Below are 56,772 nucleotides of genomic sequence, written 5' to 3' on the forward strand. Positions count from 1 at the left end.
GGGGGGGGGGGGGGGGGGGGGGGGGGGGGGGTGGCCCGGGGGCCCCCCCGGGGGGGGGGGCCGGCGCCCCCGCGGGCGCCCCGGGGGGGGGGGCGGGGGGGGGCCCCGCCCACGCCAGGGTAGGACCCGGCCGAATCACCGCGCAACGGATTTTCCGCCCACCGCCCGCCGCCCGGCGCCCGGCACGGCGAGGGCCGCTGACCCTGCCTCAGCCCCGGTACGCCTCCAGCAGCCGCAGCCAGACCTCGCTGACGGTGGGGTAGGCGGGGACGGCGTGCCAGAGCCGGGCGATCGGCACCTCCCCGACCACGGCGACGGTCGCGGAGTGCAGCAGTTCGGCGACGTCGGGCCCGACGAAGGTGACGCCGACCAGCACCTCCCGGTCGAGGTCGACGACGGCGCGGGCCCGGCCGCGGTAGCCGTCGGCGTGCAGGGCGGCGCCGGAGACGTCGCCGAGCTCGTAGTCGACGGCGCGCACCCGCAGCCCGGCGTCCTCGGCCTCGCGCAGGGTGCGGCCGACGGCGGCGACCTCGGGGTCGGCGAAGACGACCTGCGGGACGGCGGCGTGGTCGGCGGTGGCGACGGAGCGGCCCCAGGGGGCGAGGTCGAGGGGGCGGCCGGCGGCGCGGTCGGCGATGACGGCGCCGAAGACCCGGCCCTGGTACTTACCCTGGTGGGTGAGCAGGGCGCGGTGGTTGACGTCGCCCGCGGCGTACAGCCAGCCGCCGGGGACGGCGGTGGCGCGGCCGGTGTCGTCGGTGTCGATCCAGCCGCCGGGTTCGAGTCCGACGGTCTCCAGGCCGAGGTCGGCGGTGGCGGGGCGGCGGCCGGTGGCGAACAGGACCTCGTCGGCGGGCAGCCGGGTGCCGTCGCCCAGGTCGAGCAGGACGGTGCCGTCCGGTTCGCGCCGCAGCGCGGTCACCGACACCCCGAACCGGACGTCGACCCCGGCGGCGCGCAGGCCGTCCGAGACAAGCTGTCCGGCGAACTCCTCGGTGCGCTCCAGCAGTCGGCCGCCGCGCACCAGCAGGGTGACCTCGCTGCCCAGGGAGCGCCAGGCGGTGGCCAGTTCGACCGCGACGACGCCGCCGCCGACCACGGCGAGCCGCCCGGGGACGGACTTCGCGGAGGTCGCCTCGCGGCTGGTCCACACCCGGGCCCCGGCCAGGCCGGGCAGGTCGGGGAGGGCGGCGCGGGTGCCGGTGCAGACGGCGACGGCGTGCCGGGCGGTGAGGGTGCGCCGCCCGCCGCCGGGGGTGTCGACGGTGACCCTCCGCTCGCCGTCCAGCCGCCCGTGCCCGCGGACCAGGTCGATGCCGGCCGAGGCCAGCCACCGCTCCTGCCCGTCGTCGTGCCAGTGCGAGGCGAAGGCGTCCCGGCGCGCCAGCACGGCGGCCGCGTCCAGCTCCCCGGTGACGGCCTCCCGGCCGCCCGCCACCCGCCGGGCCCCGGCGAGCGCGGCGCCCGGGCGCAGCAGCGCCTTGCTGGGCATGCACGCCCAGTACGAGCACTCGCCGCCGACGAGTTCGCCCTCCACCAGGGCCACGCTCAGCCCACCGGCGTGCGCCCGGTCGGCGAGGTTCTCCCCGGTGGGGCCGCCGCCGATCACCACCAGGTCGTAGTCGTAGCTGCCGTCCTCGGCGCCCATCCGCGTCCACCGTCCTCTCCGTTCGCCCCGCCGCCCGGTGACGGCCCGTCACCCCCATCCTGCCGCACGGCCGCCACCGGCCCGGGGTCCCCGGCCGGGCGGGGTGTCACGTAGCGTCGGGGCCGATGCGTTACCAGGGCATGGATCACTCATCGAAGCGGGCCGGGCCGGAGAGCCAGGGGCCGCCGCGGGCAACGGAGTTCGAGGAGTTCGTCGCCTTCCGGGCGCGGCACCTGCTGCGGACGGCGTTCCTGCTGACCGGCGGGGACCCGCACCTCGCGGAGGACCTGGTGCAGGAGGCGCTGGGCCGGGTCTTCCTGAAGTGGCGGAAGATCTCCCGGCTGGAGAACCCGAGCGGGTACGCGCAGACCGTCCTGGTCAACACCTTCCTGTCCCACCGGCGGCGGCGCTCCACCACCGAGCGGGTCACCGACGTGCTGCCGGAGACCGGGGTCGACGACCCGGACCCGGCGCTGCGGCTGACGCTGCTGCGGGCGCTGTCGGCGCTGGCCCCGGCGGACCGGGCGGTGCTGGTGCTGCGGTCTGGGAGGACCGCAGCGTCGAGGAGAGCGCCGGGGTGCTGCGGATCAGCGACGGCGCGGTGCGCACCCGCACCAAGCGGGCGCTGGCCCGGCTGCGGGCGGTCCTCGGCACCGACCTGGACACCCTGACCGGCCGTTCCGCCCCCCTCCCGTCCACCCACGACTCCGACAAGGCGGTACTGCACCATGCCCACTGACGACGAACTGACCGCGGCCCTGGCCCTGGCCTTGGACGACGCGGCCGCGCTCGCCCCCACCACCACGGACGGCCGCCTCGCCGCCGCCGCCCGCCGTTCCGGCCGCCGCCACCGGCGCCACCGCCTCGCGCTGACCGGCGCGCTGACGGTGCTGGCGCTGGGCGCGACGGGCGCGGTCGTCGGGCACCTGCCGGACGGCCGCACGGCCGCCGCGGCCGGACCGGCCGCCGCCCCGACCGGGAACACCGCGGACGACTCCGTCCGGAAGGTCGCCGCCGAACTGGCCGTGAAGCTGCCGACCGGCTCCCAGCCGGAGCCTCCCCACCCTGGTGAATCGCACCTCCCGGGGACGAAGGTCAAGGTCCGCACCAACGAGTTCGTCCTGGACGACGGCCGGGTGGCCGACGGCCCTGACCCGACGGCCTGCTACACGCGCGACGGCCGGGCGGCGACCAATTGCGTGCGGGTGAAGCGGCCCGACGGTTCGGTGATCCTCGTCAGCGACTTCGTGGACTCGTCCGTCAGTCCGGCGGACCGGTGGTACGTCCTCTGGGCCGACTCGGACGGCCGGGTCCGGGAGTTCGGGGGCTTGTTGATCGAGGAGATGAACCGGCAGCTGACGGAGGTCGAGCGCGCCGACCTGATCGCCGAGGCGATGACGTCGTCGCTGCGGCACTGACGCGTGGAGGTCGCCCCCGACCGGACGCGGTCGGGGGCGACCTCCGTGCGTGCGCTCAGCTCTGCTTGATCGCCGAGACGTCGAACTCGAGCACCACCTTGTCGCCGACCAGCACGCCGCCGCCCTCCAGGGCGGCGTTCCAGGTGACGCCGAACTCCTTGCGGCTGATGGTGACGGAACCCTCCAGGCCGACCCGCAGGTTGCCGTAGGGGTCGACGGCGTTGCCGGTGTACTCGAAGTCGATGCTGACGGGCTTGGTGGTGTCCTTGATGGTGAGGTCGCCGGTGACCCGGTAGTCGGTGTCGGACTTCTGCTCGACCCCGGTGGTGCGGAAGGTGATGTCGGGGAAGTTCGGCGCGTCCAGGAAGTCGTTGGTGCGCAGGTGCTGGTCGCGCTGCTCGACGCCGGTGTCGATGCTCTGGGTCTTGATGACGACCTGGCCGCTGGACTTCGCCGGGTCGGCACCGTCCAGGTGGGCGGTGCCCTCGAACTGGTGGAAGGCGCCGCGCACCTTGGTGACCATGGCGTGGCGGGCGACGAACCCGATCCGGGTGTGGGTCGGGTCGAGGACGTAGTCCCCGGTGAGCTCGGGCAGGCTGACGGTCATGGTCTGCGCTCTCTCCTCGTGGCGGTACGGGTGCGGGGGCCGGGGCGGCCGGTCCCCCGCCCACGCTAGGCGCTGCGCCGCCGCGCGCCCGGCGTGACACGCGGTCAGCGGGCTCAGCCGAAGCGGCCGTTGACGTAGTCGGCGGTGCGCGGGTCGGCGGGGTCGGTGAAGAGGCGTTCGGTGGGGCCGGATTCGACGATCCGGCCGGGGGTGTCGTGGGTGGCGAGGAAGAACGCGCAGGACTGGGAGACGCGTTGGGCCTGCTGCATGTTGTGGGTGACGATGACGATGGTGACCCGGTGGCGCAGTTCGGCGATGGTCTCCTCGATGCGGCGGGTGGAGGTGGGGTCGAGGGCGGAGCAGGGTTCGTCCATCAGCAGGATCTCCGGGGAGACCGCGAGCGAACGGGCGATGCACAGGCGCTGCTGCTGGCCGCCGGAGAGGGCGCCGCCGGGGGTGCCGAGCCGGTTGCTGACCTCGTCCCACAGCCCGGCCCGGCGCAGGCTGGACTCGACCAGGTGGTCGCGTTCCTCGCGGCTCGCCCTGATGCCGGAGAGCTTGAGCCCGCTGACCACGTTGTCGTACAGCGACATGGCGGGGAACGGGTTGGGGCGTTGGAAGACCATGCCGATCCGGCGGCGCACCTCGGCGGGGCGGCGGCCGGGGGCGTACACGTCCTCTCCCTCCAGCAGGACCTCTCCGGCGAGGGCGGCGCCGCGGACCATCTCGTGCATCCGGTTGAGGATCCGCAGGTAGGTGGACTTGCCGCAGCCGGACGGGCCGATCAGGGCGGTGATCTCCCCGGCCCGCATGGTGAAGGAGACCCGTTCGAGCACCTTGCGCTGCCCGAACCAGGCGGTCACCTCGCGGGTCTCCAGCCCGGACAGGGCGCGCGGTGCGGGGTCGGCCGGGTCGGCCGGGACGGGCGGCAGCGGCACCGTGGGCGGGTCGTCCTGTGCTCCGGACTTCTGGGCGGGGAAGGGGGGGTGGGCGGTCTCGGTCATCGGCGGGCGGTCCTTTCCCGGGGTGCCGGAGGGTGTCAGTAGACGTTGGGGAGCAGGGCGGCGGCGTTCTCGTACACCGACCAGAGCAGCGCGGCGACCACCGGCGCGAAGCACAGGTAGGTGGCGGTGCGCTGCCAGCGGCGGGCGGTGACGGCGGCCGCGGCGACGGCCAGCAGCAGGGCCAGCGACCAGAGTTGGAGCGCGGGCAGGGCGCCCTTGTCGGCGGCCAGCACCTTGTCGGTGGCGGTGCCGGCGGGCCGCTTCGCGCCGGCCGGTTCGGGGTCGCCGTCGAGCCGGGCGCCGACCAGGACGGTGCTGGTGGGGATCCAGTCGGAGTCGCCGGTGACCAGGACCAGCCGGTTGGGGGCGGGGTCCTTGATCGGGTGGTCGCCGTCGCCGCGGGTGTTGACGGTGTAGTGGAAGGTTCCCTGGCCGGTGGTGACCTCGATCCGGTCACCGACCGCGAGCCTGCCGAGGTCGGCGAACGGGGCGCCGAACGCGGTGGAGCGGCCGAACAGGACGGCCACGCCGGGCTGTCCGGGCAGGACGGTGTCGCGCCGGTGACCGGGGCCGCGCATCAGGTCGCGTCCGCTGGTGCCCTCGACCACGACGGCCCGGTGCAGGCCGATCGCCGGGACGTCCAGGACCGCCAGCGGCGCGCCGTCCTCGGTCGGGCCGGTCGGGGCGGTGGCGGTGGCGAGCCGGTCGCGGAGGGTGGCGTACGCGGTGGACTGGTGGTGGGCCTCCTGCAGGTCGGACAGGCCGAGCAGGTACCCGGCGAAGCCGAGCAGCAGCCCGGCGGCCAGGGTCGCCGCCCGGGCGGCGACCAGCAGCGGGCTCCGGCGCGGCCCGGCGGCGGCCGGGCCCGCTCCGGCGGCCACCGGGGCGGACGGCGCGGGCGCGGCGGACGGATCGGCGGACGGGTCGGCGGGGGGCCGCTCCAGGGCGGGCGCGGTCATCTGCTGCTCTCCTCGGGTGCGGCGCCTGCGGTCGTCGGGGTGGTCGGGACGCTCGGGACGGGGTTCACCGGCTGCCCGCCGTCCGGTCGCGGCGGCGCCACCAGGCGGCCAGCAGCGGGGGGACGGTGACCACGCCGAGCAGTTCGAGCGCGGTGAGCGAGGACAGCACCCAGTCCTGCGGCCGTCCGCCGAGCGCGACCACCTGGGCGGGGGCGGCGCCGGAGCCCGAACCGCCGCCACCGGCACCGGAGTCCACCAGCTCACCGGTCTGCGGGTCGATCACCGCGGCGCCCCCGTCCCCGGAGCCGGAGACGGCGCCTCCCGAACCACCGCCTTCGGAACCGGAGTTGGCACCGGAGCCCGAACCACCGCCGACGGAGCCGGAGTTGGCACCAGAGCCCGAACCACCGCTGCCGGAGCCGGAGCCGGAACCGGCCTTGACCGCCTGGCCGTTCTGCACGGTGCAGTTCAGCGGGCTGCCCGCCTTGTCGCAGGGGGAGGGCTGCGGCGCGTTCTTCAGCACGGTCAGCTCACCGGCCGAATTGAAGGTCGGATTGGGGCAGTTGGCGAGCGTGTTGGGATCGACCGGGCTGGCGTTGCCGGGGATGTGCTGGGTCTGCAGCAGACCGCCGCGCACCAGGTTGCGCGGGATCGGCGAGTAGCCGAGGTCGTCGGCCTCGCCCTGCCCCGCGCACAGCACGTAGGCGAGGTAGCGACTGAGCGCGTTGCCCTTGGCCTCGTTGAAGCGCGGCGTCACGGGCAGTTCGGCCCCGGAGCGCGGCACGATCAGGTAGCTGTAGGAGGAGATCGGGTAGGAGCGGGCGTCGTTGTTGGTGTAGACGCCGTCGAGGTTCTGCTGCAGGTAGTCCGGGTCGTTCGGGGAGGTGCTGTCGTCGACGCCGCGGATCCTCGCGGCGGTGAGCGCCACCGCGACGTTGGAGGCGGTCGGCAGGGTGTAGTACCCGGCCGGGTTGAGCACCTTGACCACGGGCCAGTTGCTGCGCTTGGCGAAGGCGTACTCGTCGTAGCCGATCGCGCCGATGCCGGTGGGCGACTGGATGTAGCCCGCGACCACGTCGGAGCCGTTCTGCGCGGTCATCCGGCCGGAGGGCGGGAAGAACTCGGTGTAGTCGCCGCAGGTGACGCCGTTGACCTTGGTGCAGTACGCCTCCCACTCGCTCTTGTGGGTGTGCTGCATCCAGCGGGTGAACTGGGCGGTGGCGCCGGAGCCGTCGGAGCGCACCACCGGGGTGATCGGGACCTTCGGCAGCGCCTTGCCGTAGTCGGCGGTGATCTTCGGGTCGTCCCAGGAGGTGATCCTGTTGGTGAAGATGCCGACGATGGTGTCCGGGGACAGCCGCAGGTCGGTGACCTTCTTGCCGCCGAGCTCCAGGTGGTACATCAGCGCGGTGCCGCCCGCCGTGATCGGCACGTACGAGTAGCCGTACCGCGGGTTCTCCGCCTGGCCCAGGTAGCTGCCCGCCTGCTTCGGGTCGACGCCGCTGTCGGCCTTGCTGCGGAACGGCACGTCGGAGGCGGTGAAGTCGTCCTGGCCGTTGGCCCACTGGACGCGGCCGGCCGCCGAGCCGACCGGGTTGAAGTCGATCTCGATGCCCATCGGGCCGACGTCGCGCCGCCACTGGTCGATCGCCGGACCGGCCCAGCTGGAGCCGTCCGCGCTCAGCGAGGTCGCGGCGCGGGCGGGGGCCGCGCCGAGCAGCACGGTGGGCAGGGCCAGCGCGGCGGCCAGCAGCGCCGAGGCCAGGTGGCGGAGTCGCACGGGACGGGTCTTCCTTCTCTGCTGACGGCCGGGACGGCTGTGACGGCTCTGTCGGCTCTGTCGGCTCTGTCGGCCGGGGCTGTGACGGTTCATCGGCTCTCCACCGCCAGGACGGGCGCGGGTACGGGGGCGGGTACGGGGGCGGCCGCGGTGGTGCGGGCCCGGCGCAGCGGGCGGCGGGCCCGCCGCTCGGTGGGTGCGCGGTGGCGGCCCAGGACGCGGGCGGTGACGAACAGCACCAGCACCACGGCCATCAGGGTCAGCGCCCCGGCGAACGCCCGGGCCACCATGTCGGGGTAGGGCTGCTTGACGTAGTTCCAGACGTACAGCGGCAGGCTGGCCTGGTTGCCGTGCAGCGGGTCGAGGTTCATCCGGGCGGTGAAGCCCGCGGTGAGCAGCACCGGGGAGGTCTCGCCGACGCCGCGGGCCATGCCGAGCACCACGGCGGTGGTCAGGCCGGGCCGGGCGGTGGGCAGCACCACGTGCCGGACGGTGCGCCACTGGCCGGCGCCGAGCGCGTAGGAGGCCTCCTTGAGCGTGCCGGGGACGAGGCGGACGACCACCTCGGCGGCGCGGGTGACGATCGGCGTCATCATCACGGTCAGGGCGAGCGAGGCGGCCAGGCCGCTCTTCTCCGCGCCCAGGGTGAGGATGACCACGCCGAGCACGAACAGGCCCGCCACGATGGACGGCAGGGCGGTCATCGCCTCGACCAGCACCCGGACGGGCGTGACGAAGCGGGCGCTGCGCCGACTGGTGCCCGTCTCGACCAGGAAGACCGCGGTGACCACGCCCAGCGGCACCGAGAACAGCGTGGCCAGGCCGAGCTGTTCGAGCGAGCCGACCACGGCGTGCAGGCAGCCGCCGGAGGTGATCGGCGACAGCGGGGCGGTGGTGCGCATGGTCTCGGTGAAGAAGTTCCAGTGCCGGGCGGCGTCCAGGCCGCGGACCGCGACGTAGCCGATCTGCTCGACGATGACGGCGAGCACCAGCAGGCCGGAGCTCCAGGCGAGCGCGGTGGCGAGGCGTTCGCGGACGGTCAGGGCGTCCCACTGGAGCCGTCCGACCAGGGTGTACAGCGCCAGGAACAGCAGGTACCAGCAGAGCAGGAAGCCGAACGCGCCGCTGAGCGGCAGCACCCGCTCGTACAGCAGCCAGTCCAGGGCGAGCGAGCCGGCGCCCGCGCCGAGCATGGTGAGGACCTCCTCGCGGGTGGTGCCGCCGAGCTTGATCCGCCGCTGCTCGGGCAGGTCGGGGGTCTGCGCGGTGTGCGCGGTGTGCGCGGTCTGCGCGGTGTGCGCGGTGTGCGGGGGTGTGGGGTGCATCGGTGTCCTCCGGTCAGTCCGAGGTCGAGGCGCCGGACCGGGACCGGCTGATGACGAACCCGGCGGCCACGTTGACCAGCAGGGTGAGGGAGAAGAGCACCAGGCCGGCGGCCATCAGCGCGGACAGCGACAGGCCGTCGGACTCGCTGAAGCGCAGCGCGATCAGCGAGGAGATCGATCCGCCGCCGTTCTCCAGCACGTGCCAGGAGATCCGGAACACCGGGGAGATGATCAGCGCGACGGCGATGGTCTCGCCCATCGCGCGGCCGAAGCCGAGCATCACGGCGCCGATCACGCCGCCGCGCCCGAACGGCAGCACCACGGTGCGCACCATGCCCCAGCGGGTGGAGCCGAGCGCGTAGGCGCCCTCCCGCTCGCCCGCCGGGGCCTGCGAGAACACCTCGCGGCTGAGCGAGGTGATGATCGGGATGATCATCAGCGAGACCACGGTGCCCGCGATGAACGTCGAGGAGGTGTACGAGGTCGGGGTGTCGCCGCCGCGCACCCGCAGGAAGGGCAGCGGCCCGCCGAGGTGGTTGGCCAGCCAGCGGCACAGCCCGACGAAGCGCGGCTGCAGGAAGAACAGGCCCCACAGCCCGTACACGATGCTCGGGATCGCGGCCATCAGGTCGACCAGCGAGATCAGCGCCGGGCGCAGCCGGACGGGCGCGTACTCGGAGATGAACAGCGCGGCGGTGAGCGAGACCGGGACGGCGATGCACAGCGCGATCAGCGCGATCAGGATGCCGTTGGGCAGGACGGCGGCGATGCCGAAGGTGTGGGCGGCGGTGCGCCAGTTCTGCTCGGTGAGGAAGGACCAGCCGACGGCGCGCAGCGCCTCGGTGCCGCGCAGCAGCAGGAAGAAGGCGATCAGCCCCATCAGCACGAACACCGACAGCCCGGCGGCGCGCAGCACACCGCGGAAGGCCCGGTCGGCGGGCGAGGCGGGGGCGCTGATCCGGCGGGGCCGGTCGGGGTCGGACGTCGGCGGCGGGACGCGGGTGTCCGTCGGCTGGACGGCGGCTGTCATGGGCTCAACTCTCCGCGCGGTGAGGGTTCTCGGGTGTCCGGGACGGACCGGTGGCGGCCGGTGGCGGCCGGACGGGCGCGCGGGGCGCCCGTCCGGCACGTCGGGCCGGGTCTGGTCGGGGCGGGGCGGGGTGGAGCGGGGCGGGGCGTCAGCCGCGGCGGAGCAGCCGGGACCAGGCCCGTCCGGCGCCGCGGCGGAGGTTCGCCCCGGCGGGGGTGCCGCCGAGGAACAGTGCGGCGGGGCCGCCGACCAGCAGGACGGCGCCGGTGGCGAGGATCACCGGCAGCAGCAGCCGGGCCATCCCGGCCCGGTCGGCCGCCGCCTCCCCGACCGGGGCGGCGGCGAGGCCGGGCGAGGCGCTGCCGCTGGGCTTGCCGGAGGCCGCGGCCCCGGCCTGGACGGCGTTGCCGCCTCCGGCCGTCCCGGCGCCGCCGTCGACGCCACCGCCCGTACCGCCGTCCGTACCGCCGACGGAGCCCCCAATGCCGCCGGAACTCCCGCCGCTGCCGGCGCCGTTGGCGCCGGAGGCCGATCCGTCGCCGTCACCGCCGGTGTCGGCGGGCTTGCTGGGGGTACCGCCGTCCTGTGCGGCGACGTGGTCGGCGGCGGCCTTCGCCTGGGCGCTCTGGGCCTTGGTCAAGGCCGCGTAGCCGACCGCGAGTTGACCCGGCGCCCGGCCGTAGACCTGCCCCTTGCCGGGGTCGGTGACGGTGCGCACGAACCTGCTGACCGCGGCGGCCTTGGCCTGGCCGAGGCCCTCGGTCGGCAGCATGGCGTACTGCACCATGGTCAGCGGGTAGGCCTTCGGGTCCTTCGCGTAGGCGGAGTTGTCGTCGTCGTACGGCAGTTGCTGGGTGCCGGTGGCCTCGTCGAAGGGCATGTCCTTCGCGGCGGCCTGCATCGAGGTGATCGTCGGTGTGGTGAACGCGCCTGCCGGGTTGGGGAGTTCGGCCTCGGGCAGGCTCATCGCCTGGGCGTCGCCGCTGTCCATGACGGCGAACAGCGAGCGCTTGCCGGGCACCATGGCGAGGCACTTGTCGTGCTGGCCCGCGCTGTTGGTGTAGGGGAACTGGCAGGACAGCTGGTTCTGCAGCGTCATCCGCAGCACCTGGCCGAGGCCGCCCAGCACGGGGTTCCACTCGTACTGCTTGTGGTTGTTGAGGCCGGAGTAGTCCAGCGTCCGGAACACGTCGGTCGGGTAACCGCCGTAAGCCGACGGCAGGAACTTGGTGTTGACGTGGGTGCCCCACGGGTCGGGGGCGCCCTGGAGGAACTGGGCGGCGTCCGGGTCGGCGGCGATCCACTCGGTCAGCCGGTACACCAGGTCGGTGGTGCCGCCGACGACCACCGGCGCGGTGTTCGCGGTGTTGCCGCAGCCGGGCCAGGTCACGCCGGTCGCGACGTCGGCGTTGAGCCGGCGGAACTCCGGGTCGTCGAACAGGCAGAGCGGGTTGCCCCGGACGGTGTCGGTGTCGTCCGCGTTGTAGTAGCGGTACGTCTGGGTGAGCATCTTCGCCAGCAGTCGCTGGTTGAGCCGCAGCCGGTGCACCTGTCGGCGGGTGGCGCCGTCGTCGACGACGAAGACCACCGAGACCGCGCCGTTGGCGAGCGGCGCGTACACGTAGGGCCGGGTCGGCGTGTTGCGGTCCGGGACGGAGGTCAGGGCGACGTCCGCACCGGAGCGGCGCAGGAAGGCGGAGCGGGCCTGCGGCTCGCCGTTGCCGACGGAGTACTGCACCCGCAGCGGCTCGCTCTCCAGGCAACTGCCGGTGCGCCACTGCTGGACGGCCCGGTCGGCCATCTCCAGGCCGATCGCGGAGAAGTCGGTGCTCCCGGCGGCGCAGGAGTTGGGGGTCTGGGCGAAGTTCAGCGGGATGGTGACGTGCCGCTTCCAGGCGCACGACTCACCGGAGGTCCAGTTGGTCTCGCTCGGGCTGAGCAGGAACGAGCCGTCGGTGGCGGTGTGGAAGAAGTCGTCCAGGTCCAGCGAGTGGTCGTCGCAGTTGATCACGACGTCCGGGTAGCTGTTGGCACCGAGCGAGTCCCCGCCGTAGTTCGGCTCCACCACCAGGGAGCACTTGTGGGTCGGGTCGCAGTTGAGGCCCTGGCTCTGCTGCGCGGTCCACAGCTCGATGTCCGCCTCGCCCGTGCCGTCGGGGCGGGTGGCCGCGATGACCATGTTCGACGGGAACTCCGGGGACGTCCCGGCTGCCGGCGTGGGCTGCAGGAAGCCCTTGGAGACCTCCCCGCCGTACAGGGAGGAGCCGTAGCAGTCGGTGACGTCGGGGTTCTCGCCGCGGCACTGGTAGATCCGCACCGCGTAGTTGGCGGCGCCGTCGTGCACCTCGACCACGTCGACGGGCTTGCCCATGACGTCGACGGTCGGCGTGAAGCCCGTCCAACTGACGTGCACCACCTGGTTCCTGAGGTCGTTGACCTGCGAGACCGTGACGGTGCCCTTCGGCCCGTCCGTCCAGGTGTCGGGATCGAACCGGGCCGGACCCTCCACCGTCGTCCCGGAGGCCGCCGAGGCGGGCTGGACGCCCGGGCCGCCGAGCGGCAGGAACACGACGGCGGCGGCCACCGTCCAGGCCAGCACGGCCGCCGAGTAGGCCTTCAACGGACGCGATCCGGTTCTCGGCCCCCACGGGCGGGTTCTCATCGGTGCAGCACCTCCGGGCGACGGCGCGCCGGACCGGGCACGCACGGATGACAGGGAGCGGAGCGACCGGTCGGCGGCTCCGACGATATTCGGCCAGTCGCGTCTGGCCGCCCACTGACCTCCAGGTGTACGAGGCCCCAATTAGTGCTCGAATCAAGGGAACTGGCGGTCCGTCAGGAAACGGCACCGCCCGGAGTCGGGGCCTGCGGGCAAGGTCGTTGCAGCAGTCGCCCGAGAGCCGGTTCATCGGCCCGGCGGGGGTGCCGGCTCCCGCCCCGCGATGTCCTGCGCGGCCGGAACCACCCCCGGCGGCGGGTCCGCCACCGCGGACGCCCCCGCGTACGCGTACCGCCCGACCGGTGGCCGGTCGGGCGGTCGGGCGGTACGGGGGCCCCGCGTTCCGGGGCGGTTGCGGGTGCGGTCAGGCGGCGGGCGTGTAGGAGAGCGCGAAGGAGCCGATGCTCTGGCCCGCGGTGAAGAAGGTGGTGTGCAGCTTGCCGTCCAGGTACTGGGCGCCCTCGGCGTCCAGGACCAGTGCGTCGGCGGTCAGGTTCTGGGTGCTGCCGCTGCTGGTGATCGAGTTGTTGCCCGCCGGGTCGAACAGCGCGACCGGGGTGCTGGAGCCGTCCGGGACGGCGGTGACGGCCCAGGTGTCGAAGGCGAAGCCCAGCTTGTGGAAGGAGACCGCGCTGCCGGTCCGCGCGTCGACGAACAGCAGGCCGCCACCGAGGCTGACCCCGCCGAAGAAGTTGTTCATCCGACCGTCGCCGTCGGTCACCGGGAAGCTCGCCGACAGTCCGCTGGCCGGGTCGTAGCCCGCGGTGGCGGTGGGCAGCGGGACGGCCACGATGCCGGCCTGGGCGGCCTGCTGGAAGAAGTCGTTGCTCTCGTGGATCACCGCGCTGCCGGTCGCCGGGGCGGCGGAGGCGGAGGTGGCGGACGCGGCGGTGGCGGCGAGGGCGAGACCGGCGACCGCGGCGGCGATCCGGACGGCGTGACGGGACATCGTGGCTCCTTCGGACGGGGTGCCCGGCGGCACCCGGCGCGTGGTGCGTGGCGGCGCGTGGGGTGTGCTGCTTGCTCGTGCTGCTTTCTGCGTGCTCGTGCTGTTCGGTGGGTGCTCGTGCAGTTCTCTGCGCACCCGCGCTGATCCGGCTGCGGGTGGTGGCGTCACGGGCCGCCGCCCGTCCCGGCCGGGGGGCTCGGGACGGGCGGCGGGTGCTGGGCGGTGCCGCGGGACGGGACCGTCAGATGTGGGTGGTGGAACCGCAGGCGGCGGCCGCCAGGGTCAGGTAGCCGTAGCTGGTGGTGGACGCCTTGCCGGCGGTGGAGCAGAGGTAGCCGCTGGGGCCGAAGATCGCGCGCAGCGCGGTGCTCTTGGTGGTGGCCGGGCTGGCGTTCCAGTCACTGTCCCGGACCACGTTGTAGAGCACCCGGCCGTAGGTCGGGTTGGCGAAGGTCGGGTTGAGGGTGCCGGAGGCGGTCAGCGGGGCGACGCCGTTGATGTTGCGCAGGGTCAGGTTGCCCTTGTCGTCGGTGGCGGTGGTGTGGCCGTTGGCCTGGCCGACCCAGTGACCCACCGAGTACGGGAAAATCACGTCGTTGTCGTTGAGCGCCAGGTCGGTGCCCTCGTTCTCCTCCGGGCCGGTGACCACGCAGGAGCCCAGGGTCGGGTTGCCGATCGCCTTCAGGAAGAAGGAGCGGGTGCCGGAGCTGATCTGCGGCAGGTAGGGCTTGATGGTGCCCGCGGTGCCGCCGAAGTTCGACCAGTCGGTCTTGCCCGCGGTGCAGGAGTAGATGTCGAACAGGTCCTGGGTGGTCAGGTTGGCCGGGGCGTGGCCGCCGGACTTCGCCGACCAGGTCACCGCGTCCTTGGCGAACGCGACGAACAGGTCGGAGACCGGGTCGCCGGTCTGCGGGCCCCGGGAGGAGCGCGCGAAGTCCAGGGAGCTGCCGGGCGCGTTCAGCGCGGTGATGCCGGCGCCGGAGCCGTTCGGGCGGGTGATCGAGGTCGCGCCACTCTTCGGGGTGATGGTGGCCGAGCCGGTCGCGTCCCAGCTGTACAGCTTCGGGGTGCCGGACACGGTGGCGTTGTAGTCGGTGGAGAACTGGTTGAGCAGAGCCTGCGTGGTGTCCGATCCCGCACCGACGATGTCCGTGCTCGCCGGGACGGTGCCGGTGGCCGGGTCCGCCATCGCGGGGACGGTGACGGCGGTGAGGGCGGCGGTCATCGCGACGGCGGCGAACGCCTTGGCGGCGGTGTGACGCATGGTCCTGTTCCTCCATAGGGGAAAGTCCTAGCTGGACCGGAGCCTGGCGGGGCCCGGTGCCGGAGAGCTCCGCGGCTTTCCGGCGGTGCGATCCTCGCCGCGCCCACCTGTTCCCCGGAAGCACCGGCCGTCTCCCCCGCCTCGGTCGCACCGGACCGTCCGACCCTCCGAATCCCCTGGTCAGTACGGGAGTTGACCGCTCACCGTCCGGCCCTCCCGCCCCGGGCGCGTTCTTCTCCAGGTGGGCCCACGGGGTCACCCCGGCCATCTCTGCTTCACTCCCGCTGCACCGTTCCCGCACGCCCCGCACACCACCCCGCACTCCCCCGCCACCTGCAACCCGCCACCCGCCACCCGCCACCCGCCCGGCCGCAACGCCGGAGCACCCCGGCCGCAACGCCGAAGCGCCCCGCCGCAACGACTCGGCAAGGCGCGCACGGGGCCCACAGGCGCAGGCTGGCCGAGGGGCTACCAGGTGGACGGCAGGGCCGGGCCGCCGCCCAGGCGGCGCAGTCGCTGGACGTGGTCGGCGCCCTGCAGGAAGGCGGTGACGCTCTGGCGGCACTGGTCTCGGCGCAGGTAGCCGCGGGCGCTACGAGCAACCGCCTCGCCGCCACGCGCCCCGGCCCGGGTGGTGCGGGCGGGGAGGTGCGCCGTCCAGACCCAGAGGCGGTCCTCGCGCTGGCTGAGGACGAACCGCAGGACGGCCCGTTCGGCCAGCAACTCCCCTATTCCCGCCGCCAGTTCACGGTCGCTGCGGTAGGCGCGGACGGCCGAGGCGAGCCGCCTGCCGTTCGCGGCCACCAGCGACCAGCCGACCCGCCCGTCCGACCCGCGCACCGGCACCAGCCGGGGACCGCGACCGGTCCCCACCGTGCTCACGACCCGGCCCCGGCCCTGCCGCCGCCACCCGCGCCCCCGGCCGCCGCAGCCTCCTCCACCGTCTCCGCCGCCTCCACCGACCCGGCCGCCCCCTTCGCCTCGGACATCCGGGCCAGCAGCGCCATGAACCGCCGGAACGCGTTCTGACAGGTCGCGTAACGCTCGTACGCCCGGCTCGACTTGACCAGCGGATTGCCCCGCGGCCCGGGCACCACCCAGGTCCAGCCCAGTCCGTCCCGGACGTGGGTGATCCGCGCCACCAGCGCAGGCCCCAGGGCGACCAGCTCGGCGAACGCCCGCTCGGCGTCACCGGACGACTCGTGGACGGAGGAGGACACCGCCACCACCCGCCCGTTCATCGCTTTGAGCTGCCACTGGAACCGCCCGTTCGGCGCCCGCTCCGTGAACAGGCCCTCCCCGCGCACCGCCCCTACCCCCGGATTGTCCGCCGACGGCACGCCCGTTACCCGGCCGCGCCCCCGGACACCTGCCGACCCGCGCGGACCGCGAACCGGACGCACATCGTCACGCGGCGAACGCTATGTGTGCACGGAGCAAGCACGGAAGCGGATTCCCCTTCACGGCGCCGCTGTTCGCCGCGAAGTTCTCCCTTGTTAATGCGGACCGCTCTCCCGGCCGGGACGGCTCCCGATTCCGCGGAGCCCGGAGTTCGCCCGGGCTTTGCCGGTGCTTTGCCGTTCCCCCGGACCCACCCGGCGCCGGGCCCACCCGCTTCCGGGCCTACCCCGTCTCCGGGGTGATCCGGGCCCGGGCGCGGAAGCCGGTCGGGGTCTCGCCGGTGCGGTGGCGGAAGAAGCGGGTGAAGACGGTGGTGGACGGGAAACCGAGGCGGTCGCCGATGGCGGCGGTGGTCGAATCGCTGTGCAGGAGCAGGCGTTTGGCCTCCAGGACGAGGCGTTCGTCGATGAAGGTCTTCGCGCCGTGACCGGTGGCCGCGCGGGTGGCGCGGGTGAGGGTGCGGACGCTGTAGCCGAGGCGGGTGGCGTAGTCCTCGACGCGGTGGGTGCGGGGGTGGTCGGTCTCGACGGCCTGCTGGAAGCGCCGGAAGGTCTCGTCGCCGACGGTCCGTCGGCGTTCGCCGCCGGGGAGGTGGGAGAGCCGCAGGACCAGGACGGCGAGCAGGTGCCGGACCACTTCCACGTGCACTTCCAGGGGGAGGTCGCGGAGTTGGCGGTACTCGTCCACCAACAGCTCCAACGTCCGTTCGACCGCGGGGCGGGCCGAGGGGGCGGGCAGCAGCGGCAGGCGCCAGGCGCGGCGGTCGAGGCGGGCGGCGGCGACCGTCGCCGGGTCGAGGAAGCTCGCCTGGAACAGTACGAACACCGCCCCGGAGCAGGGCCCGTCCAGGATGCGCAGGACCTGGCCGGGACGGACCCAGAGCCAGTGGCCGGGGTCGATCCGGCACTCCGTGAGGTCGACGACGCAGCGGAGGGCGCCGCTGTCCCGGACGGTGATCAGCAGGTGGAAGGACGGGCGGACGGGGGTGTCGGCGGACGGGACGCCGAGCCGGGCCAGGCGGGCGGCCCAGCCGGGCGGGTCGGTGACCTCGACGCCGGGCGGGCCGCCGGGGGTGGTGGGGAACGGGAAGTCGGTGACCAGGGGCGCCCGTCCGCCAAGCTGTCCGTTTCTGCTCATCTCCTGCCCGAGTCTAGCCGCCCCGGCCGGTCTTCCGGCACCTAGCGTGGTCGCCACCGGCCGCCGACTCCCGGCGTCGGTGCTGACCGATACTGCACAGCGAGAGGCTGCCCCCATGCGATTGATCGTCGGGATGACCGGCGCGACCGGTGCCGTCCTCGGGGTGCGGCTGCTGGAGCACCTGGCGGCGAACCCGGAGGTGGAGACCCACCTGGTGCTGAGCCGCTGGGCCCGGGCCACCGTCGAACTGGAGACCGGCCGGACGGTGCGCGAACTGTCCGCGCTGGCCGAGGTGGTGCACGGGCCGGACGACCAGGGGGCGGCGATCTCCTCCGGGTCGTTCCGGACGGACGGCATGGTGGTGGTGCCGTGCAGCATGAAGACGCTGGCGGGCATCCGGGCGGGCTGGGCGGAGGGCCTGGTCGGACGGGCGGCGGACGTGGTGCTGAAGGAGCGGCGTCCGCTGGTGCTGGTGCCGCGGGAGACGCCGCTCAGCGAGATCCACCTGGAGAACATGCTGGCGCTGGCCCGGATGGGCGTCCGGATCGTCCCTCCGATGCCCGCGTTCTACCACCGCCCTTCCACCGTCGCGGAGTTGGTCGACCACCTGGTGGCCCGGATCCTCGACCAGCTCGACCTGCCCACCCCGGACGCCCGCCGCTGGGCGGGCATGCGCGCGGCCCGCACCCCGCAGCAGCAGTAGCAGTAGCAGTACCGGCGCCTTCGACCCCCTTCCCGTCCCTTGGAGACCTCATGTCCGAACCCGCCCACTCCCCCGCCCTCGACTTCCGGGCCTTCGTCGCCCGCCTGCTCGCCGACGGCGACGCGATCGTCGTCGACCGCCCGGTCGACCCGCACCTGGAGGTCGGCGCCGTCACCCGCCGGGCGTACGAAACCGCCGCGCCCGCACCGCTGTTCACCTCGCTGACCTCCGGCGCGCCGGGCTGCCGGATCCTCGGCGCGCCCGCGGGCCTGAACCGCGACGCCGAGGGCCGCTACGGGCGGCTCGCCGCGCACCTCGGCCTGGACCGCCGGGCGGGGGCGCGGGAGATCGTGGAGCGGCTGGTGACGGCGATGCACGCGGAGCCGGTACCGCCGCGGGTGGTGGCGACGGGGCCGTGCAAGCAGAACGTGCTGACGGGTGCGCGGGTCGACCTGGAGCGCTTCCCGGTGCCGCTGCTGCACCAGGAGGACGGCGGCCGCTACTTCGGCACCTACGGCTTCCACGTCGTCCGCACCCCGGACGGCAGTTGGACCAGCTGGTCGGTGGCCCGGACGATGCTGCGGGACGCCACCAGCCTGGTCGGCCCGGCCATGCCGCAGCAACACCTCGGCGTGGTGCGTGAGCAGTGGCTGCGGCGCGGGGAGCGGATGCCGTGGGCGATGGTGCTGGGCGCGCCGCCCGCCGCACTGGCCGCGGCGGGGATGCCGCTGCCGGAGGGGGTGAGCGAGGACGGGTACGTGGGGGCGCTGACGGGGGTGCCGGTGGAGGTGGTGCGGGCGGAGACCAACGACCTGCTGGTGCCCGCCAACGCGGAGATCGTGCTGGAGGGTTGGGTGGAGGCGGGGGAGCTCGCCCTGGAGGGCCCGATGGGCGAGTACCACGGGTACGCCTTCCCGGAGGGCAAGCTGCAGCCGGTCTTCCACGTCGAGGCGGTGACCTTCCGGGACGAGCCGATCCTCCCGGTGTGCGCGGCCGGTCTGCCCCCGGAGGAGAACCACACGATCTGGGGGACGATGATCTCGGCGGCGGCGCTGGACGTGCTGCGCCGGGCGGGCCTGCCGGTGGACTTCGCCTGGTGCTCGTACGAGGCGGCGACCTGCTGGATCGTGGTGTCGGTGGAACGCGCCCGACGGAGCGAATTCGCAATGTCGGACAACAAACTGACGGAGCTGATCGCCGAGACGCTGTTCGCCTCGCACGCGGGGTGGCTGGTGCCGAAGGTGATCGTGGTGGACGACGACATCGACATCACGGACGTCTCCCAGGTGGTCTGGGCGCTGGCCACCCGCCACCACCCGCAGACCGGCACCCGGCTCCACCCGGACACCCCGGGCATCCCGATGGTCCCGTACCTGACCGCCGCCGAGGCGGAGGCGGGCCGCGGCGGCAAGTCGGTCACCAACTGCCTGCTGCCGCAGGGCTTCCGGGGCCGCACGGCGTCCTTCGCGGGCTCGTTCCCGGCGGAGCTGCAACAGCGGGTGCTGGCCGACTGGACAGCGTACGGCTTCCCGGCCGCCTGACCGCCCGACGGCCGCCCGACGATCGTCCGCCGGACAACCCCCGACGATCCCGACGGCCGTCCGACAGCCGCCCGGCGGCCGTCCGACGACCGTCCGGCCGCTCCGCCAACTTGCCACCCGGGCCGAACATTTCGCATGATCGACGAATGTTTCTGCCACGCTAAGATCACCATCCGCGCGGAACAAGGCCGTCCACCGGCCCACCTGCGGCGGCCGGGGGGCGCTACTATCCGAGCCATGAGCGCTGCAGAACTCGAACCCGACCCCGCACCGACCCTGTCGGAGATCGCCCGGGCGGCCGGCGTCTCGGCGCCGACAGTTTCGAAGGTGCTGAACGGCCGGGCCGACGTCGCGCCCGCGACCCGCGCCAAGGTCGAGGAGATCCTGCGCCGCACCGGCTACCAGCGCCGCCGCACCGCCGCACCGCCGTCCCGGCTGCTCGACCTGGTGTTCCACCAGCTCGACAGCGCCTGGGCGATGGAGGTGATCCGCGGGGTGGAGAACGTCGCCCGGGCCGAGGACCTGAGCGTGGTGCTCTCCGAGTCCGCCGGGCGGCTCACCCCGGGACAGACCTGGGTGGACGGGGTGCTGGCCCGCCGCCCGGCCGGCGTGGTCCTGGTGCTGTCCCAGCTGGACGCCGCCCAGCGCGACCAACTCACCAGCCGCGACATCCCGTTCGTGGTGCTCGACCCGGCGGGCGACCCAGCCGAGGGGGTCCCGGCCGTCGGCACCGGCAACTGGCAGGGCGGCCTGGCCGCCACCCGCCACCTGCTCGACCTCGGCCACCGCCGGATCGGGATGATCTCCGGCCCGTCCGGGATGATGTGCAGCCGCGCCCGGGTGGACGGCTACCGCACCGCGCTGGGCACGGCCCGGCTGCCGGTCGACCCGAACCTGATCGTCGAGGGCAACTTCCACCACGAGGTCGGGTATGCGGCCGCCCGCACCCTGCTCACCCGCCCCGACCGGCCGACCGCGATCTTCGCGGGCAACGACCTGCAGGCCCTGGGCGTGTACGAGGCCGCCCGCGAACTCGGCCTGCGGGTGCCGGAGGACCTCTCGGTGGTCGGCTTCGACGACCTGCCGCTGGCCCGCTGGGTCGGTCCGCCGCTCACCACCGTCCGCCAGCCGCTGGTGGAGATGGCCGAGACGGCGGCCCGGCTGGCCATCGGGCTCGGCCGCGGCGAGCAGCCCACCGCGACCAGGGTCGACCTCGCCACCAGCCTGGTCGTCCGGTCCAGCACCGCCCCGCCGCCGGCCGACAGCTGAACCACAACCGCACAGCACCCGCCAACTCTCCTGCGCGGTCCGGACGTTCCGGGCCGCGCAGAGTGGTTGACGGCCCCGTCGGGCTCCCTTACCGTCGTCCGGGTCACGCCGTAACATTCGGACGGGATTCGAAACTTTCGTACCGCTCGTCCCGGCCGCCCCCACCGCCCGGACCGACCCGGTCGATCACGGAGGAAGCACCCGCACCATGGCCGCTCACGAGCCCGCCCCCGCGCCCGCCACCGTCGCCCTGACCTTCGACGACGGCCCCCACCCCGACTCCACGCCCGAGCTGCTCGACGCCCTCACCGCCGCCGGCCACCGCGCGACCTTCTTCCTCTGCGGCGCCCAGGCCGAATGCCACCCCGAGCTGGTCCGCGCCCTGGACCGGGCCGGCATGGCGATCGCCAACCACAGCTGGTCGCACCCGTCGCTGCCGGGCATGCCGCTCCCCGCCGTGCACGACGAGATCCACCGCACCAACCGCATCCTGACCGAACTCACCGGCCGCCCGCCGCTGCTGTTCCGCCCGCCGTACGGCGCCACCGACCCGACCGTCGCCCGGGTCGCCGCGGAGGCCGGCCTGACCGAGACGCTCTGGGACGTCGACCCCCGGGACTGGGACGGCACCGAACCCGCCGAGATCGTCGCCGTCCTCGCGACCGCACGCCCGGGCGACACCGTCCTGCTGCACGACCACGGGAACCGCAACACCGTCACCGCGCTGCCCGCCGTCCTCGCCGCGCTCACCGCCCGCGGACTGCGCTCGGCCGCCCTCCCCCACTGATCCGCCCGCGCCTCCCCTCCCCCCAGACCCCGGTGGCCGGACGCACCCGCCCAGCACCACGCGTCCGGCCACCGGTGGCACCACGCCGCACCGCTTACCACCTGCGCCACCAGCGGACTTGACCGATCCATTACCTTACGGGGAGAGTTTGGGCGCCCGGGCCCCGCGGCTCGTTCCGATCCCGGCGTCACAGCCCGGTCTCCTTCCGTCACCACCCCCGTCAGGGGCTTGACCAGGGCCTCGCCCGCTGGGGAGATTTGAGCCGCCCGGGTTCCCCCGTGGCTGAAAACATCCCAGCATCGAAGAGTGGACAGGTAGCACATGCACCGATCCATAGCCCTCCGCGCGACCACCGTCGTGGTCGCCGCCGGGCTGATGTCCGCGCCGGTCGTCGGCTCGGCGTTCGCCAGCAGCAGCACGTACACCTCGCAACTGCGGCAGTCCGTCCCGATCACCGCCGCCGCGTACGGGGAGCAGGAGAAGACCTGCACCGGCGTCCCGGCCTCCCAGGACGGCTGGCACTTCGTCCTCCCGGGCAACGACGCCGACTTCGTCAAGCTCACCGTGACCTTCCAGCCGGGCGGTGAGCAGGTCGTCACCAGCTTCCCCGGCAACCCGGCCGGCAAGCACGCCTACGTGGCGTCGGAGAAGGGGGCCACGCTCGTCTCGGCCGTCGCCGAGGTCCAGGGCGGCAACCAGACCAAGTTCAACCTGTCGCACACCTGCCCGGCCGGCGCGACGGGGACCAGCCCGTCGCCGAAGCCCTCGGAGTCTCCGCTGGAGAGCCCCAAGCCCTCCGCCTCGGCCTCCACTTCGGCCTCCGCGTCCCCGTCCGGCAGCCCGTCCGGCAGCCCGCAGAGCTCCGGGTCGCCGAGCCCGTCGGCGGGCACCTCCGGGTCGCCGTCGCCGAGCGCCTCGACCAGCACCTCGGGTGCGGCGGTCTCGCCGAGCGCCTCGGCCTCGACCGGCCCGGCGGGCGACAGCCTGGCCTTCACCGGTGCCAGCGTGATCGGCACCACCGTGGCGGGCCTCGCCCTGCTCGGCGTGGGTGGCGTGCTGGTGGCGCGCCGCCGCAAGGGCGCCCACCGCTGAACCGGACGGACCGCCGACTCCCCTGAATGACGGGCGAGTTGACGGCCCTCGACAGCGCCGAACCAGGACGGCGGGGCCCCGTACGGGACCCCGCCGTTGCGCGTCGGCGCCCACCCCCGTCGTCCGCGTCGGTCGTCCGTGCGCGGGCGAGCGGTCAGGCGGCCTCGGGCAGCCAGAGGCCGGCCGGGTCGGTGTGCAGGTTGCGGACGGTGACCAGGGCCGCGCCGAGGACGGGACCGCGGCGGCCCAACATCGAGGCGCGCAGGGCCTCTTCGGGCCAGGGGCGGAGCCGGACCAGCGCGGTCAGCTCGGTCCGCATCGCGGGCAACAGCCACTGCGCGAGCTCGGCGTAGGCGCCGCCGAGGACGAGCGTGGCGGGGTCGACCAGGTTGACCGCGGCGGCCAGTGCGGTGCCGAGCGCGGTGCCCGCGTGCTGCAGCGCGCGTCGGGTCCCGGCGTGCCCGGCCTCCGCCCGTCGCACCAACTCCGCGATGGGGTCGACCTCTTGACGGTCCGTCAGGTGCGCCGCCCCGTTCTCCCGGCCGAGTTCGTCCAGTTCCTCGGCGAGCCCGGCGGAGCGCAGCACGGCGGCCAGGGCCGCGTACGGTTCGAGGCAGCCGCGGGCGCCGCAGGAGCAGGTGCGTCCGTCGGGGCGGACGGTGAGGTGGCCGAGTTCGCCGGAGAAGCCCTGGACGCCGCGGAACAGGCGGCCGTCCAGGACGAGCGCGGCGCCGATGCCCTCACCGGCCGAGACGTGCACGAAGGTGCCGCTGGCGGTGCCCTGCCAGAGTTCGGCGAGGGCGCCGAGGTTGGCCTCGTTGTCGACGGCGGGGGCGGTGCCGGGGCCGGGCCAGCAGGCGGCGACGTCGACCTGGTGCCAGCCGAGGTTGGGGGCGTGCTCGATCCGGCCGCCGGGGCTGCCCAGCGGGACGCTGCCGGGGACGGCGAGCACCCGGCCGACCACCCGCAGGCCGAGCGCGACGGCCTCCTGCTCGGCCCGGTCGGCGAGTTCGGCGAGTTCGGCGAGGGTCTGCTCGGCGGGGCGGCCCGCGTTGGCGGCGGGGCGGTGCAGTTCGACCCGGACCTCGCCGCGCAGGTCGAGGACGCAGGCGCTGAGGTGTTCGACGCCGATCTCCAGGCCCAGCCCGGCGGGCCCGTTGCCGTTCAGGACGAGGGCCCGGCCGGGGCGGCCGACCCGGCCGCTGCGTTCGAGTTCGCCCTCCAGCAGGAGGCCGCCGCCGATGAGTTCGTCGACCAGGCTGGAGACGGCGGTGCGGGTCAGCCCGGTGCGGCCGGCCACGTCGGCGCGGGAGAGCGGGTGGGCGGCGGCGACGGTGCGCATCACCAGGGCGAGGTTCTGCCGCCGCATGTCCTGCTGGGAGGCGGGGCCGCGCCTGGTGGCGAGGTCGCCGTCGGGCGGCTGCTGCCCGTCCTCTGTCACGTCTGCCCCGTCCCTCCGTGCCGCTGTCCGGCTGTCCGTCACTCTGGTCCGTCCGTCCGGCCCGGCCCGGACGGTCCGCGTGATCCGTGTGGTCCGCGGGGTCCGCCCGGCCGGTCCGTCTGCCGCTGAGTGCCCGTCCGGGCCGCCCCTGGGTGCGGGGCGGCCCGGCGCGGTGTCAGTGCGTGCCGTCCCCCTGCAGGGCGGCCGTCTGCGAAATGGTAGTCGCGATCCGTTCGAGTGCGGCGTCGTCCCGGGTGAGGGCGGGCAGCACCGGGCCGTCGGCGGTGCCCCAGCGGCGGGCGACGGCGTCGGCGCGCTCGCCGGTGAGCAGCGCGGCGGCCTGGGCGGCGGCGCCGAGGGCGACCAGTTCGCGGGCGGCGGGCAGTTGGACGGGGCGGCCGGAGAGGCGGCGGACGGTGTCCTGCCAGGCCCGGCCCTGGGCGCCGCCGCCGATCAGCAGGATCGGCTGCGCGGGGTCGGCGGCGCCGGGGCCGTCGACGGCGAGGACGTCGTCGAGGGCGGCGAGCAGCGAGTACGCGGCGCCGTCGTAGGCGGCCTGGAGGAGCTGGCCGGGGGTGGTGTCGTGGCGCAGGCCGTGCAGCAGGCCGCTGGCGTGCGGGAGGGCGGGGGTGCGCTCGCCGTCGAGGTAGGGCAGCAGGACGGCGCTGCCGCCGGGTTCGACGTCCTGGCGGTCGCGGCCGAGCAGGGTGGCGATCCGGTCGACGGCGAGGGTGCAGTTGAGGGTGCAGGCGAGCGGGAGCCAGCCGTCGAGGGCGTCGGCGAAGCCCGCGACGGTGCCGGTGGGGTCGGCGGGGCGGTTGCGGGTGACGGTGTAGACGGTGCCGGAGGTGCCGAGGCTGAGCACGGGGGTGCCGGGGGTGAGGCCGAGGCCGAGGGCGGCGGCCATGTTGTCGCCGGTGCCGGTGGCGATCGGGGTGCCGGGGCGCAGCAGGCCGCCGGGGAGGGCGTGTCCGGCGGCGGTTCCGGCGGGGGTGACGGCGGGGAGCAGGGCGGGGTCGAGCCCGATGTGGTCGAGGACGGTGGCGTGGTAGCCCTCGGGGGTCCACCAGCCGGTGCCGGAGGCGTCGCCGCGGTCGGTGGTGGCGGTGCCGGTGAGGCGTCCGGTGAGGTAGTCGTGCGGGAGGCGGACGGCGGCGGTGCGGTCGGCGTTGCCGGGTTCGGTGGCGCGCAGCCAGGCCCACTTGGCGGCGGTGAAGGAGGCGCCGGGGACGCTGCCGAGTTCGGCGGCCCACCAGTCGGCGCCGAACTTCCGCACCAGGTCGGCGGCTTGGGGCGCGGAGCGGACGTCGTTCCAGAGCAGGGCGGGGCGGACGGGGGCGCCGTCGGCGTCGAGGGTGACGAGTCCGTGCTGCTGGCCGCCGATGGCGAGGGCCTGGGCGCGGTCGGCCCAGCCGGTGGCGGCGACGGCGGTGGTGAGGGCGTCCCACCACTGCTCGGGGTCGCTCTCCTGGCCGTGCCGGGAGTCGACCCGGTGGGGGGCGCGGCCCTCGCCGAGGATGCGGCCGGTGTCGGCGTCGACGGCCAGTGCCTTGGTGGACTGGGTCGAGCTGTCGACGCCGATCACCACCTGCGGGTGTGCCATGGGGGAGCTCCTGTCTGCGGTCGTCCGGGCCCTGCGGGAAGCGCTCTCCGGACGGGTGGACGCGGTCTGTTCCGCGCGGGGGCTTCCCTCGCGGGCTCGCTCATATTAATTTGTCTTCCGGCCTGACGAATAGCCCCCGGTTTGGGTTACCGTCGGTTGCGACCCCGACCCGTGCCGGACCACCGGTCGATCCCTCGGTCGATCCACCCGGTCGATCACCAGCCTTTGGAGTACCTGATGAGCCAGCTCAGCCCCACCCCTGCCGACAAGTTCACCTTCGGCCTGTGGACGGTCGGCTGGCAGGGCCGCGACCCGTTCGGCGACGCCACCCGCCCGGCCCTGGACCCGGTCGAGACGGTGGAGAAGCTCGCCGCCCTCGGCGCGTACGGCGTGACCTTCCACGACGACGACCTCGTCCCGTTCGGCTCCTCGGACGCGGAGCGGGACGCGATCGTCAAGCGCTTCCGCGGGGCGCTGGAGTCCACCGGCCTGAAGGTGCCGATGGCCACCACCAACCTCTTCACCCACCCGGTCTTCAAGGACGGCGCGTTCACCGCCAACGACCGCGACGTGCGCCGCTACGCGCTGCGCAAGACCATCCGCAACATCGACCTGGCGGTCGAGCTGGGCGCGAGCGTGTACGTGGCCTGGGGCGGCCGCGAGGGCGCGGAGCACGGCGCCTCCAAGGACGTCCGGGTCGCCCTCGACCGCCTGAAGGAGGCCTTCGACCTGCTCGGCGACTACGTCACGGAGCAGGGCTACGACCTGCGCTTCGCGATCGAGCCGAAGCCGAACGAGCCCCGCGGCGACATCCTGCTGCCGACCATCGGCCACGCGCTGGCGTTCATCGACCGCCTGGAGCGCCCGGAGCTGGTCGGCCTCAACCCGGAGGTCGGCCACGAGCAGATGGCGGGCCTGAACTTCCCGCACGGCATCGCCCAGGCGCTGTGGTCGGGCAAGCTGTTCCACATCGACCTGAACGGCCAGTCCGGCATCAAGTACGACCAGGACTTCCGCTTCGGCGCGGGCGACCTGCGGCAGGCGTTCTGGCTGGTGGACCTGCTGGAGTCCTCCGACTACCAGGGCCCGCGCCACTTCGACTTCAAGCCGCCGCGCACCGAGGACTTCGACGGCGTCTGGGAGTCCGCGGCCGGGAACATGCGCAACTACCTGCTGCTCAAGGAGCGCGCGCTGGCCTTCCGCGCCGACGCCGAGGTCCAGGACGCGCTGCGCGCCGCCCGCCTCGACCAGCTCGCCCAGCCGACCGCCGCCGACGGCCTGGCCGCGCTGCTCGCCGACCGCTCCGCGTTCGAGGACTTCGACGTCACCGCCGCCGCCGAGCGCGGCATGGCCTTCGAGCGCCTCGACCAGCTGGCCATCGAGCACCTGCTCGGCGCCCGCTGACCCGCACCCGCCCCGCCGCACCGGCCGGTCCCGTTCCCGGGGGCCGGCCGGTGCGGCGTCCGCGTCCGTCCCGTCCCACACGTCCGCGCTGTCGCCGGTTCGCGCGGCCGCGCGCCGAGCCTCAGGCCGTGACGTCCACCAGGACCTTGCCGACCGCCCGGCCCTCGACCGCGCGGTGCGCGTCGGCGGTGCGGTCGAGCGGGAAGCGGTGCAGCAGCAGGCCGTGCTCCTCGCCGACCGGCAGCGCGCCGTCGCGCACCGCGGCGGCGACGTCGTGGACGGCCGCGGCGCGCGCCTCCGGACCGGCCAGGTAGAGGACCAGGAACTGGAAGCGCGCGTTGAGCACCATGCTGCGCAGCACGTCCAGTTCGACCGGCGCGCCGCCGTCGTTGGCGTAGGTCGAGATGGTGCCGCGGGTGCGCAGGACGGCGAGGTCCAGGGCGAGGTTCGCGCCGAGCGCGACCTCGGCGACGAGGTCCACCCCGTCCGGGGCCAGCGCGCGGATCGCGGCGGCCGGGTCGCCGCGGCGGTAGTCGACCACGTGGTGGGCCCCGGCGGCGGTGGCCAGCCGGGCCTTCTCCGGGCCGCTGACCGTGCCGACCACGGTGGCACCCGCCCAGCGGGCGAGCTGGATCACCGCGTGCCCGACGGCTCCGGCCCCGCCCGCGGCGAGCACCGTCCTCCCGTCGAGCGCGCCGGGGTGCAGTCGGCGCGGCCCGTCCTCGGCGACGGTGAGCGCCCGGTGCGCGGTCAGCGCGGGGACGCCGAGCGAGGCACCGAGGTCGAACCCGGCCGCGTCGGGCAGCGGCACGGCCTGGTCGGCGGGCACCACGGTGTACTCGGCGGCGGTGCCGGTGGGCCGCCCGGCGGCGGCCATGAACACCCAGACCCGCTCGCCGACCCGGCCCCGCCCGACGCCCTCCCCGACGGCGTCGACCGTACCGGCGCCGTCGTGGTGCGGCACCACCTCGGGGAACGGCCGGGGGTGGCCCGCACCGGAACGCGCCTGCCAGTCCGTCGGGTTGACGCCGGACACCGCGATCCGGACCCGCACCTCGCCCGGCCCGGGCTCGGGCGGCTCGCGGTCGACGAGCCGGAGGACGTCGGGGGTGCCGTGGTCATGGTGGACGATGGCTTTCATGATCCTCCTCGGTACGGGGGCGGGGGCTTCCCGGCGGAACGGGGCCTCGCGGTGGCGCAGGATCCCCTCGCGCGACGGGCGTCCCTCGGGCGGAACCTCCCGCCGGGGCAGAGCCTCCCGGCGCCGCCCGGTCAGCCGATCGCGACGTCGTTGGAGCGGGACCGGACGGCGTCGAGGGCGGCGAGGGTCGCGGGGGCGAGGGCGATCCCGCCGACCGCGACGTTGGCCTCCAGGTGGGCGGGGTCGGCGGTGCCGGGGATGAGCAGCACGTTCGGGGCGCGGTGCAGCAGCCAGGCCAGGCCGATCTGGGCGGGCGTGACGCCCAGGGCGTCGGCCGCGGTGCGCACCGTCGGTTCGTCGGTCGCCTTGGGCAGGCCGGGGAAGGCGCCGCCGAGCGGGAAGAACGGCACCCAGGCGATGCCCTCGGCCTCGCACAGCCGCAGCATCTCCTCGTCCGCCCGGGAGACCAGGCTGTAGGCGTTCTGGACGCAGACGACGCCGGCCGGCAGGGCGCGCCGCAGGACGTCGTGGCTGACACTGCTCAGGCCGATCGCGCCGATGCTGCCCTCGTCGCGCAGGGCGGTCAGCACCGCGAGCTGGTCGTCGAGGTCGACCACCTGGTCGCCCTCGGCGCGCAGCCCGGGCCCGGTGTCCAGGCGGCGCAGGTTGACGACGTCGAGCCGGTCGGTGCCCAGGCTGCGCAGGTTGTCCTCGACGCTGGCGCGCAGTTGTTCGGGGCGCTGCGCCAGCCGCAGCGGCGGGTGTCCGCCGGGGGCGGGGTCGGCGCCGACCTTGGTGACGACCAGGACGCCGTCCTCGGGGCGCAGCGCCTCGCGGATCACGTCGTTGGCGAATCCGTCGCCGTAGAACCGGGCGGTGTCCACGTGGTCGACGCCCAGTTCGACGGCGCGGCGCAGCAGGGCGAGGGCCTCGTCGCGGCGGCCGTGCAGGCGTTCGAGCTGCAGGGCGCCGTAGCCGGTGCGGCGGACGGTGCGGACTCCCAACGGGGCGGTCGGCGCGGGCGGCAGGGCGGTCACGGCGCGGTGGTCTCCTCGGTCGGGGTCCGCAGGGCGGTGTAGAGCAGTTCGGCCTGGTAGCGCGCCATGAGGTGGTGGGCGATCGGGGCGGCGAGCTCCCGGGCCGGGGCCGGTTCGTGGTGCTCGACCTTCACCAGCCAGGCCGTGACGCAGTCGTGCAGCATCGCGCGCATCCGGTCGGTCGCGTCGACGACGACGGCGCGGACGGCCGGGTCGGTGGTCGCCTCGCTCCAGGTCTGCACGCCGACCCGGGCGTGCACGGGGTCGATCGCGGCGGTCAGCCGGGCGAGCAGTTCCTCGGGGTCGGGCGGGGTCTCGGCGGCGGCGTACTCGCCGATGGTGTCGCCGCGGCGGTGGAGCATCTCGCGGGCGGCGCCCCGGACCAGGTCGGCCTTGTTCCGGTAGTGCGCGTAGATCGAGCCGGTCGAGAGGCCCGATTCGGCGCTGATGTCGGCGATCGAGGTCCGTTCCAGTCCGTTGCGGCTGAAGCAGCGGACGGCCGCCTCGGCGATCTGCGTGCGCCGCAGTTCCTTGCGTGTGTCGGTGAGCCGGGGCACCGCACCCTCCCTCAAAAAGAACGGCGGTTCTGCTTGTCCAGGACGCTAGCAGAACCGCCGTTCTTTTTGTGACCCGCAGGCCGTCTCACTGCGGGAGCGCGCCCGGCCGGTAGTCGTACAGCCAGTCCGTGGTCCGGGCGTACGTGCGGGCGAACACCAGCGGCATCACCGCGTCCCGCACCCGGGCGGCGAGCGGGCCCGCGGTCTTGGCGCCCCGGTTGGCGGCGGCGGAGCGGGCCAGCCTCCCGGCGCGGTCCGCCCGTCCGCGGTCGAAGGCGGCCAGTGCGGCGGCCCGGTCGGGCTCGGCGTGCAGCGCCCGGGCCAGGGCCACCGCGTCCTCCAGCGCCATGGAGGCGCCCTGCCCCGCGCCGACCGGGTGCGCCGCGTCGCCGACCAGCACGCACCGCCCGTCCTGGCGGCGCGGCACCGGCGGCAGGGTGTGGAACAGGGTGGTCGCCTCGATCCGCGCCCCCGCGCCGAGGATCCGCCGGGGCACCTGCTCGGCCGCGAACAGGTCGGCCAACTCCTCGACGCCGAGCCCGATCGCGGCCGGTGCGACCGGGTCGGCGATCTGGGCGGACCACCAGACGGTGCCGTCCGGCGCGGGCAGGTGCGCGAACGCGCCGCGCCGCCCGAAGGTCATGTTGAACGTCCGCCCCGGGCCCGCCTCCGGCACGTGCGACGCGGTGCCCGCGAGCCCGTACAGGCCGGCGTACGCGGGCTCCGGCCCGTCCGGGGCGAGCATCCGGCGGACGGTGGAGCGCAGCCCGTCCGCGCCGACCACCAGGTCGGCCCGGGCCGCCGCCTCGTCCGCCGCCGCGCCCGCCCCCTCCCCCGCGCCCGCGCCCGTCAGCCGTTCGCCGACCACGATCCGCGCGCCCAGCCGCACCGCCTCGGCGCGCAGGGCGGCCACCAGGTCGGCCCGCATCAGCGTCACGCTGCGCAGCGGGTCGTCCGCCGCCCGGCCGCGCGGGACGTCGGCCAGCCGCCTGCCGCGCCCGGACCACATCAGCTGCCGGTCGACCTCGAACCCCGCCGCCCGGACGGCCTCCAGGCAGCCGAGCGACTCCAGCGCGCGCAGGCCGTTGACGGCCAGGCCCAGGAACGCGCCGACCTTGCCCGCCGGGTCCGGGTACGCCTCGTACGCCGTCACCTCGGCGCCGATCCGGCGCAGCGCGATCGCGCTCGCCGCACCGGCCACCCCTGCACCGATCACTACGGCCCTCATGTGCCACCCCTCACTGAATCAACGTTCAATGAATCCGTATTCACTGAACCGGCCGTCAGTATGATGTCCGCACGAGCAGCGGGTCAAGGCCCGCCCCGGACGGGCCGGGGCGGGGCGAGAGACGAGGAGGCCGGACGCGATGAGCGTGCGCAAGGCGCAGGCGGCGGAGACCAGGGCGGCACTGCTGGAGGCCGCCCGGCGGCAGTTCGTCGAGCGGGGCTACCTCAACACGAAGATCACCGACATCACCGCGGCGGCCGGGCGGGCCACCGGCTCGTTCTACGCGCACTTCACCGACAAGGACGAACTGCTGCGCGCCCTGCTCGACGAGGTCCGCACCCAGGCCCGCGGCCAGGTCGTCGCCGAGGTCCACCCGCGCGACCACGACCTCAGCGACCGGGCCCAACTGCACGCGCACGTCGGCGCGTCCTGGCGGGCGATGCGCGACCACCTGCCGGTCACCGTCGCCGTCTTCGAGTCGATGGTCGCCGAGGGCCCGCGCTCCGGCCGCGCCTGGCAGCGCCTCACCGCGGACACCGACGTCCTGCGCGACCACCTCGACCACCTGCGCGAACAGGGCCACCCGCTGCCCGGCGACCCCGCCCTGCTCGCCCCCGCGATGGGCGCGATGCTCTCCCTGCTCTCCTACGCCCTGCTCACCGCCGACCGCCCCGCCCACGACGACGCCGAGGTCGTCGACACCCTCACCGACCTCCTCCTGCACGGCCTCGCCGGCCGTCCCCCGCAGACCTCCTGACCACTCCGAGGCCCCCTGGGGGGTGGTGCTGGGTTCACCACGAAGTCGGGTGCGGGCTTCATGGTGCGCCCGCGCGGCGGTGTCCTACCGTCGAGGCGTGATGATTCGACCCGGACTGAGGCGCCCGGCACTCCGAGCCCGGCGGTTGCGGCGCGACGCCGGTTTCCTGGCCGTCGGCGTCCCGCTGCACCTGGCCCTGGTGCCGGTGTGGAGCTGGGCCGCGACGTTCACCGCCAAGACGGGGCACTGGATACCCGCCCTCCAGGTGGCGGCCGTCCTGGTCCTGTTCGGTGCCCCGCTGCTGACGGCCGTCCAGCGGGTCCGCCACCGCGCCCTCCTCGGGGTGGACGTGGCGCCCGCGGAGGCCGACCCCGCGCCGTGGTCGTGGGCGGTGGCGGCCCGGCAGGTGTCCCGCCGGCTGTCCTCGGCGCAGACCTGGCGCCGGGTCGGCTACCACCTGCTGCTGGGCCCGCTGCTGGCCGTCGCGGAGCTGCTGGTGCTGGCCGCCGCCGTCGCGGGCCTGGCCGCCGCCACCGCCTACGGCTGGGCCTGGGCGGTGCCCGCGCCCGCCCGCCGGGGCTGGCTCGGGTACGCGACGCAGGTGCCGTGCTACACGCTGGCCGGGCTGCTCCTGCTGGCCGCCCTGCCCTGGCTGGCGGGCGCGACCGCCCGGGGCGAGTCGCGCGCGGCCGCGGCCCTGCTCGGCCCCAGCCGCTCCCAGCGGCTCCAGCGGCGGGTCGAGCACCTGGCCGAGAGCCGCACCGGCCTGATCGAGGCGGTCGACGCCGAACGCCGCCGAATAGAACGGGACTTGCACGACGGCACCCAGCAACGGCTGGTCTCGCTCGCCGTCAACCTCGGCCTGGTCCTGGCCACCACCCCCGACCTGCCCGCCGGAGCCCGCACGGCCCTCACCGAAGCACACCTGGAGGCCAAGCACGCCATCACCGAACTCAACGACCTGGTACGGGGGCTGCACCCCGCCGTGCTGGAGGACCGCGGGCTGGACGCGGCGCTCTCCGGCCTGGCCGCCCGGCTTCCCCTGCCGGTGCGCCTGCGGGTCGACCTCGACGAACGGGTGCCGCCCCGCGTGGAGTCGGTGGCCTACTTCGTGGTCTCCGAGGCCCTGGCCAACGTGACCAAGCACTCCGAGGCGACCCGCACCGAGGTGACGGTGGAGCAGGTCGGCTCGGTGCTGCGGGTGAACGTCACGGACGACGGGCTCGGCGGCGCCGACCCCTCCGCCGGGACGGGGCTGAGCGGGCTGGCCGGGCGGGTCGGCTCGGTCGACGGCTCCTTCCACGTCAGCAGTCCCGTGGGCGGGCCCACCACCGTGACCGCGGAGCTGCCGTGCGCGCGGTGATCGCCGAGGACTCGGTGCTGCTCCGGGTCGGCCTGGTCAAGGTGCTGGAGATGGGCGGCTTCCAGGTCGTCGCCGAAGCCGGCGACGCCCCGTCCCTGCTGGCGGCGGTCGAGCGGCACCGGCCCGAACTCGCCCTGGTCGACGTCCGGATGCCGCCCGCCTTCACCGACGAGGGGGTGCGCGCCGCCCTGGAGATCCGCCGCAGCCGGCCGGGGACGGCGGTGGTCCTGCTCTCCCAGTACGTCGAGGAGCGCTACGCGGCCGACCTGCTGTCCGCCGACACCAGCGGCGTCGGCTACCTGCTCAAACAACGCGTCGCCGACGTCACGGAGTTCGTCGAGACGGTCCGCCGGGTCGCCGGGGGCGGCACCGCGCTGGATCCGCAGGTCGTCTCCCAACTGCTGCTGCGCCGCAGCAGCGACCCGCTGGAACGGCTGACCCCGCGCGAGCGGGACGTCCTGGCCCTGATGGCCGAGGGGCACTCCAACGCCGGCATCGCGGAGACCCTGACGATCGGCGAGAGCGCGGTCGCCAAGCACATCAACAACATCTTCGCCAAACTCGACCTCCCGGTCGCCGACACCGGCCACCGCCGCGTCCTGGCCGTGCTGCGCTTCCTCGGCACGTCCCGGGCCTGAACGGACCGGATCCGGCCGAAACCCGCGCCCGCGCCCGGCGGGTGGTGCTAGCCTCGGCGCACCGCCCGCCGCGCCGCGCCCGCCTGTCCGCGCCCGCCCGGCCGGCCGTTTCCCGCTGCCGACGCCCCGGTCCGCCGTCCTGCCGACCGCCGGGCCGGCACCGCGCACCGCGCTGCGCCTCGCCGCGTCACGCCACACCGCGTCACGCCTCGCCGCGTCACACCTCGCCGCGCACCGGCCGACGTCCTCCCGCCCGGCCGAACGCCCCTGCCCCGCTCACTCCGACCGGAGGTCCACCCCGTCATGCGTCCCACCCTGTTCACCATCGACCGGCCGGGCCCCGGCCGGCTCAGCACCATGGCCCGGCCGCGCGGCGGCGACTGGCTGGCGGAGGAGACGGCGGCGCTGGCCGCCCTCGGGGTGAGCGAGCTGGTCAGCGCGCTCACCCCGGCGGAGTCGGCCGAACTCGGGCTGGAGGCGGAAGCCGCCCTCGCCCGGGCCGCCGGGCTGCGCTTCACCGCCGTGCCGATCCCGGACCGCACCGTCCCCGCCCTGCCCGAAGTCCTGCCGGTGCTGGACGAGTTGGCGCAGCGACTGGCCGCGGGCGACCACCTGGCGGTGCACTGCCGGGCCGGGATCGGCCGCTCCTCGCTCCTGGCGGCCGCCGTCCTGGTCCGCTCCGGCGCCGACCCGGACGACACCTGGGAACGGATCGCCCGGGCCCGCGGCCTGGCCGTCCCGGACACCCCCGAACAACGCGCCTGGACCGGCCTGCTGCCCCGGCGGCGATGACGGCACACCCGCAACGGCACCCGCTACGGGACACCGGCGGGCGGGGAGCCGGACGTCAGTGGCGCCCCGCCTCGGCGTCGCCGTCCGTCCGTCCGGGCAGGACCGCGCTCGCGACCACGGTGAAGAGGTGGTCGGCGCGCGGGGCGAAGGAGCCCTGGTCGCCGAGCCAGGCGAGGGCCGCGACGAGGGCGAACAGTTCCGCGCCGTCGAGGTCGGCCCGTGCCGCGCCCGCGGCCTGGGCGCGGGCGAGGAGCCGGGTGCCCGCCGCGCGCATGGTGACGCAGGAGGCGTGCAGCGCGGAGTCGGCGTCCCCGATGGCGGCCGCCATCAGCTCGGTGACGCCCCGGTACTCGCGCGCGACCGCGACGCACTCGCGCAGCCAGGTGCCCAGGGCCTCCGCGGGCGAGCCGGAGGCTTCGAGCTCGACCGCCCGTTCCGCCAGCGCGTCGAAGTTCTCCCGGAGCAGGGTGTCCAGCAGCGCCTCCCGGGTCGGGAAGTGGCGGTAGAGCGTGGGGAGGGCGACGTCGGCCCGCCGGGCGATGTCGCGCAGGGACGCGTCGGCCCCCTGCTCGGTGACGACGACGCGCGCGACGGCGAGCAGGTGGTCGCGGTTCTTCCTGGCGTCGGCTCGCATGGGCTCTCCCTCGACAAACGTAGCACCGCTACGTATATTCGTAGCAGTGCTACAGATATACGTAGCGCTGCTACGCATAGCCTATCCCGCCTGCCGGGAAGAGGGAGGACCATGTCCGCGCCCACGATGAAGGCGATCCGGCTGCACGAGTTCGGCGGCCCCGAGGTACTGCGCTGCGACGAGGTGCCGGTCCCCGAGCCGGGGCCGGGCGAGGTGCTCGTCCGCGTCCACGCCGTCGGCCTCAACCCCCCGGACTGGTACCTGCGCGACGGGATGCCGGGCGTCCCTCCCGAGCTGAGGCCGCCCGTGCGCCTCCCCGTCGTCCCGGGGTCGGACGTGTCGGGCGTCGTCGCCGCCGTCGCCGCGGACGTGGCGGGCCTCTCCGTCGGCGACGAGGTCTTCGGCATGCTCCGCTTCCCGAGCTTCGACGGCCGCGCGTACGCCGAGTACGTGACGGCCCCCGCCGCCGACCTCGCCCGCAAACCGGCCGGCGTCGACCACGTGCACGCCGCGGGGGCGGCCATGTCGGGGCTCACCGCGTGGCAGTACCTGATCGACCTCGGGCACGACCACCCGAACCCGCTCCAGGCGGCGCAGCACCGCCCGGTACCGCTGGAGGCCGGGATGACGGTGCTGGTCAACGGCGCGGCGGGCGGCGTGGGGCACCTGGGGGTGCAGCTCGCCAAGTGGAAGGGGGCGCGCGTCGTCGCGGTCGCCTCGGGCGGGCACGAGCGGTTCCTGCGCGACCTCGGCGCCGACGAGTTCGTCGACTACACCAGGACCCGCCCCGAGGAGGCCGTCCGCGGCGTCGACCTGGTGCTCGACACCGTCGGCGGCCCCGGGAGCGGCCGCTTCCTGCGGACGCTCAGGCGCGGCGGCACGCTGTACTACGTCTTCTTCGCCGCGTACGACGCGGCGGAGGTCGCGCGGCTGGGCGTCACGACCTCCGGCACCCAGGTCCGCTCGAACGGCCGGCAACTCGCCGAGCTCGGGCGCCTGCTCGACACGGGCACGCTCCGCGTCGCCGTCGACAGCACCTTCCCGCTCGCCGAGGCCCGGGCGGCGCACGAGCGGGCCGCGCGCGGACACCTCCGGGGCAAGATCGTGCTCACCACCGACGCCCGGTAGCCGGGGCGCGGCCGTCCGCACCGCCCGGGCCCCGGACCCGGACCCGGGCCCCGCCTGCCGCGAACCGCAGGCCCCTCGCCCCTCGTCGCCCCCACCCCTCCCTCCTCTCCCCTCCCCCTTCGCCCAGGAGTCCTTCATGCCCGCTGCCCTCGTCACCGGCGGCACCAGCGGCACCGGCCGAGCCACCGCCGAGCTGCTGCACGAGCGCGGGCATCCCGTTCCGGCGGTTCGCGACGGGCGCGGAGGTGGCCGAGGTCGTCGCCTTCCTCGCCTCGGACGCCGCCGGGTACGTCACCGGCCAGGAGATCGCCGTCGCGGGCGGCCTCGGGCTCGGCCTCGGCGCCTGACCGCGCGCCTGACCGCGCGCCGGGGCGCGCCCGGACGACCGCGGCGCCGGGCCGTCAGTGGTGGAACAGCCGCAGTCCGGTGTGCACCAGCGCGATGCCGCGTTCGGCGCAGGCGGCCTCGACCTCGGCGGAGCGCACCGAGCCGCCGGGTTCGGCGATCGCGCGGACCCCGTGGCGGCGGGCGTGGTCCACGTTGTCGCGGAACGGCAGGTAGCCGTCGGAGACGAACGCGACGCCGTCCAGCCGGGCCGTCCACGCGGCCCGCTCGGCCGGGCCGAGTTCGTCCGGCACGTCGCCGCCGCGCAGGGCGGCGGCGAACCGGACGCGCTCGTCGGGCGTCAGGTCGCCCTCCAGGTAGCGGATCTGCCAGTTGACCCGGTCCTGCCGGCGCACCTCGGGCCGGAAGTCCAGGGCCCGGACGGCGGGGTGGCGGCGCAGCCACCAGGTGTCGGTCTTGGCGCCCGCCAGCCGGGTGCAGTCGACCCGGGACTGCTGTCCCGCGCCGATGCCGAGGGCGGCGCCGTCGCGCAGGTAGCAGACCGAGTTGGACTGGGTGCGGCGCAGCACCGCCAGGCCGAGCAGCAGGTCCTCGGCGGCGCCGGGGGCGAGGGTGCCGACCCGGACGTCGGTGAGCAGGTCGGCGCCGAGCGGGACGGTGTCGGTGTCCTGGACCAGGCGCAGGCCGTGCACCTCGCGGCGTTCGACGGCGGGCGGGACGTGTCCGGGGCGGGCCTCCAGGACGAGGTAGCGGCCGTTCTTCTTGCGGGCCAGCACGTCGAGCACGCCGGGCGCGTAGCCGGGGGCGACGATGCCGTCGGAGACCACCCGGGCCAGCAGGTCGGCGAGTTCGAGGTCGACCTCGTGCGAGACGGCGACGAAGTCGCCGTAGGAGGACTTCGGATCGGCGTCACGGGCCCGCAGGTAGGCGGAGGTGAGCGGGCCGACGGCGGCCGGGTCCACGGCGTACAGCTCGGCGGTGACCGGGTCGACCGGCCCGGCAAGGGCGGCACCGGCCGGGGAGACGTGCTTGAACGAGGCGGCGGCGGGTCGACCGAGGAGCGCGGCGGCCTCGCTGACGAGCTGCCAGGCGTTGAGCGCGTCCAGCAGGTTGACGTACGAGGGCTGCCCCTGCAGCAGTTCCAGCGGCGGTTCCGCCCCGGGCAGCGCCTCGACGCGGGCGTTGGTGTTCTGCGGGTTGATCCCGTACCGAAGGTCCATGGTGGTGGCCCCCTCCGTGAAGTCGACGTGACGGCTTCGGAGGACACCCAGGCGGACGGTGCCGGTCCCGTGCTGTGCTGCGCCGCTCCCCGGTGGTGCTCCACCTCTCGCCAGTCGCGACGCGCCGATGCTAGCAGCGCCCGGGACGGGCGCCGGGGTCCGGCCGGGCAGTGGCGTACGGGTGGGTTCGACCGTGTCGCGGGGTGGGTGGGCGGGCGGGTGGCGGGGGCGTGCCTACCGTCGGAGTCCCGTCACCGTGCGCGGGTGGCGCTGTGCCCCTGGGAGGGTCGATGTCCTCGTCCGACGCCGCGTCAGTGTCCGGAGTGCCGCCGCGCCGCGGGTGGTTGTGGCGGTTGGGCGGGTGGTGCGCCCGGCACCCGGTGGTGGTGGTCGTCGGCTGGCTGGTGGTGCTGGTGGGGGTGCAGGTCGCGGACCGGGCCGTCGGCGGCGCGTACTCGGACGACTTCTCGCTGCCGGGCACGCAGGCCCAGGACGGCGCGGACGTGCTGGCCGCGCACGAGCCCGCGGTCGGCGGGACGAGCGCGCAGGTGGTGCTGCACGACGGGCAGCCGCTGACGCAGTTCCAGGCGCAGGTCGACCAGGCGGTGACCTCCCTGCAGCACCTGCCGCACGTGCTGTCGGCGCAGGACCCGCTGCCGCCGCCGGGCCAGGCCCCGCAGCCGGGCGGCCCGCTGTCCGCGGACGGGCTGACGGCCTACGTCACGGTGCGTTTCGACGGGGCGCCGGCCACCTTCGGCGACGACTACCTGGACCAGGTGGACGCGGCGGTGGCGCCGCTGCGGCAGGCGGGCGTGCAGGTCGAGTACGGCGGCCCGCTGGGCGAGTTGGCGCGGCCGGCGCCGAGCGACCGGGTGAGCGAGCTGATCGGCTTCGGGGTCGCGGTCGTGGTGCTGCTGGTCGGGTTCGGCAGCGTGATCGCGGCGGGGCTGCCGCTGGTGAGCGCGCTGCTGGCGGTGGTGGTGGGCCTGGGACTGCTGGGCCTGCTGGCGGCGCTGACCACCTTCGCGACGGTCGCGCCGACGCTGGCGACGATGATCGGGCTGGGCGTCGGCATCGACTACGCGCTGTTCCTGCTGACCCGGCACCGGCAGGACCTGATGGACGGCCGGGACCCGCGGACGGCGGCCGGGCACGCGGTGGCCACCAGCGGCCGTGCGGTGCTGATCTCCGGCACCACGGTGGTGATCGCGCTGGCGGGCCTGTCGGTGTCGGGCATCTCGTTCATGGCGAAGCTGGGCCTGGCGGCGGGCGTCACGGTGGTGACGGCGGTGTGCGGCGCGCTGACGCTGCTGCCCGCGCTGATGGGCCTGATCGGCCGCCGGATGGACCGCTACGCCGTCCGCACGCCGGTCGCCGAGGGGAGCGCCGGGGCGGACGGGGCGCCGTCGAGCGGCGTGTGGCACCGGTACGCGCGGCGGGTCGAGCGCCGCCCGTGGTGGTACCTGACGGCGGGGCTGGTGACGGTGCTGGTGCTGGCGGTGCCGCTGCCGTCGATCCGGCTCGGGCACATCGGGGATGGCGCGGACCCGACCTCGTTCACCGACCGTCGGGCGTTCGACCTGATGTCGGCGGCGTTCGGTCCGGGCTCCAACGGCCCGCTGACGGTGGTGGTCGACCAGAGCGCGGTCGCCGCGGCCGACCGTCCGGCCCTGGCCTCCGCCGTCCAGCAGGCGCTGACCGGCGTGCCGGACACCACCGGCACCGTGCCGCCGCTGCAGACCAGTGCGGACGGCGACGTGCTGTTCACCACCGTCACGCCCGCCCAGGCCCCGCAGGACGAGGCGACCACCGACCTGGTCGGCCACCTCGCCGACACCGTGCTGCCGGAGGCGGTGAAGGGCACGCCCGCCACCACGTACGTCACCGGCACCACCGCCGCCCAGGTCGACTTCCTGGACCTGGTCGCCGGCCGCCTGCTGCCGATCATCGCGGTGGTGGTGGCGCTGGCGTTCCTGATCATCCTGCTGGTGTTCCGGGCGCCGCTGGTCGCGCTGAAGGCGGCCGTGCTCAACCTGGTCTCGATCGCCGCCTCGTACGGGGTGCTGGTCGCGGTGTTCCAGTGGGGCTGGGGCGGGCCCGCGCTCGGGGTGTCGGGCAAGGTCCCGATCGAGAGCTACGTCCCGATGATGATGTTCGCGATCGTCTTCGGCCTCAGCATGGACTACGAGGTGTTCCTGCTCTCCCGCGTCCACGAGCGCTGGCGCCTGACCGGCGACAGCCGCGGCGCGGTCGCGCACGCGCTGGAGACCACCGCGCGGGTGATCGGCTGCGCGGCCCTGATCATGGTCAGCGTGTTCGCGGCGTTCGTCGTCAGCGACAACGTGGTGATCAAGATGATGGGGCTGGGCCTGGCCGTCAGCGTCCTGATCGACGCCACCGTGGTGCGCCTGCTGATGGTCCCCGCCGCGATGACCCTGCTCGGCGGCGCCGCCTGGTGGACCCCGCGCTGGATGGACCGCCTGCTGCCCGACCTCGACGCGGAGGGCCTCCGGAACGGCTGACCCGGGCAACCGCCCCGCGGCGGGCGGGCCTCACCCGGCCGCGGGCGCGGAAGCCATCAGCCGCAGCAGGTGGGTGACGTCCCGTTCGAAGGTGAGCTCCTGCAGCAGGGTGTCCCACCGGCCGTCCACCCGGCGCCAGACGAAGGCGTAGCGGGCGGGGACGCCGTGCTCGCAGCGGTGCATGACGACGGTGCCCTGGTCGCCGTGCCGGGTGGTGGCCAGGAAGCGGACGTCGTCGGTGCTGCCGCCGACCGCCTGCCCCTGCGCGGCCAGGGCCCGGAACCGGGCCATGAAGTGCGCCTTGGTCAGCCGCACCACCTGGCCCGCCTCGTCGATCCGCAGGTTCTCGAACTCCTCGTCGTAGAGCGCGTCCAGCGCCTCCACGTCCATCGCCGCGCCCGCGGCCAGGTACTCCCGCATCCGTGCGACCAGCGTCTCGTCCATGGTTCCCGTCCTCTCCCACCGGTGGTGTTCCGTCGACCACCACGGTGCCCGCCCGTACCGTCAGATCGCTCCCAACCCGCTGTCACCGCACTGTCGTTGTGCACGAACCGGTTGCCCCGGGCGGCATTTCGTGCCCTTCCCGACGGACCCGTACGGTCCTGTCCATGGACAAGTGGACCTATGCGACGGCCGAGGAACTCACCGCGGCCCTGCGCTCCGGGGACGTCACCTCGGCGGAACTGACCGAGGGCGCGATCGCCCGGATCGAACGGGAGGACGGGGCGGTCAACGCGATCTGCGCGCCGGACTTCGAGCGCGCCCGGGCGGCCGCGCGGGAGGCCGACCTGGCCAGGGCGCGCGGGGAGGACCGGCCGCTGCTGGGCATCCCGCTCACCGTCAAGGAGTCGTACAACGTCGCCGGGCTGCCGACGACCTGGGGCGTGCCGGAGTTCCGGGAGTACGTCCCGGCCGAGGACGCGCTGCAGGTGGCGCGGGTCAAGGCCGCGGGGGCGGTGGTGCTCGGCAAGACCAACGTGCCGCTCGGGCTGCGGGACATCCAGACCTACAACGAGATCCACGGCACCACCAACAACCCGTGGGACCACGCCCGCACCCCCGGCGGCTCCTCCGGCGGGTCGGCGGCCGCGCTGGCCGCCGGGTACGGCCCGCTGTCGCTGGGCACCGACATCGCGGGCTCGCTGCGCACCCCCGCCCACTTCTGCGGCGTGTACGCGCACAAGCCGACCCTGCACCTGCTGCCCACCCGCGGCATGGTCCCGCCGCGGGCACCCGCGCTGCCCGCCGACATCGACCTCGCCGTGGTCGGCCCGATGGCCCGCTCGACCCGCGACCTGGCCCTGCTGTTCGACGTGATGACCGGCCCCGACCCGCTGACCCTCGGCGTGGCCCACACCACCGTGCTGCCGCCCGCCCGGCACGAGCGGCTGCGCGACTTCCGGGTCCTGGTCCTGGACGAGCACCCGCTGGTCCCGGTCGGCGCCGACGTCCGCGCGGGCCTCGCCCGGGTCGCCGACGCGCTCGCCGACGGCGGTGCCCGCGTCGAGCACCGCAGCCCGCTGCTGCCCGACCTGGCCGAGGCCGCCGAGGTCTACGCGCTGCTGATGTTCTCCGCCCTGGGCGCCAACTTCCCCCTCGGCATGTACGAGCAACTGCGCGCCCAGGCGGCCGGGTTGGACGCCGACGACCGCAGCCTGGCGGCCGCCCGGCTGCGCGGCGCCTCGCTCTCCCACCGCGACTGGGTGGCCGCCGACCAGCGCCGCGAACTGCACCGCCGCGGCTGGCGGGAGCTCTTCGCCGAGTTCGACGCCGTCATCGCCCCGATCACCCCCACCGCCGCCTTCCCGCACCAGCAGGACCCCGACCTGCTGGGCCGCCGGATCACCGTCGACGGCACCACCCTCCCCTACTTCGACCAGCTCGCCTGGGCGGGCGTCGCCACCATGCCGGGCCTGCCCGCCACCGCCGTCCCCACCGGCCCCTCCGCCGACGGCCTCCCGGTCGGCGTCCAGCTGATCGGCCCGATGTACGAGGACCGCACCCCGCTGCGCCTCGCCGAACTGCTGGAGGAACGCCTCGGCGGCTTCCGCGCCCCGGCCGCGCTGAGCCGTTGAGCCGCTGAGCTGTCGGCCCGGTGAACGGGGCACCGCCGCGCGACATACCGAGCGGACGGGCTTCGAGGCGGGCGACGGCGGCCGCGAGCCTGCGGGAACCGCGTGCGAGACCAGGTTCTGAGGCTCCGTCGGCCCCCTGCCGCGGGCGGCGGGCAGGGGCACGGAGCCGGGACGGCCGCTTACGCGGCATTGCCCTTTCGATGGCGCTGCACGCGGCTCGGCATGCCAGGTCTGCGACCGCCTCGCCGAGGGTTTGTGCCCGGCCCGTGGGGGGCGGGCCGGGCGTACGCCTCGCGGTGGCGCGGACTCCGCCCACCTCGTGGCGGGCGGCGGGTCAGCCTGGGGTGGAGCCGGTCCCGGGCCGCCGGGGGGCGGGGTCGGGCTGATCCGCGGACCGCGCGTTCCGAGGACGGTCACGAGCAGGTCGGACGACGGACTCAGCGGGCGGCCTGGTAGGCGCGGCCCGCGGCGGTGGGGGTGGTGCCGTCCGTGAACAGGCCGCTGCTGGGCTTCGCCGGGTCCGCGCCGAGGCCGAACCAGGCGTAGCGCTGGAGGTAGGGCAGCGCGTCGAGGGCCTTGGTGGAGGCGGTGACGAAGGCGGCCTGCTGGTCGGGGGTGGGGAAGCGGGTGCCCTGGGAGAAGTCGATCAGGGCGTACTCGGTGAGCCAGATCGGCTTGTGGTAGCGCTGGTGGACGGCCTCCAGGTAGGAGGTCAACTGCTGGACGGCCTGCGGGGTGCGGAAGTCGCCGCCGTACCAGTGCAGCGCGATGAAGTCGACCCGGTAGCCCTTGGCGGCGGCGCCGGACAGGAAGCGGTCCAGCCAGCCGCCGGGCGTGTCGGCCCCGTACGCGACGGCCGGACTGCCCAGCGTCGGCCCGGCCTGCATCAGCTTCGGCCACAGGTCCAGGGCCTGGTCGACCGTCATGTTCGACTGGGCGGCCATGTCGGGCTCGTTGAAGCCGAGCAGGTAGGGGCCGTTGGCGCGGGCCTGGGCGAGGGCGCCGTCGGTGACGGAGGACGCGCCCCAGATCATCGGGACGAAGGACGCCGAGGCGGGCGTGGTGATGCCGGGGTGCTGCGGCGCCCAGGTGTAGTACCAGCCCGCCCCGGAGGCGGCGAGCGCCTGGTTCACCCCGTCGAAGGGCCACACGCCGACGCCCTTGCGCGCGGACGCGACGGCAGCGGGCGGCGGAGGGGAAGAGGATTTCGCGGGGGACGGCGAGGGCGGGGCCGACGGTGCGGGCGAGGTCGACGGTGCGGGCGAGGTCGTGCCGGGCAGCGGCGCGGCGGCCCCGTCGGCGGCCGTGGGCAGGACGGCGTCGGCGGCGACGGCGGCAGCAGCGGGCGGCGCGGTGGTCGGCGCCGTCGGGGCGGCGGGCGGCCCGGGGGTGAGGGCGGCCCCGATCAGGACGGCGGCCGCCACCAGCGCCGCGGCCGCACCGCCGAGCACCGGCTTGGGCAGGCCGGAGGACGGACGCCGGTGCCCGGTCCGCCCGCGGAGCCGGTGTCCGTCCTGCTCCGGCCCCGGGCCCGTACCGTCCGAGCCCGACCCCGTACCGTCCGCTCCCGGGCCGTGCGTGGTGAGGGCGCGGAGGATGCGGGCCGGGTCGAGGGTCGGCGGGGTGGCGAGCAGGGGCAGGCCGTACAGCAACCGTTCGGCGGGGAGCAAACCGTGCCGGGTTCCGGTGCAGGGTTCGCAGTCGCGCACGTGGCGGGCCAGGCGCTTGCGCCAGAGCGGGGTGGGGATGCCGTTCCAGCCGGTGGCGGCCGTGTCCAGGGCGGGGCAGCGCGGGGCGGCGGCGAGGGCGCGCACCACCAGGCGGGAGAGTTCGAGCTGCTTCTTCATCCGGCCGGTCCGGACGGCGGCGTGGCCGGGGCTGAGGCCGAGCGCGGCGACCAGGTCGGCCTGTTCGAGTTCGCCGGTCTCCTTGAGCCACCACAGGGCGAGCAGTTCGCGGTCGTCGGGGTCGAGCCAGCGGGTGGCCTCGGCGGTCTCGCGGCGCTGTTCGGTGAGGCCGAGGCGCAGGATGGTCAGGCCCGCGAAGTCCAGCGCGGGGTCGGGTATCGCCTCGGCGTCCTCCAGGCGGGCGGAGCGGTCGAGGGCGGCGGCCCGGTCCTGCTGGCGGTTGCGGACCTGCCGGACGGCGATGGCCACCAGCCAGGACCGGAAGGCGGCGGGGTCCCGCAGGTCGGACAGTCCGCGGACCGCGCGCAACAGCGTCTCCTGTACGACGTCGTCGGTGTCGGCGTGGCCGTTCAGCGCCCGGCCGACGATGTTGTAGACCAGCGGCAGGCTCTGGGCCACCAGGTCCTCGAGCGCGCGCCGGTCCCCGGCGCGCGCCGCGGCGACCGTCCCGGTGTCGGGTCCACTGCGTCCGGTGTGCGGCATGGGTGCGTTCCTCCACGTGGGGTGCGGGCGGCGGTGTTCTCCGTTCCCGGAGACCGTCCGCAGGGGCGTCCGCCAACAGAAACTTCCGGCCCGCGGTGGGATTTCCGTTATCGGGCGCGCCCGGCGGGGTCACCGGTACGTGGTCACCGATACGTGCGCACGCGGCACCGGGGGAGCCGGGAGGAGGCACAGCATGGCACGCGAGCAGCGCGGCCCCGGCGCGGGGTCGGCCCCCGCCCGGCGCGCCCGCGCCCACGCCCGCACCCGCTCCCCCGACTGAGCCCGGCGGGCGGGCGGCCCCCACCGTCCGCCCGCCTCCGTCCCCGCCGGTCCGGGCGCCACCCCGGCGCCCCCACCCGGAGCCGGCGGGGCAACGGCCGGGCACCGCGCCTCTCCCCCTGCACCGGGCGCGGTGCCCGGCCCTCCCGCACCCGCACGCCGCACCCGCCCCGCTGGTGCGTCCGGTAGCCCGGCCGGGCCGCCTGTTACAGTCGAAGGGTTCGGAGCGGCGCAGCAGGTGCGCGCGCGAGATGCGGAAGAGGGACAGCTGTGGCGGGTGACGACGACATCTCCGGGTGAGATCCGGTCCTGACGGCCACCGGTCGGCGCACGGGAGCGCCGCGGGAGTGGTCCGTTTCGTCGTCCCCTTTTTCCACTTCCCTTCCGGGTAGCGGTAGTTCACCTTCTCCCCCGCTGCCCTCGTACCGTTCGAGGTCTCACCGTGTCCGACGTCGCCGTCGTCTGCTCCCACCTGTCCTTCTGCTGGCCGGACGACACTCCGGTCTTCCACGACCTGTCGTTCAGCGTGCCGCCGGGCCGGACCGGCCTGGTCGCGCCGAACGGCTCCGGCAAGTCGACCCTGCTGCGGTTGATCGCCGGTGAACTGAAGCCCACCGCCGGTTCGTTGGCGGTCTCCGGCACGCTCGGGTACCTGCCGCAGACGCTGCCGCTGGTGGCGGGCCTGACCGTCGCCGAGGTGCTGGGTGTCGACGCGGTGATCCGGGCGCTGGACGCCGTCGAGTCGGGTGACGTCGCGGAGGAGCACTTCGCGGTGATCGGCGACGACTGGGACGTCGAGGAGCGCACCCGGGCCCAGCTCGACCGCCTCGGCCTGGGCGGCCTGGCGCTGGACCGCCGCCTGGGCACGCTCAGCGGCGGCCAGGTCGTCTCGCTCGGTCTGGCGGCCCAACTGCTGCGCCGCCCGGACGTGTTGCTGCTGGACGAGCCGACCAACAACCTGGACGCGGCGGCCCGGCACCGCCTGTACGACGTCCTCGCCGAGTTCCGCGGGTCGCTGCTGCTGGTCAGCCACGACCGGGAGCTGCTGGACCGGATGGAGCGGATCGCCGAGCTGGACGGCGGTGAACTGCGGCTGTACGGGGGCGACTTCACCGCGTACCAGGAGGCGGTGCGGGCGGAGCGGGAGGTCGCCGAGCGCAACGTCCGCAGTGCCGAGCAGCAACTGAAGCGGGAGAAGCGCGAGTTGCAGCAGGCCCGGGAGCGGGCCGAGCGGCGGGCGGGCAACGCGGCGCGGAACCTGAAGAGCGCCGGGCTGCCGAAGATCTTCGCGGGCACCATGAAGCGCGGCGCGCAGGAGTCCGCGGGCCGTTCCGGCCAGGTGCACGCGGCGCGGGTGGACGAGGCGCGGGCCCGGCTGGACGAGGCGGGGCGGGCGGTGCGCGAGGAGCAGCGGTTGAGCCTGGAGCTGCCGGACACCGCCGTCCCGGCGGGACGGACACTGCTGCACGGGGTGGGCCTGCGCGCCGAGTTGGGCGGCGCGCCGGTGTTCGGGCCGGACGGGGTGGACCTGGTCGTGCGCGGCCCGGAGCGGATCGCGCTGACGGGGGCGAACGGCGCCGGGAAGTCCACCCTGCTGCGGCTGTTCAGTGGCGATCTGCCGTTGAGCGGCGGGGAGTTGCGGCGCGGCGAGGGCCGGGTGGCGTACCTGTCGCAGCGGCTGGACCTGCTGGACGAGGAGCTGTCGGTGGCGGAGAACTTCGCCCGCTTCGCTCCGGAGCGGCCGGAGGCGGAGCGGATGAACCTGCTGGCCAGGTTCCTGTTCCGGGGCGCGGGGGCGCACCTGCCGGTGCGGGTGCTGTCGGGCGGCGAGCGGCTGCGGGCGACGCTGGCGTGCGTGCTGTGCGCGGAGCCCGCGCCGCAGGTGCTGCTGCTGGACGAGCCGACCAACAACCTGGACCTGGTCGGCGTGGGCCAGTTGGAGAGCGCGCTGAACGCGTACCGGGGCGCGTTCGTGGTGGTCAGCCACGACGAGCGGTTCCTGGCGGGCATCGGGGTGCGGCGCCGGTTGCTGCTGGCGGACGGGCAGTTGACGGAGGTGGCGGCGTGACGGCGCCGGTCGCGCCCGAGGCCCTCCGGCCGCTGCTCGCGCAGGACGTGGTGCGCGTCCTGGGCGGCCGCCGGGTGCTGGACGGGGTGTCGCTGACGGCGGCGCCGGGCCGCCGGATCGGCCTGATCGGCGAGAACGGCTGCGGCAAGTCGACGCTGCTGCGGGTGCTGGCCGGGGTGGACGAGCCCGATGCGGGGAGCGTCGTCCGGCCCGCCGATCTCGGTTTCCTGCACCAGGAGTTGCCGTTCGACGCGGACGCGACGATCGCCTCGGTGCTGGCGGACGCGCTGCGCGAGGCCCGCACGGATATCGCCGAACTCGAGCGCCTGGGAGCCGAGTTGGCCGAGCTGTCGGAGCAGCACCCGTCCCTGCCGGGGCTGTTGGCGCAGTACGGGCAGCGTCTGGAGCAGGCCGAGGCCCGCGGCTCCTGGGACGCCGACCGCCGGGCCGCCCTGGTGCTGGACGGCCTGGGCCTGTCCGGGTTCGGGCCGGAGCGCACCCTCGGTTCGCTCTCCGGCGGCCAGCGCGGCCGGCTGGCGTTGGCGGCGCTGCTGGTGCGCCGCCCGTCGGCGGTGCTGCTGGACGAGCCGACCAACCACCTGGACGACCCGGCGGCCGCCTTCCTGGAGGCCCAACTGTCCGCGCTGCCGGGCACGGTGGTGGTGGCCAGCCACGACCGGGCGTTCCTGGAGGCGGTCTGCACCGACCTGGTCGACCTGGACCCGGCGCTGGGCGGCCCGGTCCGCTTCGGCGGCGGCTACCTCTCCTACCTGTCCGCGAAGCGGGCCGCCCGGGAGCGCTGGGAGCGCCGGTACGCCGAGGAGCGGCAGGAGGTGGAGCGGCTGCGGCACTCGGCGGGGGTGACCGCGCACCGGGTGGCCCCGGACCGGGGGCGCACCGACAACGAGAAGATGGGGTACGGGCACCGGGCGGGCCGGGTGCAGCAGCAGGTCTCCCGCCGGGTGCGCGACGCCTCGCGCCGGTTGGCGGAGCTGGAACGGGCGCGGGTCCCCGCGCCGCCCGTCCCGCTGCGCTTCGCCCCGCCCGCGCTGGTGGCGGGCGGGGACCCGGACGCGCCGGAGGCGGGGTCCGGTCCGCTGCTGGCCCTGGCGGGGGTCGGCGTTCCCGGTCGGCTGCCCCCGCTCTCGCTGGAACTGGCCGACGGCGACCGGCTGTTGGTGACCGGCGGGAACGGGACGGGCAAGTCGACGCTGCTGGCGGTGCTGGCCGGTCGGCTGGCGGCGGTGGGCGGGGCGGTGCACCGGCGGCCCGGCCTGACGGTGGGCCTGCTGGCGCAGGACACGGTGTTCGCGCGCCCGGACCGCTCCGCGGCCGCCACCTACGCGCGGGCGGTGGGCCCGGAGCGGGCGGAGCGGCTGCCGCTGTCGGCGCTGGGCCTGCTGGCGGCGGCGGACCTGGACCGCCCGGTCGGCGCCCTGTCGGTGGGCCAGCGCCGCCGGTTGGCGCTGGCGCTGCTGGTGGCGCGCCCGCCGCGGGTGCTGCTGCTGGACGAGCCGACCAACCACCTCTCGCCGTCGCTGTGCGACGAGTTGGAGGAGGCGATCGGCGCGGGCGGCCCGGGCGCGGTGGTGGTGGCGGGGCACGACCGCTGGCTGCGCCGCCGTTGGCGGGGCCGGGAGTTGGCGCTGGGCGCTCCGGTCGGCTGACGCGGCGGCGGCCACCGCCCCCGGGCCGGGGGCGGTGGCCGCCTGTGGTGTGTCAGGTGTTGCCCGGTCTACCCGCGGTTACGGGTAGGAGACCAGGTTGGAGGGGACGGTCCCGGTGCCGGAGGTTCCGGCGCCGGTGTTGTTGACCACGTGCAGGAACTGGCCGTTGCCGCCGAGCGAGTTGACCAGGACGTCGTGCAGCTTGACGCCCGCGGTGTCCGGGACCTCGAAGCCGTGGTCCACCACGATGGTCGGGTCGACGTTGAAGTAGCAGTAGCTGCCCAGGCCCCAGCCCTCGTGGGTGGTGACGTTGTTCTCGACCTTGTAGGCGGCGTAGCCCTTGGTGGTGCCGTTCTGGATGGCGGCCTGGTTGGGGGCGTCGTAGGCGATCTCGTTCTGGAAGAAGATCGTCCGGCCGCCGTTGCCCTTCCACCACACGTCGTACTTGTTGAAGTGCTCGACGAACAGGCCGGTGGCGAGGACGTCGTTGCCGCCGACGACGAAGCCGTAGTCGGAGCGGTTGGTCTCCCAGCCGACGCCCGCGCCGTGGTCGGCGCGCCAGATCCAGGTGTGGTCGACGATGGTGTTGTTGCTGTTGATCACCATGCCGTTGCTGGTCTTGCCGGCTCCGGCGCCGCCGACGCGGACGAAGACGTCCTGGATGACGATCGGGTCGGCCGCGTGGCCGGCGCCCGGGGTGTCGTTGCCGACCTGGAGCAGGGCCTGCGAGTTGACGGTGCCCGCGTCCAGCAGCAGGCCGGAGACCTTGACGCCGTCGACGTCGGCGACCTTCATCGCGGTCACGCCGTTGTCCGGGACGATGGTGGCGAGGCCGAGGCCGAGCACCACGGTGTCCGGGCGGGTGACGTTGATGGCCTGGTCGACGTGGTAGACGCCGGGGGTGAAGAGCAGGTTGAGGCCCTGGGCGAGCGCCTGGTTGATGCTGGCGGCGGTGGCGCCGGCCTTCACCACGTAGAACTGGCTGAGCGGCAGCGAGGTGCCCTGCGGGGTGCCGCTGCCCCAGGAGGTGCCACGGGCGTTGGTGCGCTTGGCGGGCACGAACACCTTGTAGTCGTTGCCGTCCAGGTAGAGGAACGGCTTCTCCTGCGAGACGGGCGTGGTGTCGAGCGTGGTGTACGGCGGGTTCGGGAAGCCCTGGGCGGGGGCGCCCTGGACGCCGGAGAAGGTCTGGTTCCACACGCCGTTGGAGAACCCGCCGATGGAGCTGTCGCGGGTGTACCACTGCTGCTGCGAGTAGTTGCCGACCTGGCCGTCGATCTTCGAGTCGGCGATGTAGCCGCCCGAGGCCCAGCCGTAGCTGGCGGGGGCCAGGTTGAGGCCGCCCTCGACGTGCATCCGGCGGAACGGCGCGGCCTGCGAGACGGCCCAGCGGTCGGTGCCGCTGACCGGCTTGAGGTGCAGGTTCTCGGCGGAGCGCCAGAAGTTCTGGGTGGCGTTGCCGTTGAACCAGCCCGCGTCGACGGTGACGTCGCCGTTGAAGGTGGTGTCGTCCGGGTTCAGGCCCAGGCCCGCGATCGAGGTGTAGAAGCCGATCTGGGCGTTGATGTTGTTGTACGTGCCGGGCTTGAACAGCAGCGCGTAGCGGTCGGTGCCGAACTGGTTGGACTCCTGCTTGGCGAAGACGGAGTCGACGGTGGCCTGGATGTTCGGCGTGGACGGGTCGAAGACCAGCACGTTCGGGCCGAGGTCGCCGCCGCCCTGCACGGGCGGGGTGGTGGAGCCGCCGCCGCTGCCGGTGTGGACGCCCATCTCCCACAGCGAGTAGCCGTAGGTGGTGGCGCGCTGGGTGCCGTACATCCGGACGTAGCGGCCGGAGCCGGAGACGTTGAGCGTCTCGTTGCCGCCCGCGCCGGTGGTGGTGGAGTAGATCGTGGCCCAGGTGGTGCCGTCGGCGGAGGCCTGGATCTGGTACGCCTTGCCGTAGGCGGCCTCCCACTTGAGGTCGACCTGGCACAGCTGCTGGACGGAGCCGAGGTCGACCTGCAGCCACTGCGGGTCGGCGGCGGCCGAGGACCAGCGGGTGCCGAGGTTGCCGTCCACGGCGGAGGAGGCGGGGGTGCCGCCGTTCTCGGTGGAGGAGGCGGTGGCGGTCTTGCCCTGCGCGGCGTTGGCGGTGGAGCAGCCGGAGGTCGGCGGGGTGGTGGGGGTGCCGCCCGGGGTGCCGTAGACCTGGAACTCCCAGAGGGAGTAGCCGTACCCGGTGCCGCGGGTGATGCCGTTCATCCGGACGTAGCGGCCGGAGCCGGAGACGTTCAGGACCTCGGTGCCGCCGGCGCCGGTGGTGGTGGAGTAGATCGTCGTCCAGGCGGTGCCGTCGGTGGACGTCTGGATCTGGTAGGCCTTGCCGTACGCGGCCTCCCAGTTCAGCTGGACCTTGCTGATGGTGGAGACCGAGCCGAGGTCGACCTGCAGCCACTGCTGGTCGGAGGCGGCCGAGGACCAGCGGGTCCCGAGGTCGCCGTCGACGGCCGCGGTGGCCGGGGTGCCGCCGTTCTCGGTGGACGAGGCGGTGACCGTCTTGCCCTGGGAGATCAGCGAGTCCGCGGCCTGCGCGGTGCTCGGGATCGTCATGACCGCACCGGCGACCAGGGCCGCGGCGGCGAGTACGGCAGGCGTCCGGCGCAGGGGGGCACCGGAAGGGGGAGGGGCGAGCCGCATGGCTCCTCCTGCTGTGAGGATGGGTGGGGTGGGGCGGGAGAATGCCGGAGAGCGCTCTCCCGACGGAGTGTCGGGGCAGGAGACACCGACGTCAAGCCACATGTGGGGACGGCTTGAAACCTCGGCTTCACCTGGGGGAAACACCGCGGCATCAGGTTAGTTCATGGTGAGAGAAAAGTAGAGACCTTGGCGGCGGCATCTCAATTTCCTTGGAACGCGCCCGGAGAGCGCTCTCCGTAGGCCGTGCAATCAGGGGAAACACGACGGGCCCCGCTCGCGCCCTGGGGTGCAGGGCACGAGCGGGGCCCGCGGGTGCTCCAGGAGGGTCAGCCCTCGTCCGGCCCGACCGGCAGCAGGGTGCCGCCGGTGAGGCGCAGCAACTCCTCGGCGGTGGTGGGGAAGACCGTGTGCGGGGTGCCCGCGGCGGCCCAGACCCGGGGGTAGTCGGTGAGGGCCCGGTCGACCACGGTGGGCAGCGGGGCGGGGTGGCCGGTGGGGGCGACGCCGCCGATGGCCTGCCCGGTGGCCTCGCGGACCTGCTCGGGGGTGGCCCGCCGGAGCTTGCCGCGGCCCCAGCGGGCGGCCAGCGCGGCGGTGTCCACCTGGTGGCGGCCGCTGGTGAGGACCAGGACGGCCTGGCCGTCGGAGAGGAAGACCAGGCTGTTGGCGATCGCGCCGACCTCGCAGCCGAGCGCGGCGGCGGCCTCGGCGGCGGTGCGGGCCGAGTCCGCGAGCCGCCTGACCGCGCCCGGGATCCCGGCGGCGGCGAGGGCCCTGGCGACCTGCTCGCTGCGGGCGGGCAGGGGGAGGCCGGTGGTCGTCGATTCCATGGGTGCTCCTCGGGGGGCGGAGTGCTGGCGTTCCACGTAGGTCGCGGAGTTGACGGAGTCCTTGCGTTCCACATACGGAACGTTCCGCTCGTGGAACGATAGGCCTTGTGCGAGTTTCGGATCAACCGGCGCCCCGGGGACCCGGCGGTGTCGTCCCGGCGGTGCAAGTGGGCCTGCGGGCCCGCAGGTTGCGCGTCACCCGGGGCCCGTCGCCGTCGAAACCGGCCCGGCTCCCCCTTTCGTGTCAACCGGGCTTCCGGAATAGGACATTGACAGGACGTCAGTGCAGGGCCGGACGGAGGTGGGGGTAGGGTGGGCGGTCATGAGCGCCGCGCAGCTTCGCCTCCTCCTTATGCGCCGCGACGAGGGCCGTTAAGGGTTCGACCTCCTCGTCGCGGAGTCCGGCCATGCGCCGAATCGTCGGCCCGACGCAGAGGACAACCCAGAGGAAGAAGTCTCCGCATGACCTCCACGCCTTCCCCCGCGCCTTCCCCGGCCCGGCGCAGCTCCGAGCCGGTCGTCCCGTTCCCCGCCCCCCGCGCGTTCCCGCAGCAGCTGCCGTCGGGCATGCCGCACCAGCGCTACCAGCCGTTCCAGGGCGTCGACCTGCCGGACCGCACCTGGCCGACCCGGACGCTGACCCGGGCTCCGCAGTGGTGCGCGGTGGACCTGCGCGACGGCAACCAGGCGCTGATCGACCCGATGGGCGCCGACCGCAAGCTGCGGATGTTCCAACTCCTGGTCGCGATGGGCTACAAGGAGATCGAGGTCGGCTTCCCGTCGGCCAGCCAGACCGACTACGACTTCGTCCGGCAGCTGATCGAGCAGGACCTCGTCCCGGAGGACGTGGCGATCCAGGTGCTGGTGCCGTGCCGCACCGAGCTGCTGGAGCGCACCTTCGAGGCGGTGCGCGGCTCCCGGCACGCGGTGGTCCACCTGTACAACTCGACGTCCACGCTGCAGCGGCAGGTGGTCTTCGGCAAGGACCGCCACGAGATCACGGCGCTGGCCGTGCACGGGGCGCGCACCTGCGTGGACCTGGCCGAGCGGATGGGCGACACCGGGATCAGCCTGCAGTACTCCCCCGAGTCGTACACCGGCACGGAGTTGGACTACGCGGCGGAGATCTGCAACGCGGTGATCGGGGTGTGGCAGCCGACGCCGGACCGCAAGGTGATCGTCAACCTGCCGGCCACCGTGGAGATGGCGACGCCGAACGTGTACGCCGACTCGATCGAGTGGATGCACCGCAACCTGGACCGGCGCGACGCGGTGGTGCTGTCGGTGCACCCGCACAACGACCGGGGCACCGCGGTGGCGGCGGCCGAGCTGGGCGTGCTGGCGGGGGCGGACCGGGTGGAGGGCTGCCTGTTCGGCAACGGCGAGCGGACGGGCAACGTCTGCCTGGTGACACTGGGGATGAACCTGTTCTCGCAGGGCGTCGACCCGATGATCGACTTCTCGGACATCGACGGGATCCGCCGCACCGTGGAGTTCTGCAACCAGCTGCCGGTGCACCCGCGCCACCCCTACGGCGGCGAGATGGTCTACACGGCCTTCTCCGGTTCGCACCAGGACGCGATCAACAAGGGCCTGCGGGCGCTGGAGCGGGCGGCCGAGGACGCCGGGAAGCCGGTGGGCGAGTTCGACTGGGCGGTGCCCTACCTGCCGATCGACCCGAAGGACGTGGGCCGCAGCTACGAGGCGGTGATCCGGGTCAACTCGCAGTCCGGCAAGGGCGGGGTGGCGTACCTGATCAAGACCGAGCACCAGTTGGACCTGCCGCGCGGCCTGCAGATCGAGTTCTCCCGGGTGGTCCAGGCCCGCACCGACGAGCAGGGCGGCGAGGTGTCGCCGCAGCAGATGTGGCAGTTGTTCGTCGAGGAGTACCTGCCCGCGGCCAGCGCGCGGGAGTTGGGCCCGGAGGTGACCTCCCGCCCGTGGGGGCGGCTGTCGCTGCTGTCGCACCGGTCGGTGGCGGTCGTCGACGAGAAGGACTCGATCGAGGTCGTGGTGGTCCTCGACGGGGTCGAGCGCCGCCTGACGGCCTCGGGCAACGGCCCGATCGACGCGTTCACCGCGGCGCTGGCCGACCTGGGCGTGGACGTGCGGATCAAGGGCTACCAGGAGCACGCGATGGCGACCGGCGGTGACGCCAGGGCCGCCGCGTACGTGGAGTGCTCGGTGGACGGGCGGCCGTTCTGGGGCGTCGGCATCGACTCCAGCATCGTGACCGCCTCGCTGAAGGCCGTGGTCTCCGCCGTCAACCGCGGCCGCCGCGACCAGGGCTGACGCACCGCCGGCAGCAGGCGCGGGGCCGCCCCGGGCGGCCCCGCGCCGACGCGCGCACGGCCCGGCCCGTCAACCGGACCCCGGAGAGGCAGGTGGACCCACGGATCTTCACCGAGCCCCAGCGGGGCGGTGCGCGGACGCGTTCAACCTGCCGTTCGGGACGCCCGAGGAGTGCGCCGAGCAGTACGGGCGGGTGCGGGCGGCGGTCGGGGCGGCGGGCCGTCAGCCGGTCTTCGTGCGCCGGCGCAGGCCGAGGCCGATCAGCAGGGCGGCGGCCAGCACCAGGGCGGTGTCGGTGCCGACGCCCAGCAGGGTGCCGTCGAGTTGGGCGGCGGCGTGGCTGTGCCCGGCCCGTTCCTGGTGGGCGGCGCGGCCCGCGGCGAGGGCGCCGAGGATCGGGATGCCGACGGTGATGCCGAGTTGCTGGGCGCTGGTGACGAGCCCGCTGGCGAGGCCCTGTTCGTGGGCGGGGAGGCCGGAGGTGGCGTTGATGCCGTAGGAGACCACGGCGCACATGTGGCCGACCGAGGCCAGCACCAGGAAGCCGACGGCGAGCGGTACGTCGCCGTGGCCGGAGAGCAGCAGCAGTCCGGCGGTGAAGGCGCCCTGGACGGCGAGTCCGGCGACGAGCGTGGTGCGGGCGCCGAGGGCGGCGACGATCCGCGAGGCGGCCGTGCCGGTCGCGGCCAGGACGACGCCCTGCACGGCGAAGACCAGGCTGGTCCGGAACGCGCTCAGTCCGGCCTGTTCCTGGAAGTAGAGGGTGAGGAGGAAGATCAGCGAGCTCATCATGGAGAAGGCGGCCAGGCCCCCCAGGTTGCCGAAGGCGACGGTGGCGCGGCGCAGCATGCCGAGCGACACCAGGGGCTGCGGCGCGCGGAGTTCGATCGCGACGAAGGCGGCCAGCAGCAGGACGCCGAGGGCGAGCGTGGTGATCACGTGGGCCCGTCCGAAGCCGTCCTGGCCGGCGGTGGAGAGGGCGTAGATGACGCAGAGCAGGCCGCCGGTGACGGTGACCGCGCCGGGCAGGTCGAGGCGGGGCCGCTGCTCGGGGCGGGCGGCGGGGCGCAGGACGGGGACGGCGAGGATGACGAGCAGGCCGCAGCCGGCCAGCAGGGCCATGGTCGAGCGCCAGCCGAGGCGGTCGGTCATCACGCCGCTGAGCAGCATGCCGACGGTGTAGCCGAGGGAGAGGAGGGTGCCGTTGATGCCCAGGGCCCTGTTGCGCTGCGGTCCTTCGGGGAAGGTCGTGGTGAGCAGCGACATGCCGGTGGGGACGACGGCGGCGGCGCCGAGCCCTTGGAGCGCGCGGGCGGCGAGGAAGGGGGCGGTGTCCCAGGCGAAGGTGGCGAGCAGCGAGGCGAGGGTGAACAGGACCAGTCCGGCGGTGAAGATCCGCAGTCGCCCGTACAGATCGGCGACCCGTCCGAAGAGCAGCAGGAAGCCGCCGGAGGGGAGGGCGAAGGCGGTGACGGCCCACTGCAGGTCGCCGGCGTCCATGCCGAGGTCGTTCCCGAGGACGGGCAGGGCCACGTTCAGGATGGAGAAGTCCAGCGCGATGATGAACTGGGCGGCGCACAGCACGCAGAGGGCGAGCCGGGCCCGGACGGGGAGCCGGTCGTCGGCGGCCGGGGGGCCGGGGTGCGGGGGTGCCGTCGTGGTCGGGGTGTCAGTCACTGTCTCAGGCTCTTCCGTGCCGCCGTGGCGCGGAAGGGGTCCGTTTCCACTGGTGGTGGCACCACCAGTGCGGGGAAAGGGTGGTGGTTCGGATGGGTGCGGTGGTGTCGGGGGTCGGATCGCGGGCGCGGCGGCCGGAGCTGCGGGAGTTCCTGCGCAGTCGGCGGGCGCGGATCACGCCGGAGATGGCGGGGCTGCCCGCTGCGCCGCGGCGGCGCGGGCAGGGGTTGCGGCAGGAGGAGGTGGCGGTGCTGGCGGGGGTGGGGGCGTCCTGGTACCAGTGGTTGGAGCAGGGGCGGGACATCGTGGTGTCGGCGCAGGTGCTGGACGCGGTGGCGCGGGTGCTGCGGCTGGACAGTGCGGAGCGGCGGC

General features: G+C 74.7%; 45 protein-coding genes, 1 pseudogene and 1 riboswitch (1 of these 47 only partly in view). Of the genes and pseudogenes, 20 read left to right on the forward strand and 26 right to left on the reverse strand.

Features of this window, described 5'->3' with window-relative positions; all coding sequences use genetic code 11:
- Positions 1 to 208: 208 nt before the first annotated feature.
- Entirely contained in the window at positions 209 to 1,648 is a 1,440-nt protein-coding gene (locus ACFY00_RS18670; protein WP_388032589.1) for a dihydrolipoyl dehydrogenase family protein, read from the reverse strand.
- 140 nt (positions 1,649 to 1,788) lie between these two features.
- Between ACFY00_RS18670 and ACFY00_RS18675 the strand changes: the two are divergent.
- Positions 1,789 to 2,387 (forward strand): annotated as a pseudogene (locus ACFY00_RS18675) (SigE family RNA polymerase sigma factor).
- Positions 2,377 to 3,066: a hypothetical protein gene (locus ACFY00_RS18680; protein WP_388032590.1), complete on the forward strand. Its 690-nt coding sequence runs from the start codon at positions 2,377 to 2,379 to the stop codon at positions 3,064 to 3,066. Before ACFY00_RS18675 ends, ACFY00_RS18680 begins: the two are co-directional and overlap by 11 nt.
- Before the next feature lie 55 nt (positions 3,067 to 3,121).
- Here ACFY00_RS18680 and ACFY00_RS18685 read toward each other — a convergent pair whose 3' ends face one another.
- From ACFY00_RS18685 to ACFY00_RS18740, 12 genes are all read right to left on the reverse strand, one after another.
- Positions 3,122 to 3,673: a YceI family protein gene (locus tag ACFY00_RS18685; protein WP_388032591.1), complete on the reverse strand. Its 552-nt coding sequence runs from the start codon at positions 3,671 to 3,673 to the stop codon at positions 3,122 to 3,124.
- Between the two features lie 113 nt (positions 3,674 to 3,786).
- A complete protein-coding gene (locus ACFY00_RS18690) occupies positions 3,787 to 4,677 on the reverse strand; it encodes a phosphate ABC transporter ATP-binding protein (RefSeq protein ID WP_388032592.1) in 891 nt (296 codons plus the stop codon).
- Between the two features lie 35 nt (positions 4,678 to 4,712).
- Positions 4,713 to 5,636 (reverse strand): sortase, encoded by a 924-nt coding sequence (locus ACFY00_RS18695; RefSeq protein ID WP_388032593.1) that lies wholly within the window; start codon positions 5,634 to 5,636, stop codon positions 4,713 to 4,715.
- A gap of 64 nt (positions 5,637 to 5,700) precedes the next feature.
- On the reverse strand, positions 5,701 to 7,416 hold the full coding sequence (locus ACFY00_RS18700) for a substrate-binding domain-containing protein (RefSeq protein WP_388032594.1): 1,716 nt from the start codon (positions 7,414 to 7,416) through the stop codon (positions 5,701 to 5,703).
- An 89-nt stretch (positions 7,417 to 7,505) separates the two neighbouring features.
- Positions 7,506 to 8,741: a phosphate ABC transporter permease PstA gene (gene pstA, locus ACFY00_RS18705; protein WP_388032595.1), complete on the reverse strand. Its 1,236-nt coding sequence runs from the start codon at positions 8,739 to 8,741 to the stop codon at positions 7,506 to 7,508.
- 13 nt (positions 8,742 to 8,754) lie between these two features.
- Positions 8,755 to 9,771: a phosphate ABC transporter permease subunit PstC gene (gene pstC, locus ACFY00_RS18710; protein WP_388032596.1), complete on the reverse strand. Its 1,017-nt coding sequence runs from the start codon at positions 9,769 to 9,771 to the stop codon at positions 8,755 to 8,757.
- A 148-nt stretch (positions 9,772 to 9,919) separates the two neighbouring features.
- Positions 9,920 to 12,391, reverse strand: coding sequence for a hypothetical protein (locus tag ACFY00_RS18715; protein WP_388032597.1), 2,472 nt, complete (start codon positions 12,389 to 12,391; stop codon positions 9,920 to 9,922).
- A 463-nt stretch (positions 12,392 to 12,854) separates the two neighbouring features.
- Positions 12,855 to 13,439 carry a hypothetical protein gene (locus ACFY00_RS18720; protein WP_388032598.1) on the reverse strand — a complete coding sequence of 195 codons (585 nt, stop codon included), beginning with the start codon at positions 13,437 to 13,439 and terminating at the stop codon, positions 12,855 to 12,857.
- 241 nt (positions 13,440 to 13,680) lie between these two features.
- Positions 13,681 to 14,703, reverse strand: a complete 1,023-nt coding sequence (locus ACFY00_RS18725; RefSeq protein WP_388032599.1) for a substrate-binding domain-containing protein — start codon at positions 14,701 to 14,703, stop codon at positions 13,681 to 13,683.
- Positions 14,704 to 15,171: 468 nt separating this feature from the next.
- Positions 15,172 to 15,585: a hypothetical protein gene (locus ACFY00_RS18730; RefSeq protein ID WP_388032600.1), complete on the reverse strand. Its 414-nt coding sequence runs from the start codon at positions 15,583 to 15,585 to the stop codon at positions 15,172 to 15,174.
- A complete protein-coding gene (locus ACFY00_RS18735; protein WP_388032601.1) occupies positions 15,582 to 16,010 on the reverse strand; it encodes a hypothetical protein in 429 nt (142 codons plus the stop codon). Before ACFY00_RS18735 ends, ACFY00_RS18730 begins: the two co-directional genes overlap by 4 nt.
- Before the next feature lie 316 nt (positions 16,011 to 16,326).
- Positions 16,327 to 17,241, reverse strand: a complete 915-nt coding sequence (locus ACFY00_RS18740) for a helix-turn-helix domain-containing protein (RefSeq protein WP_388032602.1) — start codon at positions 17,239 to 17,241, stop codon at positions 16,327 to 16,329.
- A gap of 115 nt (positions 17,242 to 17,356) precedes the next feature.
- Between ACFY00_RS18740 and ACFY00_RS18745 the strand changes: the two genes are divergently transcribed.
- The 5 genes from ACFY00_RS18745 (at position 17,357) to ACFY00_RS18765 (ending at position 22,633) form a co-directional block, all read left to right on the forward strand.
- On the forward strand, positions 17,357 to 17,944 hold the full coding sequence (locus ACFY00_RS18745; protein WP_388032603.1) for a non-oxidative hydroxyarylic acid decarboxylases subunit B: 588 nt from the start codon (positions 17,357 to 17,359) through the stop codon (positions 17,942 to 17,944).
- Positions 17,945 to 17,994: 50 nt separating this feature from the next.
- Complete coding sequence (locus tag ACFY00_RS18750; RefSeq protein WP_388032604.1) at positions 17,995 to 19,485, forward strand: UbiD family decarboxylase; 1,491 nt, start codon at positions 17,995 to 17,997, stop codon at positions 19,483 to 19,485.
- 237 nt (positions 19,486 to 19,722) lie between these two features.
- The gene (locus ACFY00_RS18755) at positions 19,723 to 20,754 is read left to right on the forward strand and encodes a LacI family DNA-binding transcriptional regulator (protein WP_388032605.1); all 1,032 of its coding nucleotides are present in this window, start codon (positions 19,723 to 19,725) and stop codon (positions 20,752 to 20,754) included.
- Between the two features lie 208 nt (positions 20,755 to 20,962).
- The gene (locus ACFY00_RS18760; protein WP_388032606.1) at positions 20,963 to 21,541 is read left to right on the forward strand and encodes a polysaccharide deacetylase family protein; all 579 of its coding nucleotides are present in this window, start codon (positions 20,963 to 20,965) and stop codon (positions 21,539 to 21,541) included.
- 321 nt (positions 21,542 to 21,862) lie between these two features.
- Complete coding sequence (locus ACFY00_RS18765) at positions 21,863 to 22,633, forward strand: hypothetical protein (RefSeq protein ID WP_388032607.1); 771 nt, start codon at positions 21,863 to 21,865, stop codon at positions 22,631 to 22,633.
- 154 nt (positions 22,634 to 22,787) lie between these two features.
- Here ACFY00_RS18765 and ACFY00_RS18770 read toward each other — a convergent pair whose 3' ends face one another.
- Positions 22,788 to 24,074, reverse strand: coding sequence for an ROK family protein (locus ACFY00_RS18770; protein ID WP_388032608.1), 1,287 nt, complete (start codon positions 24,072 to 24,074; stop codon positions 22,788 to 22,790).
- A 175-nt stretch (positions 24,075 to 24,249) separates the two neighbouring features.
- A complete protein-coding gene (gene xylB / locus ACFY00_RS18775; RefSeq protein ID WP_388032609.1) occupies positions 24,250 to 25,677 on the reverse strand; it encodes a xylulokinase in 1,428 nt (475 codons plus the stop codon).
- A gap of 237 nt (positions 25,678 to 25,914) precedes the next feature.
- Between xylB and xylA the strand changes: the two genes are divergently transcribed.
- The gene (xylA, locus tag ACFY00_RS18780; RefSeq protein WP_388032610.1) at positions 25,915 to 27,081 is read left to right on the forward strand and encodes a xylose isomerase; all 1,167 of its coding nucleotides are present in this window, start codon (positions 25,915 to 25,917) and stop codon (positions 27,079 to 27,081) included.
- Between the two features lie 121 nt (positions 27,082 to 27,202).
- Here the strand turns inward: xylA and ACFY00_RS18785 are convergent, their stop codons facing one another.
- The 4 genes from ACFY00_RS18785 to ACFY00_RS18800 form a co-directional block, all read right to left on the reverse strand.
- On the reverse strand, positions 27,203 to 28,222 hold the full coding sequence (locus ACFY00_RS18785) for an NADPH:quinone reductase (RefSeq protein ID WP_388032611.1): 1,020 nt from the start codon (positions 28,220 to 28,222) through the stop codon (positions 27,203 to 27,205).
- 131 nt (positions 28,223 to 28,353) lie between these two features.
- Entirely contained in the window at positions 28,354 to 29,259 is a 906-nt protein-coding gene (locus ACFY00_RS18790) for an aldo/keto reductase (RefSeq protein WP_388032612.1), read from the reverse strand.
- Positions 29,256 to 29,816 (reverse strand): TetR/AcrR family transcriptional regulator, encoded by a 561-nt coding sequence (locus tag ACFY00_RS18795; RefSeq protein WP_388032613.1) that lies wholly within the window; start codon positions 29,814 to 29,816, stop codon positions 29,256 to 29,258. The genes ACFY00_RS18790 and ACFY00_RS18795 overlap by 4 nt, the downstream gene beginning before the upstream one ends.
- 85 nt (positions 29,817 to 29,901) lie before the next feature.
- The gene (locus ACFY00_RS18800) at positions 29,902 to 31,044 is read right to left on the reverse strand and encodes an FAD-dependent monooxygenase (protein ID WP_388032614.1); all 1,143 of its coding nucleotides are present in this window, start codon (positions 31,042 to 31,044) and stop codon (positions 29,902 to 29,904) included.
- Positions 31,045 to 31,183: 139 nt separating this feature from the next.
- Here ACFY00_RS18800 and ACFY00_RS18805 point away from each other — a divergent pair, with 139 nt between their 5' ends.
- From ACFY00_RS18805 to ACFY00_RS18820, 4 genes are all read left to right on the forward strand, one after another.
- Positions 31,184 to 31,801 (forward strand): TetR/AcrR family transcriptional regulator, encoded by a 618-nt coding sequence (locus tag ACFY00_RS18805; protein ID WP_388032615.1) that lies wholly within the window; start codon positions 31,184 to 31,186, stop codon positions 31,799 to 31,801.
- Positions 31,802 to 31,901: 100 nt separating this feature from the next.
- Positions 31,902 to 33,164 carry a sensor histidine kinase gene (locus ACFY00_RS18810; RefSeq protein WP_388032652.1) on the forward strand — a complete coding sequence of 421 codons (1,263 nt, stop codon included), beginning with the start codon at positions 31,902 to 31,904 and terminating at the stop codon, positions 33,162 to 33,164.
- The gene (locus tag ACFY00_RS18815; protein WP_388032616.1) at positions 33,152 to 33,802 is read left to right on the forward strand and encodes a response regulator; all 651 of its coding nucleotides are present in this window, start codon (positions 33,152 to 33,154) and stop codon (positions 33,800 to 33,802) included. Before ACFY00_RS18810 ends, ACFY00_RS18815 begins: the two co-directional genes overlap by 13 nt.
- Before the next feature lie 303 nt (positions 33,803 to 34,105).
- Positions 34,106 to 34,594: a tyrosine protein phosphatase gene (locus ACFY00_RS18820; RefSeq protein ID WP_388032617.1), complete on the forward strand. Its 489-nt coding sequence runs from the start codon at positions 34,106 to 34,108 to the stop codon at positions 34,592 to 34,594.
- A 55-nt stretch (positions 34,595 to 34,649) separates the two neighbouring features.
- On the opposite strand, the gene ACFY00_RS18825 is transcribed toward ACFY00_RS18820, so the two are convergent.
- Complete coding sequence (locus ACFY00_RS18825; RefSeq protein WP_388032618.1) at positions 34,650 to 35,228, reverse strand: TetR/AcrR family transcriptional regulator; 579 nt, start codon at positions 35,226 to 35,228, stop codon at positions 34,650 to 34,652.
- Between the two features lie 111 nt (positions 35,229 to 35,339).
- On the opposite strand from ACFY00_RS18825, the gene ACFY00_RS18830 reads away from it, so the two are divergent.
- Positions 35,340 to 36,356 carry an NADP-dependent oxidoreductase gene (locus tag ACFY00_RS18830; protein ID WP_388032619.1) on the forward strand — a complete coding sequence of 339 codons (1,017 nt, stop codon included), beginning with the start codon at positions 35,340 to 35,342 and terminating at the stop codon, positions 36,354 to 36,356.
- A 245-nt stretch (positions 36,357 to 36,601) separates the two neighbouring features.
- Entirely contained in the window at positions 36,602 to 36,703 is a 102-nt protein-coding gene (locus ACFY00_RS18835; protein WP_388032620.1) for an SDR family oxidoreductase, read from the forward strand.
- Positions 36,704 to 36,757: 54 nt separating this feature from the next.
- Here ACFY00_RS18835 and ACFY00_RS18840 read toward each other — a convergent pair whose 3' ends face one another.
- The gene (locus ACFY00_RS18840) at positions 36,758 to 37,921 is read right to left on the reverse strand and encodes a phosphoribosylaminoimidazolecarboxamide formyltransferase (RefSeq protein WP_388032621.1); all 1,164 of its coding nucleotides are present in this window, start codon (positions 37,919 to 37,921) and stop codon (positions 36,758 to 36,760) included.
- Positions 37,922 to 37,959: 38 nt separating this feature from the next.
- Positions 37,960 to 38,049, reverse strand: a riboswitch (ZMP/ZTP riboswitch).
- 162 nt (positions 38,050 to 38,211) lie between these two features.
- On the opposite strand from ACFY00_RS18840, the gene ACFY00_RS18845 reads away from it, so the two are divergent.
- Complete coding sequence (locus ACFY00_RS18845) at positions 38,212 to 40,443, forward strand: MMPL family transporter (protein WP_388032622.1); 2,232 nt, start codon at positions 38,212 to 38,214, stop codon at positions 40,441 to 40,443.
- Between the two features lie 30 nt (positions 40,444 to 40,473).
- Here the strand turns inward: ACFY00_RS18845 and ACFY00_RS18850 are convergent, their stop codons facing one another.
- The gene (locus tag ACFY00_RS18850) at positions 40,474 to 40,887 is read right to left on the reverse strand and encodes a nuclear transport factor 2 family protein (RefSeq protein WP_388032623.1); all 414 of its coding nucleotides are present in this window, start codon (positions 40,885 to 40,887) and stop codon (positions 40,474 to 40,476) included.
- 164 nt (positions 40,888 to 41,051) lie between these two features.
- Here ACFY00_RS18850 and ACFY00_RS18855 point away from each other — a divergent pair, with 164 nt between their 5' ends.
- The gene (locus ACFY00_RS18855) at positions 41,052 to 42,518 is read left to right on the forward strand and encodes an amidase (protein WP_388032624.1); all 1,467 of its coding nucleotides are present in this window, start codon (positions 41,052 to 41,054) and stop codon (positions 42,516 to 42,518) included.
- A gap of 437 nt (positions 42,519 to 42,955) precedes the next feature.
- On the opposite strand, the gene ACFY00_RS18860 is transcribed toward ACFY00_RS18855, so the two are convergent.
- The gene (locus ACFY00_RS18860) at positions 42,956 to 44,908 is read right to left on the reverse strand and encodes a sigma-70 family RNA polymerase sigma factor (protein WP_388032625.1); all 1,953 of its coding nucleotides are present in this window, start codon (positions 44,906 to 44,908) and stop codon (positions 42,956 to 42,958) included.
- 721 nt (positions 44,909 to 45,629) lie between these two features.
- Between ACFY00_RS18860 and ACFY00_RS18865 the strand changes: the two genes are divergently transcribed.
- Positions 45,630 to 47,255, forward strand: coding sequence for an ABC-F family ATP-binding cassette domain-containing protein (locus tag ACFY00_RS18865; protein ID WP_388032626.1), 1,626 nt, complete (start codon positions 45,630 to 45,632; stop codon positions 47,253 to 47,255).
- Positions 47,252 to 48,922, forward strand: coding sequence for an ABC-F family ATP-binding cassette domain-containing protein (locus ACFY00_RS18870; RefSeq protein ID WP_388032627.1), 1,671 nt, complete (start codon positions 47,252 to 47,254; stop codon positions 48,920 to 48,922). The genes ACFY00_RS18865 and ACFY00_RS18870 overlap by 4 nt, the downstream gene beginning before the upstream one ends.
- Before the next feature lie 78 nt (positions 48,923 to 49,000).
- Here the strand turns inward: ACFY00_RS18870 and ACFY00_RS18875 are convergent, their stop codons facing one another.
- Together ACFY00_RS18875 and ACFY00_RS18880 are read right to left on the reverse strand one after the other, a co-directional pair.
- On the reverse strand, positions 49,001 to 51,514 hold the full coding sequence (locus ACFY00_RS18875; RefSeq protein WP_388032628.1) for a discoidin domain-containing protein: 2,514 nt from the start codon (positions 51,512 to 51,514) through the stop codon (positions 49,001 to 49,003).
- A gap of 413 nt (positions 51,515 to 51,927) precedes the next feature.
- Positions 51,928 to 52,431, reverse strand: a complete 504-nt coding sequence (locus tag ACFY00_RS18880; RefSeq protein WP_388032629.1) for a YbaK/EbsC family protein — start codon at positions 52,429 to 52,431, stop codon at positions 51,928 to 51,930.
- Between the two features lie 462 nt (positions 52,432 to 52,893).
- Here ACFY00_RS18880 and leuA point away from each other — a divergent pair, with 462 nt between their 5' ends.
- On the forward strand, positions 52,894 to 54,723 hold the full coding sequence (gene leuA, locus ACFY00_RS18885) for a 2-isopropylmalate synthase (protein WP_388032630.1): 1,830 nt from the start codon (positions 52,894 to 52,896) through the stop codon (positions 54,721 to 54,723).
- 222 nt (positions 54,724 to 54,945) lie between these two features.
- Here the strand turns inward: leuA and ACFY00_RS18890 are convergent, their stop codons facing one another.
- Positions 54,946 to 56,400, reverse strand: coding sequence for an MFS transporter (locus ACFY00_RS18890; protein ID WP_388032631.1), 1,455 nt, complete (start codon positions 56,398 to 56,400; stop codon positions 54,946 to 54,948).
- A gap of 92 nt (positions 56,401 to 56,492) precedes the next feature.
- Between ACFY00_RS18890 and ACFY00_RS18895 the strand changes: the two genes are divergently transcribed.
- On the forward strand, positions 56,493 to 56,772 hold the 5' portion of the coding sequence (locus ACFY00_RS18895) for a helix-turn-helix transcriptional regulator (protein ID WP_388032632.1). It continues 572 nt past the right edge of the window; only the first 280 of its 852 coding nucleotides appear in the window; its start codon is at positions 56,493 to 56,495; its stop codon lies beyond the right edge, outside the window.

Origin of the sequence: Kitasatospora sp. NPDC001540 (genome assembly GCF_042894345.1) — a bacterium.
Taxonomy (GTDB): Bacteria; Actinomycetota; Actinomycetes; order Streptomycetales; family Streptomycetaceae; genus Kitasatospora; species Kitasatospora phosalacinea_C.

What these genes read in the sequence shown, in the direction of transcription:
- ACFY00_RS18670 (WP_388032589.1), bottom strand. Translation starts at nt 1,648, where the DNA reads ATGGGCGCCGAGGACGGCAGCTACGACTACGACCTGGTGGTGATCGGC.
- ACFY00_RS18680 (WP_388032590.1), top strand. Translation starts at nt 2,377, where the DNA reads ATGCCCACTGACGACGAACTGACCGCGGCCCTGGCCCTGGCCTTGGAC.
- ACFY00_RS18685 (WP_388032591.1), bottom strand. Translation starts at nt 3,673, where the DNA reads ATGACCGTCAGCCTGCCCGAGCTCACCGGGGACTACGTCCTCGACCCG.
- ACFY00_RS18690 (WP_388032592.1), bottom strand. Translation starts at nt 4,677, where the DNA reads ATGACCGAGACCGCCCACCCCCCCTTCCCCGCCCAGAAGTCCGGAGCA.
- ACFY00_RS18695 (WP_388032593.1), bottom strand. Translation starts at nt 5,636, where the DNA reads ATGACCGCGCCCGCCCTGGAGCGGCCCCCCGCCGACCCGTCCGCCGAT.
- pstA (WP_388032595.1), bottom strand. Translation starts at nt 8,741, where the DNA reads ATGCACCCCACACCCCCGCACACCGCGCACACCGCGCAGACCGCGCAC.
- pstC (WP_388032596.1), bottom strand. Translation starts at nt 9,771, where the DNA reads ATGACAGCCGCCGTCCAGCCGACGGACACCCGCGTCCCGCCGCCGACG.
- ACFY00_RS18720 (WP_388032598.1), bottom strand. Translation starts at nt 13,439, where the DNA reads ATGTCCCGTCACGCCGTCCGGATCGCCGCCGCGGTCGCCGGTCTCGCC.
- ACFY00_RS18725 (WP_388032599.1), bottom strand. Translation starts at nt 14,703, where the DNA reads ATGCGTCACACCGCCGCCAAGGCGTTCGCCGCCGTCGCGATGACCGCC.
- ACFY00_RS18740 (WP_388032602.1), bottom strand. Translation starts at nt 17,241, where the DNA reads ATGAGCAGAAACGGACAGCTTGGCGGACGGGCGCCCCTGGTCACCGAC.
- ACFY00_RS18745 (WP_388032603.1), top strand. Translation starts at nt 17,357, where the DNA reads ATGCGATTGATCGTCGGGATGACCGGCGCGACCGGTGCCGTCCTCGGG.
- ACFY00_RS18750 (WP_388032604.1), top strand. Translation starts at nt 17,995, where the DNA reads ATGTCCGAACCCGCCCACTCCCCCGCCCTCGACTTCCGGGCCTTCGTC.
- ACFY00_RS18755 (WP_388032605.1), top strand. Translation starts at nt 19,723, where the DNA reads ATGAGCGCTGCAGAACTCGAACCCGACCCCGCACCGACCCTGTCGGAG.
- ACFY00_RS18760 (WP_388032606.1), top strand. Translation starts at nt 20,963, where the DNA reads ATGGCCGCTCACGAGCCCGCCCCCGCGCCCGCCACCGTCGCCCTGACC.
- ACFY00_RS18765 (WP_388032607.1), top strand. Translation starts at nt 21,863, where the DNA reads ATGCACCGATCCATAGCCCTCCGCGCGACCACCGTCGTGGTCGCCGCC.
- xylB (WP_388032609.1), bottom strand. Translation starts at nt 25,677, where the DNA reads ATGGCACACCCGCAGGTGGTGATCGGCGTCGACAGCTCGACCCAGTCC.
- xylA (WP_388032610.1), top strand. Translation starts at nt 25,915, where the DNA reads ATGAGCCAGCTCAGCCCCACCCCTGCCGACAAGTTCACCTTCGGCCTG.
- ACFY00_RS18785 (WP_388032611.1), bottom strand. Translation starts at nt 28,222, where the DNA reads ATGAAAGCCATCGTCCACCATGACCACGGCACCCCCGACGTCCTCCGG.
- ACFY00_RS18800 (WP_388032614.1), bottom strand. Translation starts at nt 31,044, where the DNA reads ATGAGGGCCGTAGTGATCGGTGCAGGGGTGGCCGGTGCGGCGAGCGCG.
- ACFY00_RS18805 (WP_388032615.1), top strand. Translation starts at nt 31,184, where the DNA reads ATGAGCGTGCGCAAGGCGCAGGCGGCGGAGACCAGGGCGGCACTGCTG.
- ACFY00_RS18810 (WP_388032652.1), top strand. Translation starts at nt 31,902, where the DNA reads ATGATTCGACCCGGACTGAGGCGCCCGGCACTCCGAGCCCGGCGGTTG.
- ACFY00_RS18820 (WP_388032617.1), top strand. Translation starts at nt 34,106, where the DNA reads ATGCGTCCCACCCTGTTCACCATCGACCGGCCGGGCCCCGGCCGGCTC.
- ACFY00_RS18825 (WP_388032618.1), bottom strand. Translation starts at nt 35,228, where the DNA reads ATGCGAGCCGACGCCAGGAAGAACCGCGACCACCTGCTCGCCGTCGCG.
- ACFY00_RS18830 (WP_388032619.1), top strand. Translation starts at nt 35,340, where the DNA reads ATGTCCGCGCCCACGATGAAGGCGATCCGGCTGCACGAGTTCGGCGGC.
- ACFY00_RS18840 (WP_388032621.1), bottom strand. Translation starts at nt 37,921, where the DNA reads ATGGACCTTCGGTACGGGATCAACCCGCAGAACACCAACGCCCGCGTC.
- ACFY00_RS18845 (WP_388032622.1), top strand. Translation starts at nt 38,212, where the DNA reads ATGTCCTCGTCCGACGCCGCGTCAGTGTCCGGAGTGCCGCCGCGCCGC.
- ACFY00_RS18850 (WP_388032623.1), bottom strand. Translation starts at nt 40,887, where the DNA reads ATGGACGAGACGCTGGTCGCACGGATGCGGGAGTACCTGGCCGCGGGC.
- ACFY00_RS18855 (WP_388032624.1), top strand. Translation starts at nt 41,052, where the DNA reads ATGGACAAGTGGACCTATGCGACGGCCGAGGAACTCACCGCGGCCCTG.
- ACFY00_RS18860 (WP_388032625.1), bottom strand. Translation starts at nt 44,908, where the DNA reads ATGCCGCACACCGGACGCAGTGGACCCGACACCGGGACGGTCGCCGCG.
- ACFY00_RS18875 (WP_388032628.1), bottom strand. Translation starts at nt 51,514, where the DNA reads ATGACGATCCCGAGCACCGCGCAGGCCGCGGACTCGCTGATCTCCCAG.
- ACFY00_RS18880 (WP_388032629.1), bottom strand. Translation starts at nt 52,431, where the DNA reads ATGGAATCGACGACCACCGGCCTCCCCCTGCCCGCCCGCAGCGAGCAG.
- leuA (WP_388032630.1), top strand. Translation starts at nt 52,894, where the DNA reads ATGACCTCCACGCCTTCCCCCGCGCCTTCCCCGGCCCGGCGCAGCTCC.